This is a genomic window from Agromyces sp. Soil535, assembly GCF_001428255.1.
Lineage (GTDB): Bacteria > Actinomycetota > Actinomycetes > Actinomycetales > Microbacteriaceae > Agromyces.
In genome coordinates this window covers 397,111-453,413 of record NZ_LMRW01000023.1, presented here as the reverse complement: position 1 = coordinate 453,413, position 56,303 = coordinate 397,111, and the positions used below count along the sequence as shown (strand labels likewise).

Annotated in this window: 56 protein-coding genes and 4 tRNA genes (2 of these 60 only partly in view); 48 read left to right on the top strand and 12 right to left on the bottom strand. The window is 70.1% G+C overall.

What is annotated here, in order from left to right; all coding sequences use genetic code 11:
• Together ASG80_RS15170 and ASG80_RS15165 are read right to left on the bottom strand one after the other, a co-directional pair.
• A protein-coding gene (locus ASG80_RS15170; protein WP_056732107.1) for an HRDC domain-containing protein crosses the window boundary here: on the bottom strand, positions 1–855 show its 5' portion. It extends 342 nt beyond the left edge of the window; only the first 855 of its 1,197 coding nucleotides appear in the window; the start codon lies at positions 853–855; its stop codon lies off the left edge, out of view.
• Positions 848–1,438, bottom strand: a complete 591-nt coding sequence (locus tag ASG80_RS15165; RefSeq protein ID WP_056732101.1) for a DUF3000 domain-containing protein — start codon at positions 1,436–1,438, stop codon at positions 848–850. The genes ASG80_RS15170 and ASG80_RS15165 overlap by 8 nt, the downstream gene beginning before the upstream one ends.
• A gap of 92 nt (positions 1,439–1,530) precedes the next feature.
• On the opposite strand from ASG80_RS15165, the gene ASG80_RS15160 reads away from it, so the two are divergent.
• On the top strand, positions 1,531–2,745 hold the full coding sequence (locus ASG80_RS15160) for a S9 family peptidase (protein WP_082590416.1): 1,215 nt from the start codon (positions 1,531–1,533) through the stop codon (positions 2,743–2,745).
• 54 nt (positions 2,746–2,799) lie between these two features.
• Here the strand turns inward: ASG80_RS15160 and ASG80_RS15155 are convergent, their stop codons facing one another.
• Positions 2,800–3,237: a SufE family protein gene (locus ASG80_RS15155; RefSeq protein WP_056732097.1), complete on the bottom strand. Its 438-nt coding sequence runs from the start codon at positions 3,235–3,237 to the stop codon at positions 2,800–2,802.
• 50 nt (positions 3,238–3,287) lie between these two features.
• Positions 3,288–4,187, bottom strand: coding sequence for a sulfurtransferase (locus ASG80_RS15150; RefSeq protein ID WP_056732096.1), 900 nt, complete (start codon positions 4,185–4,187; stop codon positions 3,288–3,290).
• 143 nt (positions 4,188–4,330) lie between these two features.
• Here ASG80_RS15150 and zapE point away from each other — a divergent pair, with 143 nt between their 5' ends.
• The 3 genes from zapE to ASG80_RS15135 all read left to right on the top strand — a co-directional run bounded on the left by zapE (position 4,331) and on the right by ASG80_RS15135 (position 7,456).
• Positions 4,331–5,386: a cell division protein ZapE gene (zapE, locus tag ASG80_RS15145; RefSeq protein ID WP_056732094.1), complete on the top strand. Its 1,056-nt coding sequence runs from the start codon at positions 4,331–4,333 to the stop codon at positions 5,384–5,386.
• A gap of 216 nt (positions 5,387–5,602) precedes the next feature.
• The gene (locus ASG80_RS15140) at positions 5,603–6,868 is read left to right on the top strand and encodes an ammonium transporter (RefSeq protein WP_056732093.1); all 1,266 of its coding nucleotides are present in this window, start codon (positions 5,603–5,605) and stop codon (positions 6,866–6,868) included.
• A gap of 42 nt (positions 6,869–6,910) precedes the next feature.
• The gene (locus ASG80_RS15135) at positions 6,911–7,456 is read left to right on the top strand and encodes a type II toxin-antitoxin system PemK/MazF family toxin (protein WP_156401867.1); all 546 of its coding nucleotides are present in this window, start codon (positions 6,911–6,913) and stop codon (positions 7,454–7,456) included.
• Between the two features lie 133 nt (positions 7,457–7,589).
• Here ASG80_RS15135 and ASG80_RS15130 read toward each other — a convergent pair.
• Positions 7,590–7,662 (bottom strand) — tRNA-Val (locus ASG80_RS15130).
• 239 nt (positions 7,663–7,901) lie between these two features.
• Here ASG80_RS15130 and ASG80_RS15125 point away from each other — a divergent pair.
• From ASG80_RS15125 to ASG80_RS15110, 4 genes are all read left to right on the top strand, one after another.
• Positions 7,902–7,974 (top strand) — tRNA-Gly (locus ASG80_RS15125).
• Positions 7,975–8,031: 57 nt separating this feature from the next.
• Positions 8,032–8,105: transfer RNA gene (locus ASG80_RS15120), tRNA-Cys, on the top strand.
• A 23-nt stretch (positions 8,106–8,128) separates the two neighbouring features.
• A tRNA-Val gene (locus tag ASG80_RS15115) sits at positions 8,129–8,203 on the top strand.
• 168 nt (positions 8,204–8,371) lie between these two features.
• Positions 8,372–8,629, top strand: coding sequence for a hypothetical protein (locus ASG80_RS15110; protein ID WP_056732092.1), 258 nt, complete (start codon positions 8,372–8,374; stop codon positions 8,627–8,629).
• 13 nt (positions 8,630–8,642) lie between these two features.
• On the opposite strand, the gene ASG80_RS15105 is transcribed toward ASG80_RS15110, so the two are convergent.
• Positions 8,643–8,822: a hypothetical protein gene (locus ASG80_RS15105; protein ID WP_056732091.1), complete on the bottom strand. Its 180-nt coding sequence runs from the start codon at positions 8,820–8,822 to the stop codon at positions 8,643–8,645.
• Between the two features lie 145 nt (positions 8,823–8,967).
• Between ASG80_RS15105 and ASG80_RS15100 the strand changes: the two genes are divergently transcribed.
• Entirely contained in the window at positions 8,968–9,366 is a 399-nt protein-coding gene (locus ASG80_RS15100; RefSeq protein WP_056732090.1) for a hypothetical protein, read from the top strand.
• A 75-nt stretch (positions 9,367–9,441) separates the two neighbouring features.
• Here the strand turns inward: ASG80_RS15100 and ASG80_RS15095 are convergent, their stop codons facing one another.
• A complete protein-coding gene (locus ASG80_RS15095; protein WP_056732089.1) occupies positions 9,442–10,410 on the bottom strand; it encodes an NAD(P)-dependent alcohol dehydrogenase in 969 nt (322 codons plus the stop codon).
• A gap of 137 nt (positions 10,411–10,547) precedes the next feature.
• Between ASG80_RS15095 and ASG80_RS15090 the strand changes: the two genes are divergently transcribed.
• The 15 genes from ASG80_RS15090 (at position 10,548) to ASG80_RS15020 (ending at position 25,813) form a co-directional block, all read left to right on the top strand.
• A complete protein-coding gene (locus tag ASG80_RS15090; protein WP_056732088.1) occupies positions 10,548–11,357 on the top strand; it encodes a TIGR01458 family HAD-type hydrolase in 810 nt (269 codons plus the stop codon).
• A gap of 85 nt (positions 11,358–11,442) precedes the next feature.
• Positions 11,443–13,389 (top strand): threonine--tRNA ligase, encoded by a 1,947-nt coding sequence (gene thrS, locus ASG80_RS15085; protein ID WP_235508347.1) that lies wholly within the window; start codon positions 11,443–11,445, stop codon positions 13,387–13,389.
• Positions 13,386–13,949: an HIT domain-containing protein gene (locus tag ASG80_RS15080; RefSeq protein ID WP_056732085.1), complete on the top strand. Its 564-nt coding sequence runs from the start codon at positions 13,386–13,388 to the stop codon at positions 13,947–13,949. The genes thrS and ASG80_RS15080 overlap by 4 nt, the downstream gene beginning before the upstream one ends.
• A gap of 105 nt (positions 13,950–14,054) precedes the next feature.
• Positions 14,055–14,972: a pyridoxal 5'-phosphate synthase lyase subunit PdxS gene (gene pdxS, locus ASG80_RS15075; protein ID WP_056732083.1), complete on the top strand. Its 918-nt coding sequence runs from the start codon at positions 14,055–14,057 to the stop codon at positions 14,970–14,972.
• Positions 14,969–15,610 carry a pyridoxal 5'-phosphate synthase glutaminase subunit PdxT gene (pdxT, locus tag ASG80_RS15070; protein WP_056732081.1) on the top strand — a complete coding sequence of 214 codons (642 nt, stop codon included), beginning with the start codon at positions 14,969–14,971 and terminating at the stop codon, positions 15,608–15,610. The genes pdxS and pdxT overlap by 4 nt, the downstream gene beginning before the upstream one ends.
• Before the next feature lie 46 nt (positions 15,611–15,656).
• Entirely contained in the window at positions 15,657–16,496 is an 840-nt protein-coding gene (locus ASG80_RS15065) for a CPBP family intramembrane glutamic endopeptidase (RefSeq protein ID WP_162256639.1), read from the top strand.
• Positions 16,497–16,529: 33 nt separating this feature from the next.
• The gene (locus tag ASG80_RS15060; RefSeq protein ID WP_056732077.1) at positions 16,530–17,060 is read left to right on the top strand and encodes a DUF1697 domain-containing protein; all 531 of its coding nucleotides are present in this window, start codon (positions 16,530–16,532) and stop codon (positions 17,058–17,060) included.
• 106 nt (positions 17,061–17,166) lie between these two features.
• Positions 17,167–17,922 (top strand): YebC/PmpR family DNA-binding transcriptional regulator, encoded by a 756-nt coding sequence (locus ASG80_RS15055; RefSeq protein WP_056732075.1) that lies wholly within the window; start codon positions 17,167–17,169, stop codon positions 17,920–17,922.
• Between the two features lie 10 nt (positions 17,923–17,932).
• On the top strand, positions 17,933–18,541 hold the full coding sequence (ruvC, locus tag ASG80_RS15050; RefSeq protein WP_200952576.1) for a crossover junction endodeoxyribonuclease RuvC: 609 nt from the start codon (positions 17,933–17,935) through the stop codon (positions 18,539–18,541).
• Complete coding sequence (gene ruvA, locus ASG80_RS15045) at positions 18,538–19,158, top strand: Holliday junction branch migration protein RuvA (RefSeq protein ID WP_056732073.1); 621 nt, start codon at positions 18,538–18,540, stop codon at positions 19,156–19,158. The genes ruvC and ruvA overlap by 4 nt, the downstream gene beginning before the upstream one ends.
• A gap of 11 nt (positions 19,159–19,169) precedes the next feature.
• Positions 19,170–20,213, top strand: a complete 1,044-nt coding sequence (gene ruvB / locus ASG80_RS15040) for a Holliday junction branch migration DNA helicase RuvB (protein ID WP_056732071.1) — start codon at positions 19,170–19,172, stop codon at positions 20,211–20,213.
• A gap of 99 nt (positions 20,214–20,312) precedes the next feature.
• A complete protein-coding gene (gene yajC, locus ASG80_RS15035) occupies positions 20,313–20,672 on the top strand; it encodes a preprotein translocase subunit YajC (protein ID WP_235508343.1) in 360 nt (119 codons plus the stop codon).
• 64 nt (positions 20,673–20,736) lie between these two features.
• Positions 20,737–22,470: a protein translocase subunit SecD gene (gene secD, locus ASG80_RS15030; protein ID WP_056732069.1), complete on the top strand. Its 1,734-nt coding sequence runs from the start codon at positions 20,737–20,739 to the stop codon at positions 22,468–22,470.
• On the top strand, positions 22,470–23,489 hold the full coding sequence (secF, locus tag ASG80_RS15025; RefSeq protein WP_056732068.1) for a protein translocase subunit SecF: 1,020 nt from the start codon (positions 22,470–22,472) through the stop codon (positions 23,487–23,489). Before secD ends, secF begins: the two co-directional genes overlap by 1 nt.
• A gap of 71 nt (positions 23,490–23,560) precedes the next feature.
• Positions 23,561–25,813, top strand: a complete 2,253-nt coding sequence (locus ASG80_RS15020) for a bifunctional (p)ppGpp synthetase/guanosine-3',5'-bis(diphosphate) 3'-pyrophosphohydrolase (protein ID WP_056732066.1) — start codon at positions 23,561–23,563, stop codon at positions 25,811–25,813.
• Here ASG80_RS15020 and ASG80_RS15015 read toward each other — a convergent pair.
• The 3 genes from ASG80_RS15015 to ASG80_RS15005 form a co-directional block, all read right to left on the bottom strand.
• Positions 25,792–26,382, bottom strand: coding sequence for a hypothetical protein (locus ASG80_RS15015; protein ID WP_056732065.1), 591 nt, complete (start codon positions 26,380–26,382; stop codon positions 25,792–25,794). The genes ASG80_RS15020 and ASG80_RS15015 overlap by 22 nt on opposite strands.
• A gap of 123 nt (positions 26,383–26,505) precedes the next feature.
• Positions 26,506–27,741 carry a DUF349 domain-containing protein gene (locus ASG80_RS15010; RefSeq protein ID WP_056732064.1) on the bottom strand — a complete coding sequence of 412 codons (1,236 nt, stop codon included), beginning with the start codon at positions 27,739–27,741 and terminating at the stop codon, positions 26,506–26,508.
• Positions 27,742–27,831: 90 nt separating this feature from the next.
• Positions 27,832–28,611, bottom strand: coding sequence for a peptidylprolyl isomerase (locus tag ASG80_RS15005; RefSeq protein WP_056732063.1), 780 nt, complete (start codon positions 28,609–28,611; stop codon positions 27,832–27,834).
• Positions 28,612–28,747: 136 nt separating this feature from the next.
• Here ASG80_RS15005 and ASG80_RS15000 point away from each other — a divergent pair, with 136 nt between their 5' ends.
• The 10 genes from ASG80_RS15000 (at position 28,748) to aroB (ending at position 39,828) form a co-directional block, all read left to right on the top strand.
• Positions 28,748–30,151, top strand: coding sequence for a replication-associated recombination protein A (locus tag ASG80_RS15000; protein ID WP_082590408.1), 1,404 nt, complete (start codon positions 28,748–28,750; stop codon positions 30,149–30,151).
• Positions 30,152–30,350: 199 nt separating this feature from the next.
• On the top strand, positions 30,351–30,974 hold the full coding sequence (gene rpsD / locus ASG80_RS14995; RefSeq protein WP_056732062.1) for a 30S ribosomal protein S4: 624 nt from the start codon (positions 30,351–30,353) through the stop codon (positions 30,972–30,974).
• A gap of 139 nt (positions 30,975–31,113) precedes the next feature.
• Positions 31,114–31,314: a hypothetical protein gene (locus tag ASG80_RS14990; protein ID WP_056732061.1), complete on the top strand. Its 201-nt coding sequence runs from the start codon at positions 31,114–31,116 to the stop codon at positions 31,312–31,314.
• A 55-nt stretch (positions 31,315–31,369) separates the two neighbouring features.
• Positions 31,370–34,027 carry an alanine--tRNA ligase gene (gene alaS, locus ASG80_RS14985; protein WP_056732198.1) on the top strand — a complete coding sequence of 886 codons (2,658 nt, stop codon included), beginning with the start codon at positions 31,370–31,372 and terminating at the stop codon, positions 34,025–34,027.
• 4 nt (positions 34,028–34,031) lie between these two features.
• A complete protein-coding gene (gene ruvX, locus ASG80_RS14980; RefSeq protein WP_056732060.1) occupies positions 34,032–34,508 on the top strand; it encodes a Holliday junction resolvase RuvX in 477 nt (158 codons plus the stop codon).
• Positions 34,509–34,555: 47 nt separating this feature from the next.
• Positions 34,556–36,175: an endolytic transglycosylase MltG gene (gene mltG, locus ASG80_RS14975; RefSeq protein ID WP_056732055.1), complete on the top strand. Its 1,620-nt coding sequence runs from the start codon at positions 34,556–34,558 to the stop codon at positions 36,173–36,175.
• Positions 36,142–36,990, top strand: a complete 849-nt coding sequence (locus ASG80_RS14970) for a shikimate dehydrogenase (protein ID WP_235508342.1) — start codon at positions 36,142–36,144, stop codon at positions 36,988–36,990. The genes mltG and ASG80_RS14970 overlap by 34 nt, the downstream gene beginning before the upstream one ends.
• Positions 36,991–37,014: 24 nt before the next feature.
• Positions 37,015–38,235 (top strand): chorismate synthase, encoded by a 1,221-nt coding sequence (gene aroC, locus ASG80_RS14965; protein WP_056732051.1) that lies wholly within the window; start codon positions 37,015–37,017, stop codon positions 38,233–38,235.
• On the top strand, positions 38,228–38,746 hold the full coding sequence (locus tag ASG80_RS14960) for a shikimate kinase (RefSeq protein ID WP_235508341.1): 519 nt from the start codon (positions 38,228–38,230) through the stop codon (positions 38,744–38,746). Before aroC ends, ASG80_RS14960 begins: the two co-directional genes overlap by 8 nt.
• Positions 38,743–39,828, top strand: a complete 1,086-nt coding sequence (aroB, locus tag ASG80_RS14955; RefSeq protein ID WP_056732047.1) for a 3-dehydroquinate synthase — start codon at positions 38,743–38,745, stop codon at positions 39,826–39,828. The genes ASG80_RS14960 and aroB overlap by 4 nt, the downstream gene beginning before the upstream one ends.
• 66 nt (positions 39,829–39,894) lie before the next feature.
• On the opposite strand, the gene ASG80_RS14950 is transcribed toward aroB, so the two are convergent.
• A complete protein-coding gene (locus ASG80_RS14950; RefSeq protein ID WP_056732044.1) occupies positions 39,895–42,153 on the bottom strand; it encodes an esterase-like activity of phytase family protein in 2,259 nt (752 codons plus the stop codon).
• Positions 42,154–42,336: 183 nt separating this feature from the next.
• On the opposite strand from ASG80_RS14950, the gene aroQ reads away from it, so the two are divergent.
• From aroQ to nusB, 3 genes are all read left to right on the top strand, one after another.
• Entirely contained in the window at positions 42,337–42,777 is a 441-nt protein-coding gene (gene aroQ, locus ASG80_RS14945; RefSeq protein WP_056732042.1) for a type II 3-dehydroquinate dehydratase, read from the top strand.
• Between the two features lie 76 nt (positions 42,778–42,853).
• The gene (gene efp / locus ASG80_RS14940) at positions 42,854–43,417 is read left to right on the top strand and encodes an elongation factor P (RefSeq protein ID WP_056732040.1); all 564 of its coding nucleotides are present in this window, start codon (positions 42,854–42,856) and stop codon (positions 43,415–43,417) included.
• Positions 43,417–43,830, top strand: coding sequence for a transcription antitermination factor NusB (gene nusB, locus ASG80_RS14935; RefSeq protein ID WP_056732038.1), 414 nt, complete (start codon positions 43,417–43,419; stop codon positions 43,828–43,830). Before efp ends, nusB begins: the two co-directional genes overlap by 1 nt.
• On the opposite strand, the gene ASG80_RS14930 is transcribed toward nusB, so the two are convergent.
• Entirely contained in the window at positions 43,827–45,122 is a 1,296-nt protein-coding gene (locus tag ASG80_RS14930) for a glycosyltransferase (protein ID WP_056732036.1), read from the bottom strand. The genes nusB and ASG80_RS14930 overlap by 4 nt on opposite strands.
• 197 nt (positions 45,123–45,319) lie before the next feature.
• On the opposite strand from ASG80_RS14930, the gene ASG80_RS14925 reads away from it, so the two are divergent.
• The 11 genes from ASG80_RS14925 to coaBC form a co-directional block, all read left to right on the top strand.
• Positions 45,320–45,856 carry a DoxX family protein gene (locus ASG80_RS14925; protein WP_082590406.1) on the top strand — a complete coding sequence of 179 codons (537 nt, stop codon included), beginning with the start codon at positions 45,320–45,322 and terminating at the stop codon, positions 45,854–45,856.
• Positions 45,857–46,009: 153 nt separating this feature from the next.
• Positions 46,010–46,549 (top strand): bifunctional pyr operon transcriptional regulator/uracil phosphoribosyltransferase PyrR, encoded by a 540-nt coding sequence (gene pyrR / locus ASG80_RS14920; protein WP_056732034.1) that lies wholly within the window; start codon positions 46,010–46,012, stop codon positions 46,547–46,549.
• Positions 46,549–47,499: an aspartate carbamoyltransferase catalytic subunit gene (locus tag ASG80_RS14915; protein ID WP_056732032.1), complete on the top strand. Its 951-nt coding sequence runs from the start codon at positions 46,549–46,551 to the stop codon at positions 47,497–47,499. Before pyrR ends, ASG80_RS14915 begins: the two co-directional genes overlap by 1 nt.
• Positions 47,499–48,842, top strand: a complete 1,344-nt coding sequence (locus ASG80_RS14910) for a dihydroorotase (RefSeq protein WP_056732028.1) — start codon at positions 47,499–47,501, stop codon at positions 48,840–48,842. The genes ASG80_RS14915 and ASG80_RS14910 overlap by 1 nt, the downstream gene beginning before the upstream one ends.
• Positions 48,835–49,386: a hypothetical protein gene (locus ASG80_RS14905; protein WP_056732026.1), complete on the top strand. Its 552-nt coding sequence runs from the start codon at positions 48,835–48,837 to the stop codon at positions 49,384–49,386. The genes ASG80_RS14910 and ASG80_RS14905 overlap by 8 nt, the downstream gene beginning before the upstream one ends.
• Positions 49,379–50,536 (top strand): glutamine-hydrolyzing carbamoyl-phosphate synthase small subunit, encoded by a 1,158-nt coding sequence (gene carA, locus ASG80_RS14900; RefSeq protein WP_200952575.1) that lies wholly within the window; start codon positions 49,379–49,381, stop codon positions 50,534–50,536. Before ASG80_RS14905 ends, carA begins: the two co-directional genes overlap by 8 nt.
• Positions 50,536–53,823, top strand: a complete 3,288-nt coding sequence (gene carB, locus ASG80_RS14895) for a carbamoyl-phosphate synthase large subunit (protein WP_056732024.1) — start codon at positions 50,536–50,538, stop codon at positions 53,821–53,823. The genes carA and carB overlap by 1 nt, the downstream gene beginning before the upstream one ends.
• Positions 53,820–54,704 (top strand): orotidine-5'-phosphate decarboxylase, encoded by an 885-nt coding sequence (gene pyrF, locus ASG80_RS14890; protein ID WP_235508340.1) that lies wholly within the window; start codon positions 53,820–53,822, stop codon positions 54,702–54,704. The genes carB and pyrF overlap by 4 nt, the downstream gene beginning before the upstream one ends.
• Positions 54,697–55,620: a guanylate kinase gene (gmk, locus tag ASG80_RS14885; protein WP_235508339.1), complete on the top strand. Its 924-nt coding sequence runs from the start codon at positions 54,697–54,699 to the stop codon at positions 55,618–55,620. Before pyrF ends, gmk begins: the two co-directional genes overlap by 8 nt.
• A gap of 64 nt (positions 55,621–55,684) precedes the next feature.
• Positions 55,685–55,942 (top strand): DNA-directed RNA polymerase subunit omega, encoded by a 258-nt coding sequence (gene rpoZ / locus ASG80_RS14880; protein ID WP_056732021.1) that lies wholly within the window; start codon positions 55,685–55,687, stop codon positions 55,940–55,942.
• Between the two features lie 11 nt (positions 55,943–55,953).
• Positions 55,954–56,303: the start of a bifunctional phosphopantothenoylcysteine decarboxylase/phosphopantothenate--cysteine ligase CoaBC gene (gene coaBC / locus ASG80_RS14875; protein WP_056732020.1), read on the top strand. It continues 907 nt past the right edge of the window; 350 of the gene's 1,257 nt are visible here — the first part of the coding sequence; it begins with the start codon at positions 55,954–55,956; its stop codon lies beyond the right edge, outside the window.

Sequence of the window (56,303 nt, the reverse complement as noted above, 5' to 3'; positions counted from 1 at the left end):
CGTCGCGAGGCCGCGTTCGACCGCCGACCACCATCGATCGAGCTCGGAGCGGCTCGCTCGGCCCGTGAACTCCCGAAGGTCGGCGAGCGCACGCCGCGTCTGGGGCAGCGCCTTCGCTGCAGCGAGGATCGATGCGTCGGGCACCATGCGTCCGGGTGCGGTGTCCAGCTCCGCGGCGCGGGCGTCGCGGGCGAGCCACAGCTCCCGCGCGACCGCGAGGTTGCGAGGGTTGCGGATCGCATGGATGCCGGAGAGCCGGCGCCACGGCTCGGCGGCCGGCGGCTTCGCCTCGCGGTGCAGCACCGCCTCGAACTCCTGGTCGGCGAGCTCCGACTTGTCGGCCTCGGCGAGGCGTTCGACAAGACGGTCGCGCACGTCGATGAGGAGCTGGACGTCGAGGGCGGCGTACGTGAGCCACGCCTGCGGGAGCGGTCGCGTCGACCAGTCGGCCGCCGAGTGCTCCTTCGCCAGCCGGATGCCGAGCAGTTCCTCGACCACCGAGGCGAGGCCGACCCGTGGCATCCCGAGCAGGCGTGCCGCGAGCTCGGTGTCGAAGATCCGGTCGGGGTCGAGGCCGACCTCCCGAAGGCAGGCGAGATCCTGGCTCGCGGCGTGCAGCACCCACTCCTCGGAGCGGATCGCGCGCTCCAGCCTTGAGAAGTCGGGGATCTGCGGCGGATCGAAGAGGAACGTGCCGGCGCCGCGCCGGAACAACTGGATGAGGTACGCGCGCTGCGAGTACCGGAATCCGCTCGCACGCTCGGCATCCACAGCGATGGGTCCCTCGCCGCCTGCGAGGCGTCGGACGGCGTCGTCGAAGTCGGCGGGCGACTCGATCACCCGGAATTCATCCACGCTTGGTCCTCCGTCGGGGCAGGGCGGTCACCCCCTCTGAACGAGGCGGCAGCCCCGCGAGCATGCACAACAACTCTCCCCAGCCTTCCACATGCGGGCCGACGGCGGCGTCGAGCGGCGTCCATGACGCCCGCACCTCGATCTGGGCGCCGTCGCCCTGCCGGGCGAGCTCGCCGAAACCCGTCGACAGGATCTTCGTCGCCGTCCCCGAGGCGGCGATGTAGCGCGCGCCCCGCGCATCGAGCGCGTCGACGAGCCAGGACCACGCGACGTCCGCGAGGAAGGGGTCGAGCCCGATGTCGGTCTCGAGCGGCGCCTGCGCGAAGCACACCACGCGGAACCGGCCGCCCCAGGCCTCGGGCTCATCAGGGTCGTACAACAGGACGAAGCGGCCGGTGCCGAGGTCGGAGTCGTCGCCGTGGCGCGTCGGCGCGACATCCGCGGAGAGCGCCACCGCGAACGGGGCGAGCGAGCCCGGTGCGGGGATCTCCGAGATGCGCAGCTCTGCCCGCAGCGAGGCCGCACGCAGCGCGTCGAGCGCGGCCTCGAACTCTGGTGGCTGTGGCGTCTCGGAGTCGGGCACGTGTGCAGACTAGAGTCTCGGGTGGAACGGATGTCGGCGGCACGCCGCACCACCGCCCACACGGGACGACCGCTTCGCGAGGGAGGGCACGGATGGGTCGACGCAACGCCGCCGGGGGAGTGATCGGGGTCGCGGCCGCCGCCGTGGGGCTGCTCGCCGCGGCCGTCGGTGCGACCGCCGCGATCGCCACCGTGGTGTACGCGCGGCGGGTCGTGACGCCGCCCGCGACGAAGCCCGAGGACGAGCGCATCGCCGCGGTGGACCTCGCGAGCGGGGAGGTCGTGCTGGCGGCATCCGACGAGACCAGGATGCGCGGCCGGTACGGCTTCTGGTTCGATCACGAGTCGGGCCACGCGCGCCTCGGCGACGTCATCGACGCAGACGACCGCCTCGTGCGGCGCCGCATCGACTCGGTCGACTTCGGCCGCCTCGAGCGCACCGATCGCGGGCGCATGAACGGCGCGTACCACTTGGGGCCGTGGGAACTCGGGCACGGCTACGACAACGTGATGGTCGAGACCCCGCTCGGCCCCGCGCCCGCGTGGTTCGTCTCTGCAGCCGAACCGTCGACGCGCTGGGTCATTCAGGTGCATGGTCGCGGCGCGAAGCGGCACGAGGGCCTGCGCGCCGTCGATCCGGCCAGGGAGGCCGGCTGGAACACCCTGCTCATCTCGTATCGCAACGACGGCGAGGCCCCCGAGAGCGAGGACCGGCGGTACGGACTCGGCGGCACCGAGTGGGCCGACGTCGTGGCCGCCGTCCGTTATGCAGAGGAGCACGGTGCCGAGCGCATCGTGCTCATGGGCTGGTCGATGGGCGGCGCGATCGTGTTGCAGGCGGTGCTGCGCTCTGCGGTCGTGCGCGAGCGTCTCGTGGGCGTCATCATGGACTCGCCCGCCGTCGACTGGGTGGACATCCTCAGGTTCCAGGGCCAGGCGCTCGGCATGCCCCGTGGGCTCGGCGACGTGGTCGCGCGCCTGCTCGGCGGACCATGGAGCGGCGGGCTCACCGGCGTCGCGGCGCCGATCGACGTGGACGACCTCGACCCGGTCGCCCGTGCCGACGAGTTCACGGTGCCGATGCTCCTCATGCACAGCGTCGACGACGGGTTCGTGCCGATCGAGGGCTCGCGCCGCCTGGCGGCGGCTCGCCCCGACCTGATCGAGTTCCAGGTGTTCGAGGGCGCGCGCCACACCAAGCTCTGGAACCACGATCCCGAGCGTTGGACGGGCCTCGTGCGCGGCTGGCTCGAGCGCAGCTCCGTCGACGTCCACCGGCTCGGCGACGAGGCGGAGATCGCGGGCTGAGCGGATGCCGCGTTGCGGCGGCATCCGCGACGACGCGGATCGCCGGCGACGGCGTCAGGCGGCGATGCGCTTCCGGACCTGGCGCTTCACGCGGCCGAGCATCCCGGTCATGCCGCGCACGCGCAGTGGCGACACCGCCTCGGAGAGGCCGAGCGACTGCGGGTAGTCCGCGGGCACGGCGAGTACCTCGTCGACCGGTAGACCGTCGAGGCCCTGCACGAGGATCGACGCGAACCCGCGCGTCGTCGGCGACTCGGCCGGCGCCGTCGCGTGCAGGTGCACCCGACCGTGCTCGAGCTCCACGAAGATGTACACCGGCGACTGGCACTCCTCGACCTTCTCGAACAGGTCGGGGTGGTCTCGGTAGCGCTCGGGCAGCTCGGGCAGTTCGTTCGAGAACTCGAGCAGCAGTTGCAGGCGGTCGCGCACTCCGAGCGCGAGGAAGTCCTCGCGGGTCTCGGAGAGTCGGGCGGGCAGTGTCGTGGCGTCCATCGGTTCCATTCTCCCACTGCGGGCGATCGACACGGTCCGCCCGAGGCGGATCAGCGGGTCGGCACCTCGCCGCGCTCGGCGCCGGTGACGATCGGCACGCGCACGGCGCTGCCCCACTCGGTCCACGAACCGTCGTAGTTGCGTACCTGCTCGAAGCCGAGCAGGTACGCAAGCACGAACCATGTGTGGCTCGAGCGCTCGCCGATACGGCAGTAGGCGATCACGTCGTCGCCGTCCTCGAGGCCGGCCTCGTCGCGGTAGATCGCGTCGAGCTCGGCGCGCGGCTTGAAGGTGCCGTCGGCGGCGGCGGCGCGGGCCCAGGGCACGGACGCCGCGGTCGGGATGTGGCCGGCGCGCAGCGCTCCCTCCTCGGGGTATGCGGGGGCGCTGGTGCGCTCGCCGTTGTACTCCTCGGGGGAACGCACGTCGATCAGCGGGTTCCCGAAGTGGGCGAGCACGTCGTCCTTGAAGGCGCGGATGACGGAGTCGTCGCGCTCGACCACCGGGTACTCGACGGGCGTCACCTCAGTGACATCCGTGGTGAGGGGTCGGCCCTCGGCGATCCAGAGGTCGCGACCGCCGTCGAGCAGGCGCACGTCCTCGTGGCCGAACAGCGTGAACACCCAGAGCGCGTAGGCGGCCCACCAGTTGTTCTTGTCGCCGTAGATGACGACGGTCGTGTCGCGGGCGATGCCCTTGGAGCCGAGGAGGGCCGCGAACTGCTCGCCGTTGACGTAGTCGCGTACGACCGGGTCGTTGAGCTCGGTGTGCCAGTCGACCTTCACGGATCCGGGGATGTGCCCGGTCTCGTAGAGCAGGACGTCCTCGTCGGACTCGACCACGACGAGCCCGGGTTGCCCGAGGCGTTCGGCGAGCCATTCGGTGGTGACGAGGCGCTCGGGGTGCGCGTACTCGGTGAACTTGGCTGCGGAGTCGAGCTCGGCGGACATGGGGAACCTCCAGGGATCGTCCGGTCAGACGGGGTGTATGGGGCAGCGGACTAGGCTGGTCACCTGTCCACCTCGAATCTACGCGGCGTGCGGGTGGAAGTCAGCATGCCCGTCATCCGGTGCAATACGGGAGTCCCTCCAGCATGACCACGCCAACGAGCCATGCCCTCGTCCGACTCGTCGAGCGGAGCCCGTCGATCTCCGGTGCCGAGATCGCGTCGGAACTCATCCCGCCACCGCAGTTCGAGCACGCGTCCTTCGAATCGTACCGACCCGACCCCGACTTCCCGTCGCAGCAGGCAGCACTCGACCGCCTCAACGCGTTCGCCGGCGCCTGGCGCGCCGCGCAGCGGCCCGGCGGCTTCTTCTCGCGCAAGCGGCCCGCGCGCATCGAGCTTCCGGGCGTCTATCTCGACGGCGGGTTCGGTGTCGGCAAGACGCATCTGCTCGCCGCGCTGTGGCACGTCGCGCACGGCCCGAAGTACTTCGGCACGTTCATCGAGTACACGGCGCTCGTCGGCGCACTCGGCTATGCCAATGCGGTGCAGTTGCTGTCGGGCGCGCGCCTCGTCTGCATCGACGAGTTCGAACTCGACGACCCGGGCGACACGATGCTCATGACCAGGTTCCTCGGCGAGCTGATGGCCGGCGGCACACGGGTGGCGGCGACGTCGAACACGCCGCCGAACGCGCTCGGCGAGGGCCGCTTCGCCGCGGCCGACTTCCTCCGCGAGATCCACGCGCTGTCGTCCAATTTCGAGACGCTCCGGATCGACGGGCTCGACTACCGCCGCCGCGACACCGAGGGGCATGCCGAGGCCCTCCCCGACGGCGCCTTGGTCGCGCACACCGCCGAGGCGCTCGCGACGCGCGGCCACCGGGTCTCGCTCGACGGATTCGACGAGCTCATCGCGCACCTGGCCACGGTGCATCCCTCGAAGTACATCAAGCTCATCGACGGGGTCGAGTTCATCGCGCTCGAGGGCGTGCACGAGCTGTCCAACCAGAACGCCGCGCTGCGGCTCGTGGCGTTCATCGACCGCGTCTACGACGCCGAGGTGCCGGTCATCGCGAGCGGCATCCCGCTCGACCGCGTCTTCGACGACGAGATGATGGCCGGCGGGTACCGCAAGAAGTACCTGCGCGCGATGAGCCGCATGATCGCGCTCACCACGGGGGAGCTGCCCCCGCACGAGTGAGCCGCGGCCCGCGGCATCCGCTCACGCCATCCGGATGCCGGGATATGCCGCGACGGACCGAACTCACACCGATCGCCCCGTCCGCCGAAATCTGCTGTTTACATAGATGGCCCAGGCCGTAACGATCCCGAAACATAACTCGATCTCTCCCGAAACGTGCCGTGATGAGACTGGACCGCACCAGGTTCCCCACCCCTGCACTGAGAGAGGTTCGAGATGGATCAAGGCAATACGGCGTTCCTTCTGATCATGGCGGCACTCGTGTTGCTCATGACGCCCGGGCTCGCGTTCTTCTACGGCGGGCTCGTCAAGGCCAAGAGCGTCATCAGCATGATGATGATGAGCTTCGGCGCCATCGGCCTCATCGGCGTGCTCTGGGTGCTGTACGGCTACGCCATCGCGTTCCCCGCGACGGAAGGCATGGCTCCGGTGTGGACCATCGACTGGTCGGAGATCGGCCTGCAGAGCCTGCTGGAGACGCCTGAAGGGGCTGCCTACCCGCCGCTCGCGTTCGTGGCCTTCCAGGCGACCTTCGCGATCATCACGGTCGCGCTGGTCTCGGGCGCCATCGCCGACCGCGCGAAGTTCGGCGCCTGGATGGTCTTCGCAGGAGTGTGGGCGACGGTCGTCTACTTCCCCGTCGCGAGCTGGGTGTTCAACTTCGGCCTCGATCCGGAGACAGGCGCCTACTCCTACGGCGGCTGGATCACCTACGGCATGCAGGAGTTCTTCGGCCAGGGCGCACTCGACTTCGCCGGCGGCACGGCGGTGCACATCAACGCCGGTGCGGCTGCGCTCGCGCTGGCGCTCGTGCTCGGCAAGCGCGTGGGCTTCTCGAAGGGCGCACACGTGCCCCACAACCCGCCGTTCGTGCTGCTCGGCGCCGGTCTCCTGTGGTTCGGATGGTTCGGCTTCAACGCCGGTTCGGAGCTCGCCGCAGACAACACCGCGGCGATCGCGTGGATCAACACGCTTGCCGCGCCGGCCGCGGCCCTGCTCGCCTGGCTCGTCGTGGAGAAGATCAAGGATGGCAAGCCCACCTCCGTCGGAGCTGCATCGGGCGCCGTCGCCGGTCTCGTCGCGATCACCCCGGCGTGTGCCTTCCTCACGCCCGGCTGGGCGATCCTGCTGGGTGTCATCGCCGGTGCCGTCTGCGCCCTTGCGATCGACCTGAAGTTCAAGTGGGGCTTCGACGACTCGCTCGACGTGGTGGGCATCCACCTCGTCGGCGGCCTCATCGGTACGCTCTACCTCGGCTTCTTCGCCAACGGCGTCGGCCTCATCTACAGCGGCAACCTCACGCAGCTGCTGGTGCAGGCGATCGCGGCCTTCTCGGTCATGATCTACTCGTTCGTGCTCGCCTGGGTCATCGGGTTCATCATCCAGAAGACCATGGGCTTCCGGGTGAAGAACGAGGACGAGATTGCCGGCATCGACACCGTCGTGCACGGCGAGGAGGGCTACAAGCTCGAGACCGTCTGACGACGCTGAATCACCGCGAGGGCGGTGGGGTAGTGTGCGGGTGTGCCAGACACCAGCCGCTTCCTCACCGCCCTCGGGCGTGTCATCCGGTCCCTCACGGGCAGTCGCCCGTCGGACACGACGGATGCCGCGTCGGGTCGCTCGTCGGTGTCGACCGGGTTGCTCTCCCCGGGCCAGTCAGGGCCGTCGGCCACCGTGGAGGTCGACCCCCGGCGGCTGCGCGACGTGCGGCTGGGGTACACGCCGTCACGCGACGGCGAACCCGATCCGGGAGAGATCGTGTGGACGTGGGTGCCCTACGAGGAGCGCGATGGCCGCGGCAAGGACCGCCCCGTCGCGATCGTCGCGGCGTCGGGCGGCGGTGACTTCCTCGCCGTGCAGCTGACGAGCAGGGCCCACGACGCCGACCGCGACTTCGTCGCCCTCGGCGACGGGGCGTGGGACGCCACGGGCCGACCCAGCTGGGCGCGCATCGACCGGGTGTTCCGAGTGCGCACCGCCGGCATGCGCCGCGAGGCGGCTTCACTCGACGCCGTTCGATATGCGCGGATCACGCAGGCCCTCGGCGAGCGGTACGGCTGGCGCTGAGCTGCTCGCCCACCGCAGGCGTTCAGTGGCGCGGCGGACGGTGCAGCCCGAACGGCGACCCCTGGTCATCGCGGCACAGCCGGAACTCGCCGGGTGAAACAGAAGAACGCCCCCAGTGGAGTGGGGGCGTTCGTGGGCGATGCCGGGCTCGAACCGACGACCTCTTCCGTGTGAAGGAAGCGCGCTACCAGCTGCGCCAATCGCCCATGTGAAGGCGGTTCCGAACTCATCGTGACCGCGGATTCGATACTAGCCGACCCGTGAGGACGAATGCACATCGACCGGCCCCGTGGTGCTCGATCGGCGGGCGCGGCGCGTCGACACGCCCGAGATTCCGCCTCGGATTCCGCTGGTGATCTGGCCGAACTTGTCATCCGGCCCCCTCGGTTTGTGAATCGATCAGGGAATCCGTTAGAGTCTCTCTGCACGCAGAAATGCGGGCAATGCGGATGTGGCGCAGTTGGTAGCGCATCACCTTGCCAAGGTGAGGGTCGCGAGTTCGAGTCTCGTCATCCGCTCTGACCAGGATCGGGCGCAAGCCCGATTCCTGCTCTTCTGGTGGTGAACCCATACACGGTGGATTGGCCGAGAGGCGAGGCAGCGGCCTGCAAAGCCGTATACACGGGTTCGAATCCCGTATCCACCTCCAAGCCGAGAATCGCCTCTCGACTTGGGCGATTGGCGCAGCGGTAGCGCGCTTCCCTGACACGGAAGAGGTCACTGGTTCGATCCCAGTATCGCCCACCACGAACCCCCGGTTCACCGGGGGTTTTTCGTTGCCGAAAGCGGCTCGTGCAATTCATGCGCGAGATCTCCTTCCCCGAGAGGTCGCCTGGAAGGAATCAGCGTCATACCGACGGCGTAACCTGAAGATGCGCGGGCCGGAGCGCTCCCACCGGATAGGAGCAACCGCCGATGCCACAGCCTGAGTTCAAATGGCATCCGCTCCTCAACGCCGACGAGCGCACACCGGGCGTGTGGACGATGGTCGACAGCACCGGACGCGACTACGGCACCGTTCGAATCGTCCGCGAGGGCGGTGCGATCGTCTATGTGAGCGAGCTGCGCGGGGAGAGGCTGGGCGGGCGAAACGTCAGCCTGCGCCAAGCCGTCGAGAAGGTACACGCGGCATTCGTGCGTTTCTATTCGAACGTCCCCGTGCGCGCCAGGTAGCCTCGTCGGGCGATTACGGAATGTCGCGATACTTCGAAAGCTGCGCAGCCTCGTTCGCCTTCCTCACTTCCTCGGCGCCATCCCGGTCGAGCTTGTCGACAGGAAGGCCAGGACCGAACTTCCGCCAAAGCAGGTACCCAACCAGAGCGACCACGCCAATCGCGCCCACGATGAACCAAGACAGCAGATCCATGGCCTCCTCCTGTCAATTGCTGCGCAGAATACGCTCGGTACCACTGAGCGGCAATGAACCCCACACGACGAACCCCCGAGCGATCGGGGGCTTTCTTCGCTTTCGGGCAAGGGTCGAGCGAGCCGACGCCGAGTAGCATTCCACCATGGCGGAACGGGGCACGTCCGCGTCCAACGAGCCTGGGCAGACGACGGGATGGTTCTCGCGCGTGCCGATGTGGGTGCGCATCGCCGTTCCTGCCGTGCTGCTGGTCGGCGGCGCTGCGGCCGTGGTCGTCGCGGTGTCGCAGCCCCAGGACCCGATCGAGGCCGCACAGTCCGTGTGCCACTCGGGCGCCCAGGCGGAACTCGAGTTCGGTGATCGGTCCGCGATCGATGTGTCACGTTCATTCGAGGTCGTCGCGGCCGGCGACGATTCCTATCGTGTGACCGGGACTGCGACCTTCCAGGACACGGAGGGAACGACCCATCACGTCAACGTGAGGTGCATCATCAGGGTTGAGGACGGCAGGATGCGGGCGGCGAGCATCCGGGTCCAGGATTGAGCATCGCCGTCGACTGATCATCACAAGCCGAGGATGTGCTCACACCCGCGCCGCGCCGGGAGGTCCGCGTGTTCCTCATGCGACCGTGACGACGACCTTGCCCTTTGCGTGGCCTTCGCTGACGTGACGGATGGCCGCCGCGACATCCGCCAGTTCGCAAGTGCGGTCGATCACGGGAACGACGGTTCCGGCCGCCGCAAGTGCGGCGAGGTGATCGAGATCGCGGTTCGGCTGGTGCACGAGCAGCGCCATCGTGCGATCACTCCGCGTGGCCGCTCCCCAGGCACCGAAGAGCAGGAGCTGCAGGATCCGGCTCGTCGCGCCGCCGACCATGACATACCTGCCGTCGGGGGCGAGCAGGCGCCGGTAGTCGGACATCGATCGATGCGCGGAGACGTCGATGATGAGGTCGTAGCGCTCGGCGAGATCCGCGAGATCCTCGCGGGTGTAGTCGATCACCGACTCGACACCGAGCGATCGCATGAACTCGAGCTTCGCCGTCGCATCGACGCCCGTGACCCGCGCACCTGCTGCACGTGCCAGCTGGATCGCGAAGGTGCCGACGCCGCCGCCCGCACCGTTGATGAGCACGCGCTTGCCCTGCCATGCATCGCTGCGGCCGACGGCCTGGAGCGCGAGCACCCCGGCCTGGGGGATGGCCGCGGCCTGCTCGAAGGCGAGCGCAGCGGGCTTGCGCACGAGCGCGTCCTCGTGTGCGCTCGCGAACTCTGCGAAGCCGCCCCAGCCACTGCTCGACAGGTCGCCGAGCACCTCGTCGCCCGGCTTGAAGCGCGTCACGAGCCGACCGACCGCGGTCACCTCGCCCGCGACATCCGCACCGAGGACACGGAGCCTCGGCCGGATCGGACCCCCGACGGCACGGGCGAGGAACGGCGAGCCGCGGACGTTGTCGCAATCCCAGGAGTTCACCGAGCTGGCACGCACCCGCACGAGCACCTCGGATTCGCTCACCGTCGGCTCGCCGACCTCCGCGATGTGGAGGACCTCGGGTGGGCCGTACCGGTCATACACGGCAGCACGCATGGCGAACCCCTCCCGTTTTTGGTGATGCCCCACGCCGGGCACGGCCGACACGCTCACAGTGTAGGCGGGCCCACCGTGGGCGCCGGGGTTGACGCGCACCGATGCAGAGCTCGTCCACCGTCCACCATGATTGAGGAGTGGCGGGAGTCCTGCTGGATCTCGACGGCGTCGTCTATACCGGCGACGCGCCGGTGCCCGGTGCCGCCGCCACCATTGCCTGGCTCTCGCGAGAGGGCGTCCCCTATCGCTACGTGACCAACACCACCTCCCGCCCGCGGCGTGCGATCGTCGAGAGTCTGAGGCGGATGGGCATCCCTGCGAGCCCGGCGCAGATCCTCACGCCGACCGTCGCAGCCGTGGCCTGGATGCGTCGCAAGCACATCGAGCGGCCTGCGCTGTTCGTGCCCGACGCCACCAAGTCGGAGTTCGCGGGGCTGGAGCCTCTGCCGGCATCCGCCGCCGACGGCGCCGGTGCGGTGGTGGTCGGCGACCTCGGCGATGGGTGGGACTTCGCGACACTCAACCGCGCATTCCGGCTCCTCATGAGTGACGCGCAGCCCCCACTGCTCGCCCTCGGGCTGACCCGCTACTGGCGGGCGGAAGACGGGCTCCGCCTCGATGCCGGCGCATTCGTCCGCGCACTGGAGTATGCGACCGGCCGCACCCCGGTGGTGCTCGGCAAACCGGACCCGGCCTTCTACGGCACGGCGGTCGACGACCTCGGCCTCGAGCCGGACCAGGTCGTGATGGTCGGCGACGACGTCCGTGCTGACGTCGAGGGCGCGCAACGGGCCGGCCTGACCGGCGTCCTGGTGCGCACGGGCAAGTTCTCGCCGGCTGACCTCGCCGGTGACGTCGTGCCCGACGCCGTGCTCGACTCGATCGCCGGCCTGCCGCAGTGGTGGGCGACGCGCAGGCACGCCGCAGCGGCATCCGACGCCGACTAGTGTTGAAGGGTTCGTCTCGACTCACAGGGAGTGGATCACAGTGGCCGACGGCTTCGAGCTCTTCGCTGATCGATCCGTTGTCGCGATGCGCGTCAACGGCGAGCTCAAGGACCTCGCGACGAACGTCACGGAGACGGATGTCGTCGAGCCGGTGGCGATCGACTCGCCCGACGGACTGAGCATCCTGCGACACTCGACGGCGCACGTGCTCGCGCAGGCGGTGCAGGCCATCAACCCCGAGGCCAAGCTCGGCATCGGCCCACCCGTCACTGACGGCTTCTACTACGACTTCGACGTCGCCGAGACCTTCACGCCCGAGGATCTCAAGGCGCTCGACAAGGAGATGGCGCGCATCGTGCGCGGTGGACAGCGCTTCCAGCGCCGCGTCGTGACCGACGAGGAGGCACGCGCCGAGCTCGCGAGCGAGCCGTACAAGCTCGAGCTCATCGGGCTCAAGGGCGCGGCGGGGCACGGCGAATCGAGCGGCGACGACCACGAGTCGGTCGAGGTCGGTGCGGGCGAACTCACCATCTACGACAACGTCGACCCGAAGAGCGGCGAGACCGTCTGGAAAGACCTCTGCCGCGGACCGCACCTGCCGAACACCCGAATGATCGGCAACGGGTGGTCGCTCACGCGCCTCGCAGCCGCCTACTGGCGTGGCTCCGAGAAGAACCCGCAGCTGCAGCGCATCTATGGCACGGCATGGGCCACGAAAGACGAGCTGCGCGCCTACCAGCACCGCCTCGAGGAGGCGGCGAGGCGCGATCATCGGAAGCTCGGGCGGGAACTCGACCTGTTCAGCTTCCCCGATGAGATCGGCTCGGGGCTCTCGGTCTGGCATCCGCGCGGCGGTGTCGTGCGCATGGAGATGGAGCAGCACGCACGTCGTCGCCATGTCGCCGACGGATACACCTACGTCTACACCCCCCACATCTCGAAGGAGGATCTCTTCCTCCAGTCGAACCACCTCATCACCTATAAAGAGGGCATGTTCCCGCCCATCCGCATGGACGAGGAGCGCGACGCCGACGGCAACGTCACGAAGCAGGGCCAGGACTACTACCTGAAGCCCATGAACTGCCCGATGCACATCCTCATCTACAAGGAGCGAGGGCGCAGTTACCGCGACCTCCCGATGCGACTCGCCGAGAACGGCACCGTCTACCGGAACGAGCTCTCGGGTGCGCTGCACGGACTCACCCGGGTGCGCGGCTTCACCCAAGACGACTCGCACCTCTTCGTCACCCCGGATCAGCTCGAGGAGGAGGCCACCAAGGTCATCGCCTTCGTCATCTCGATGCTGCGCGACTTCGGACTCGACGACTTCGAGCTCGAGCTGTCGCTGCGCGACGACGACAAGGAGAAGTGGATCGGCTCCGACGAGTTCTGGGAGTACTCGACGAACGCGCTGCGCAACGTGGCCCGCACGAGCGGACTCAAGCTCACCGAGATGCCCGGCGAGGCCGCGTTCTACGGGCCGAAGATCGACCTCAAGACGCGCGATGCGATCGGCCGAACCTGGCAGCTCTCGACGGTGCAGGTCGACCCCAACCTGCCGGAGCGCTTCGGACTCGAGTTCACCGATCGTGACGGGCAGAAGAAGCGCCCGATCATGATCCACCGTGCGCTGTTCGGCTCGATCGAGCGGTTCTTCGCAATCCTGCTCGAGCACTACGCGGGCGCGTTCCCCGTGTGGCTCGCACCGGTGCAGGTCGTCGGCATCCCCGTCGCCGACGAGTACGCGCCGTACCTCGGCGCGATCATCGATCAGCTGAAGGGTGCGGGCGTGCGCGCCGAGCTCGATGTGAGCGACGACCGCATGCAGAAGAAGATCCGCACGCACACCCAGCAGAAGGTTCCCTTCCAGCTCATCGCCGGCGAGAACGACCGCGCGGCCGAGACCGTGAGCTTCCGGTTCCGTGACGGCAGCCAGGAGAACGGCGTGCCGATCGCCGAGGCCGTGCGGCGCATCCGTCTCGCCATCGACGAGCACCGGCAGGTGGTCACGAAAGCCGACCTCGAGGAATGAGCGCGTACCAGGCCGATGAGTTCGACGGCGTGCCGACGGATGCCGCGGCGGACCTCGCCGGCGTGCCCGACGCGTTCCAGCGGCTCTGGACGCCGCACCGCCTCGTGTACATCCAGCACGGGCAGCAGCCAGACGAGCACGCGTGCCCGTTCTGCCGCGCCCCCGAGATGAGCGATGAGCAGTCGCTCATCGTCGCCCGCGGCACGCACGCCTACGTCCTGCTCAACCTGTACCCCTACAACAGCGGGCACCTGCTCGTCTGCCCGTACCGCCACGTCGCGACGTACGACGAAGCCCGCGCCGAGGAGGTCGCCGAGATCGGCGAGCTCACCCAGGTCGCGATGCGCGTGGTGAAGCAGGTATCGAGGTGCGACGGGTTCAACATCGGCATGAACCAGGGCCGCATCGCCGGCGCCGGCATCTCCGAGCACCTGCACCAGCACATCGTGCCGAGGTGGGCGCTGGACTCCAACTTCTTCCCGATCATCGCGGGCACCAAGGCGCTGCCTCGCCTCCTCGGCGAAGTGCGACAGGAGATCGCCGAGGCCTGGCCCGCATAGACCCCACGCGTGCGGGAGGTCGAGCTGGACACGGTGTCCACTCGGCGCCTGCGCGACCTCCACCGTGGCACGAGCCGCACCCGTTCCGACGACTAGGATTGACCTATGACCGAGAGCTCCATCCCTGCGCCCGCCGCGACCTCGCTGACCGGCTCGAGCCGTGTGAAGCGCGGCCTCGCCGAGATGCTGAAGGGCGGCGTCATCATGGACGTCGTCACGCCCGAGCAGGCGCGCATCGCCGAGGATGCGGGTGCCGTGGCGGTCATGGCGCTCGAGCGGGTGCCCGCCGACATCCGTTCGCAGGGCGGCGTCGCGCGCATGAGCGATCCCGACCTCATCGAGGCCATCATCGCCGAGGTGTCGATCCCGGTGATGGCGAAGGCGCGCATCGGCCACTTCGTCGAGGCGCAGGTGCTGCAGGCGCTCGACGTCGACTACATCGACGAGTCCGAGGTGCTCTCGCCGGCCGACTACGTGAACCACATCGACAAGTGGGCGTTCAACACGCCGTTCGTGTGCGGTGCGACGAACCTCGGCGAGGCGCTCCGTCGGATCAACGAGGGTGCGGCGATGATCCGCTCCAAGGGCGAGGCCGGCACCGGCGACGTCTCCGAGGCGACCAAGCACATCCGCCAGATCACCTCCGAGATCAACCAGCTGAAGTCGATGACGCGTGACGAGCTGTACGTCGCCGCGAAGGAGCTGCAGGCGCCCTACGATCTCGTGCTCGAGGTCGCCGAGACCGGCAAGCTTCCGGTCGTGCTGTTCGTCGCGGGCGGCGTCGCCACCCCGGCGGATGCCGCGATGATGATGCAGCTCGGCGCCGACGGCGTGTTCGTGGGCTCGGGCATCTTCAAGTCGGGAAACCCCGAGCAGCGCGCGGCCGCGATCGTGAAGGCGACCACGTTCTACGACGACCCGTCGGTGATCGCGGATGTCTCGCGCGGCCTCGGTGAGGCCATGGTCGGCATCAACGTCGCCGACCTCGCCGCGCCGCACCGCCTCGCCGAGCGCGGCTGGTGACCACCAACCTTCGCAGCGAATCGCTCGGCACGGAGGGCCAGGCCTCGGCCGGTCCCCGCGTCGGCGTGCTCGCCCTGCAGGGCGACTTCCGCGAGCATGCCCACGTGCTGTCGCGCCTCGGCGCGCACGTGTCGCTCGTGCGCCGGCCCGAGGAGCTCGACGCCGTCGACGGTCTCGTGATCCCCGGCGGCGAGTCGACGGTCATGGACAAGCTCGCGCGCGCATACGGCCTCGCCGAGCCACTCAAGGCGGCCATCGCCGACGGCCTGCCGGTGTACGGCACCTGTGCCGGCCTCATCCTGCTCGCCGACACCGTGCTCGACGCGATCGCCGGCCAGCAGAGCCTCGGCGGACTCGACGTGGTGGTGCGCCGCAACGCCTTCGGTTCGCAGAACCAGTCCTTCGAGACCGACCTCGACATCCCCGCGCTCGGTGACGGGCCGGTGCACGCGGTGTTCATCCGCGGCCCGGTGGTCGAGTCGGTCGGCCCCGCGGCGACCCCCCTCTCGGCACTCGCCGACGGTCGCGTCGTCGCGGTCGAGCAGGGAAACCTGCTCGGCACCAGCTTCCATCCCGAGATCACGGGGGAGTACCGGTTCCACGAGTACTTCCTCGGCAAGGTGCGCGACCGACGCTGAGATGCGGACCTTGGCATGTCGTGCCGGGAAGGGCCATCATTCGGACATGACCTCACCTTCCGGCGCGATGGGCGCTTCCACACGCCGTCAGCTCACGGTCTTCGCGATCATCTGCCTCGTCGTCAGCTGGGGGCTCTGGCTCGTCGCCGGTATCCACGGAACACCGGTCACGTCGTCACCGGCCATCTGGTGGTTCGCCCTCGGCGCGAGCGGCCCCTCTCTCGCCGCACTCGGCGCCTACGTCGTACTGCGACACGGAAACGTTCCGCGGACGCGGGTTCGGGTCCCCTGGCTGTGGCTCCCACTCGCGCTCGTCCTCGGTGCGCTGCCGGCCGTCGTGACCGAGGCGGCACTCGACGCCGGGGGGTTCGGATCGTCGGCCGGCGGGGTCGTCGCGGCATCCGGGGGACTGCTGCTGTTCGTCGTCACGTTCCTCATCGCCGGACCGCTGGCGGAGGAGTTCGGATGGCGGGGCTACCTCCAGCCGCGGCTGCGCACCCGCTTCGGGATCCTCGCCACGGCGGCCGTCGTCGGTGCGGCGTGGGCGGTCTGGCATGTGCCGCTGTTCTTCCTGGAGGGCACCGGCCAGCAGGCGATGGGGCTGTTCACCCTTCGTGGACTGCTCTTCATGGTCTCGCTGCTCCCGCTCTCGGTGACGTACCTGTTCCTCACCGAACGCCTCGGCGGCGCGGTCTGGGCGGCGATCCTCGTCCACTTCGCAGGGAACGCGGCCGGTGCCCTCCTGCCCCAGGCGAGCGACGTGGCGGCCGTGCTGCAGTTCGCGGTGATCCTCGTGATCGCCGCGATCGTGTACGCCGCCTGGCGCCGCGCGCCCACCACGGCAGCCCAGGAGGCGGTGGCCACGGCGATCAGCGTGGATCGGTGAGCGCGTGTCGGCCGCCCTCGGTAGGGTCACACCATGACCGACTTCATCGCACTGCTTCGTGGCGTGAACGTCGGCGGCATCACGATCAGGTCGCCCGAGCTCCGCGAGCTGTTCGACGGCCTCGGCTTCGATGACGTGCGCACCGTGCTCGCGAGCGGGAACGTGACCTTCGCATCGGCGAAGCGCGAATCCGACGCGGCGCTGAAGGGCCGCATCGAGCGGGCGCTCCGCGACCGGTTCGGCTACGACGCGTGGATCATCCTCGTGACCCGCGAGGAACTCGAACGCGCCGTCGAGGGGTTCCCGTTCGACGCCGATGATGCGAGCCGACAACCGTGGGTGATCTTCGCCTCGGAGGCTGGCGTCGTCGACGAGCTCATGCGCTTCGCCGACGGGGCCGATCCCGACGTCGATCCGCTCGCGAGGGGCGAAGGCGTCGTCTACTGGAACCCCGTGAAGGGCACGACCGTCGGCACGCCGTTCGCGAAGCTCCTGGCCAAGCCGAGGTACAAGCCGGTGACCACCAATCGGAACCTCCGCACGCTCCGGAGGGTGCTCGGCTAGGAGCGGGTCCACGCGGCATCCGCCCGTCGACCCGGAGCCGGCGCAGGTGCTGCCTTACAATGGTCTGTCGGCGGACGCACCCGCCGCGAAGCGATTCAGGAGCATCATGTCCGGGCATTCCAAGTGGGCGACGACCAAGCACAAGAAGGCCGTCATCGACGCACGACGGGCGAAGTCGTTCGCGAAGCTCATCAAGAACATCGAGGTAGCCGCGAAGATGGGCGGCGCCGATCTCTCCGGCAACCCGACGCTCGTCGACGCCGTGCAGAAGGCCAAGAAGACCTCGGTGCCGAACGACAACATCGACCGCGCCATCAAGCGCGGCGCCGGCCTCACCGGTGAGTCGATCGACTACGCGACGATCATGTACGAGGGCTACGGCCCCAACGGCGTCGCACTGCTCATCGAGTGCCTCACCGACAACAGGAACCGCGCCGCCGCCGAGGTGCGCACCCTCATGACCCGCAACGGCGGCACGATGGCCGATCCCGGCTCGGTCGCCTACAACTTCTCCCGCAAGGGCGTCATCGTGGTCCCCGCCGAGGGCACCACGGAGGACGACGTGCTCGTCGCAGTGCTCGACGCCGGCGCGGAGGAGGTCACCAACGAGGGCGATACGTTCGAGGTGATCACCGAGGCATCCGACATGGTGGCGGCGCGCACGGCACTGCAGGAGGCGGGCATCGACTACGACTCGGCGGATGCCGCGTTCGTGCCGTCGCTCAAGGTCGAGATCGACGCCGACACCGCCCGCAAGGTGTTCCGGCTCATCGACGCCCTCGAGGACAGCGACGACGTGCAGAACGTCTACAGCAACTTCGACCTCTCGGCAGAGGTGCAGGCCGTGCTCGAGGCGGAGTAGGCCGATCACCGTGCGCGTGCTTGGCATCGACCCGGGGCTCACGCGCTGCGGCGTGGGGGTGGTCGACGTCGAGCCGAACCGCACCGCCAGGCTCGTCGACGTCGTCGTGCTGCGTTCGCCGGCCGACCTCGACACGCCGCGCCGCCTCGCGCGGATCGCCGACGGGCTCGAGGCGATCATCGAGGAGCACCGGCCGCAGGCGGTCGCGCTCGAGCGGGTGTTCGCCCGCAGCGACGTCTCGACGATCATGGGCACCGCACAGATCTCGGGCGTCGCGATGCTCATCGCCGCGCGGCGGGCGTTGCCGGTCGCGCTGCACACGCCGAGCGAGGTGAAGGCCGCGATCACGGGCTACGGTCGCGCCGACAAGGCGCAGGTGGGGGCGATGGTCGCCCGCATCCTCGGGCTCGACGCGGTGCCGAAGCCGGCGGATGCCGCCGACGCGCTCGCGCTGGCGATCTGCCACGCCTGGCGCACGGGCGGTGCGGCGGGGGCCGCCGTGACCGACGCGAGTGCCGCACAGGCCGGCGATGCGGCGCTCACGCCCGCGCAACGGGCGTGGCTCGCCGCGGAGCGTTCCGCCGCCGTGTCGGGGGCGGCCCGTAGGGTGAAGGAGTGATCTCCTCTCTCCGCGGCCGAGTGCTCACGGCAGCCGGCAGTTCGGTCGTGATCGACGTGGGCGGCGTCGGGTTCCACGTCAACGCCACGCCCGCGCTCGCGCTCGCGAGCCGAGAGGGCCACGAGATCACGGTGCACACGAGCCTCATCGTGCGCGAGGACGCGTTGACGCTCTTCGGGTTCGCCACCCGCGACGAGCTCGACGTGTTCGAGCTGCTCATCGGCGTCACCGGCGTCGGGCCGAAATCGGCGCTCGGCGTGCTCTCGGCGCTCTCACCCGAGCAGGTGGCCTCGGCCGTGCAGGCCGACGACGATGCCGTGTTCCGCAAGGTGAGCGGCATCGGCCCGAAGACCGCCAAGCTCATCACGGTGTCGCTCGCGGGCAAGCTCGTCTCCACGCGGTCGGTTTCCATGCCGGCCACCGTGGCCGCCGGTGGCGTCGCCGAGAGCGTCCTCGCCGCGATCACCGGGCTCGGCTGGTCGGAGCGGGTCGCGGCTGACGCCGTCGAAGAGACGATGGCCGCGGCATCCGACGTGGAGGCCGCGTCGGTGCCCGCGCTGCTGCGGCTCACGCTGGCTCGCCTCGGGCCGGCACAGCACTTCGGCCGGTCGAGATGAGCCGCAGCGAGATGGACGAGCCCGACCTCGACCTCACCGACCCGGTGCTCGCGTCGGAGGCGGAGCTCGCCTTCGAAGGGGCGCTCCGGCCCCGCAGCCTCGCCGAGTTCGTCGGGCAGACCCGCGTGCGCGGGCAGCTGCACCTGCTGCTCACCGCCGCAACGCTGCAGCAGCGCACGCCCGACCACATCCTGCTCGCCGGCCCGCCTGGCCTCGGCAAGACCACCCTCGCGATGATCGTCGCCCACGAGGGCGGCCGCCCGCTGCGCATGTCGAGCGGCCCGGCGATCCAGCACGCCGGCGACCTCGCCGCGATCCTCAGCTCCCTCGTGCCGGGTGAAGTGCTCTTCATCGACGAGATCCACCGCATGGCGCGCGCGGCCGAGGAGATGCTGTATCTCGCGATGGAGGACTTCCGCATCGACATCATGGTGGGCAAGGGCGCCGGCGCCACGTCGGTTCCGCTCGACCTCGCCCCGTTCACGCTCGTGGGCGCCACCACGCGCGCCGGCCTCCTGCCGAACCCGCTTCGCGACCGGTTCGGCTTCACCGCCCACCTCGAGTTCTATGACGAGGCGGAGCTCGAACAGGTGCTGGTGCGGGCGGCGAGCCTGCTCGGCCTCGCCATCGACCGCGAGGCCATCGCCGAGATCGCCGGGCGCTGCCGTGGCACGCCCCGCATCGCCAACCGCCTGCTCCGTCGCGTCCGCGACTACGCGCTCGTGCATGGCGGAAGGGCCGACATCGACGCAGTGCGGGCAGCGCTCGACCTCTACGATGTCGACCCGCTCGGGCTCGACCGGCTCGACCGGGCGGTCATGCAGACGATCCTCACGAGGTTCGGCGGGGGCCCCGTCGGGCTCAACACCCTGGCGGTCTCCGTGGGGGAGGAGGCCGAGACGATCGAGGCGGTGGTCGAGCCCTTCCTGGTCCGCATCGGGCTCATCACGCGAACCCCCAGAGGTCGAGTGGCGACGCCGGCGGCGTGGCGCCATTTCGGGCTGTCGCAGGGTGCACCCGAGGGCGCAGCGACCCTGCCGATCGATGACCTATAATCCATTGAGGCTTCGTCCTCAACGCCGTCGACTTCGTGCGGCACGCCGCACACCGGAAGGTTCCTCCCCCTCATGACGTTCGATCCCTTCACTATCATCATGCTCGCCGTCCTGGCGGTGCTGATCTTCTTCATGTTCCGCAACTCGCGCAAGCGCCAGTCCGACGCACGGAACCTGCAGGCGAAGGTCCAGCCGGGGGCGAAGGTCATGACCAACTTCGGCGTCTTCGGCACCATCCTCTCGATCGACGAAGACGAGAGCCAGGTGCTCCTCGAGACCTCGCCCGGCACGGTGCTCACGGTGCACCGCCAGACGATCGCCCGCGTGGTGGAGCCGGCTGAGGTCGACACCACGACCGAGGTCGGTCACGACGACGTCGAGGGCGAGCCCGAGTTCGGCGAGCGTGTCGACGACACGCCGACCGACGAGTCACCCGACACCAAGAAGTCGGACGACTAAGGCTCCCACCAGAGGCTCGGCCCGTCGCGACGTCGCGCGGGCTCTTGCAGAGAAAGCAGAACACGTGGCTGCACCATCGAAGCGGTCATCCCGGCCGACCCCCGTTCGCAAGGCTCGGCGATCGCTGACCTGGCTCGGTGTCATCATCATCGGGCTGTTCGCCATCAACGCGGCGGGTGTGATCTGGGCCGGCGGCTCATGGACGCCGAAGCTCGCCCTCGACCTCGAGGGCGGCACGCAGATCATCCTCGAACCGAAGGTCGAGACCGGACAGTCCGTCTCACAGGAGCAGCTCGACCAGGCCGTCTCGATCATCCGCCAGCGCGTCGACGCGTCGGGCGTCGCAGAGGCGGAGATCAACACCGAGGGCTCGAACGTCGTCGTCCGTATCCCGGGCGAGCTCGACGACCAGACCCGCGCGCGCATCGAGTCCTCGGCGAAGCTCGAGTTGCGGGCCGTGCTGCTGGCGGATGCCGCGACCAACCAGTCGGTCGACGCGAGCGCCAGCCCCGAGCCCACGGAGCCCGCAGAGGAGCTCGAGTCCACGCCGACCGCCGAGCCGACCGACGGCAGCGACCCCGCGTGGATCACGCCGGCCCTGCAGAACGAGTTCGACAACTTCGACTGCTCCACGCTCGACGAGGCCGCGACGAACGTGGCGCCGGCCGACGAGCCGCTCGTCACCTGCGACGTGTCCCGTAGCGCGAAGTACCTGCTCGGCCCGGTCGAGGCGAGCGGCGAGAACATCGTCGACGCCACCAACGGCATGGTGCAGACGTCCACGGGTGCGAACACGGGCCAGTGGGCCGTGAACATCCAGTTCGACGAACAGGGCACCAAGGACTTCGCCGCGGTCAGCACGCGCCTCTACGGCCTGAACGGCCAGACGCCGCGCGACCAGTTCGCGTTCGTGCTCGACGGCGCGGTGCTCACGGCGCCGCAGATGAACGGCGCCATCACCGACGGGCGCCCGCAGATCACGGGCAGCTTCACGCAGGAGTCGTCGAAGTCGCTCGCCGACCAGCTCAAGTTCGGCGCGCTGCCGATCAGCTTCACCGTGCAGTCATCCGACACGATCTCCGCGACACTCGGCACCTCGCAGCTGCAGTCCGGCCTCATCGCCGGCCTCATCGGCCTCGTCCTCGTCGTGATCTACACCCTGTTCCAATACCGGGCGCTCGGCTCCGTGACGATCGCATCGCTCGCGATCGTGGGGCTCATCACGTACCTGATGATCACGATCCTCTCGTGGCGCGAGGGGTACCGCCTGTCGCTCGCGGGCATCGCGGGCCTCATCGTCGCGATCGGCTTCACGGCCGACTCGTTCATCGTGTACTTCGAACGCGTGCGTGACGAATTGCGTGACGGAAGGCCTCTGGTGGGGGCCGTCGAGGCCGGCTGGAAGCGGGCCTTCCGCACGATCCTCGCCTCCAAGAGCACAAACCTCCTCGCCGCGATCGTGCTGTTCATCCTCGCGGTCGGAAGCGTAAAGGGCTTCGCCTACACGCTGGGTCTCACCACGATCATCGACGTCGTGGTGGTGATCCTGTTCACCCACCCGATGCTGCAACTGCTCGCACAGACCAGGTTCTTCTCGAGCGGCAATCCGTGGTCGGGGCTCGACCCCACCGCGCTGGGCGCGGTATACCGCGGCCGCGCCGAGTTCCGCAAGCCGGTCGCGGTGCCCGCCAGCAAGGTCGCGTCGAGCGCGAAGGAGGCGCAGAAGCGCCAGACCATCGCAGAACGCAAGGCCACCGCCGGTGTCGGCAGCGGGACGAGCGAAGGCAAGGAGTCCTGATGGCCAACCGGCTCACCACATTCGGCAACGACCTCTACACCGGCAAGCGCTCGTTCAACTTCGTCGGCGGGCGCAAGAAGTGGTACGCCATCGCGGGGGCGCTGATCATCCTCACGGTGCTCATCCCCGTGCTGCGAGGCGTCAACTTCAGCATCGAGTTCCGGGGCGGTTCGCAGTTCCAGATCGCGGGTGTCGAGAACGCGACGTCGCAGCCCGGGATCGACGCCGTGGCATCCGTGGTTCCCGACGCAACCGCCCACGTGACCATCGTCGGCGGCGATGGCGTGCGCGTGCAGACCGACCAACTCGAGCAGGAGGACTCGCGCGCCGTCACGACGGCACTCGCCGAGGCCTACGACGTGCCCGAGTCCGAGGTCACCTCCTCGTTCATCGGCCCGAGCTGGGGAGCGGATGTCACGAGGCAGGCCCTGGTGGGCCTCCTCGCGTTCGTGTTGCTCGCCGCGATCATCATGGCGTTGTACTTCCGAACGTGGAAGATGTCGCTCGCGGCGATCCTCGCGCTCATCGGCGACCTCGTGGTCACGGTCGGCATCTACTCCGCCGTCGGCTTCGAGATCAGCCCTGCAGCCACGATCGGCATCCTGACCATCCTCAGCTACTCGCTCTACGACACCGTCGTGGTCTTCGACAAGATCCGTGAGAACACTGCGGAAGACGGGCAGGAATCGCGCCGGACGTTCGCCGAGTCGGTGAACCTCGCGGTGAACCAGACCCTCGTGCGCTCGATCAACACGAGCGTGGTGGCGGCGCTCCCGGTCGCGGCGATCCTGTTCATCGGTGCGGGCGTGCTCGGAGCGGATACGCTGCGCGACATCTCGCTCGCCCTGCTCATCGGCATCATCGTCGGCACCTGGTCGACCGTCTTCATCGCGGCGCCACTGTACTCGCAACTGCGCGAGGGCGAGCCGGCGATCCGGCGACACGAGCAGAAGGTGCTGAAGGAGCGCGAGCGCGCCGCCTCCGCCGTCCGCGACGTGGCGTCCCTGCCGGGCACGTGATGTTCGCCCGGGGCGAGCGCAGCACGGGGCACACCACGGAACGGGGATAATTGAGTTCTGGAGGTGTGCGCATGACCGAGGCGGGAGTGAACTCGACCGCTTCGCTGCGCCGCCTCGTGCCGCGGATCTTCTCGAAGGCACAACCGTCGGGAGCCGTCGACACGCTCATGCGCACGGTGCGGATGCACCATCCGAAGGCCGACCTCGCGCTCGTCGAACGGGCGTACACGGTCGCCGAGCGTGCGCACGAGGGCCAGAAGCGCAAGAGCGGCGAGCCGTACATCACCCATCCGATCGCGGTCGCGCAGATTCTCGCCGACCTCGGCATCGGATCGAAGACCGTCGCCGCCGCACTGCTCCACGACACGGTCGAGGACACGGCATACACGCTCGAACAGGTGCGCGCCGACTTCGGTGACGAGATCGCGATGCTCGTCGACGGCGTCACCAAGCTCGACAAGGTCAAGTACGGCGATTCGACGCAGGCCGAGACCGTTCGCAAGATGATCGTCGCGATGTCGAAGGACATCCGCGTGCTCATCATCAAGCTCGCCGACCGGCTCCACAACGCGCGAACGTGGGGTTTCGTGCCCGCCGAGTCCGCCGCGCGGAAGGCCACCGAGACGCTCGAGATCTACGCCCCCCTCGCGCACCGGCTCGGCATCCAGGCCATCAAGTGGGAGCTCGAGGACCTGTCGTTCGCGGTGCTGTACCCCAAGCTCTACGCCGAGATCGAGAGCCTCGTGAAGCAGCGCACGCCGCAGCGCGAGGAGTTCGTGCAGACGGTCATCGACCTCGTGAACGATGACCTGAAGGCGGCGAAGATCCGCGGCAAGGTCATGGGTCGCCCCAAGCAGTATTACTCGATCTACCAGAAGATGATCGTTCGCGGCCGCGACTTCGACGAGATCTACGACCTCGTCGGCATCCGCGTGCTCGTCAACTCGGTGCGCGACTGCTATGCGGTGCTGGGCTCGATCCACGCGCGGTGGACGCCGCTACCGGGCCGGTTCAAGGATTACATCGCCACGCCGAAGTTCAACCTCTACCAGTCGCTGCACACGACGGTGATCGGTCCGAAGGGCCGCGCCGTCGAGATCCAGATCCGCACGCACGACATGCACCAGCGCGCCGAGTACGGCGTCGCGGCGCACTGGAAGTACAAGGAACGGGTGAATTCGGGCCGCGCGACGCAGGCCCCGAGCGCGAACGAGACCGACATGGCCTGGCTTGCGCACATCTCGGACTGGCAGGCCGAGACCGCCGACCCTGGCGAGTTCCTCGACTCGCTGCGCTTCGAGATCGGCGCGAAGGAGGTCTACGTCTTCACGCCGAAGGGCCGGGTGATCGGGCTGCCGGCGGGCGCGACGCCGGTCGACTTCGCCTACGCGGTGCACACCGAGGTCGGTCACCGCACCATGGGCGCGAAGGTCAACGGCCGGCTCGTGCCGCTCGAGAGCGAGCTGTCGAGCGGCGATGTCGTCGAGGTGTTCACTTCGAAGAACCCCGACTCGGGTCCGAGCAAGGACTGGCTGACGTTCGTCAAGAGCCCGCGTGCACGGAACAAGATCCGGCAGTGGTTCACCAAGGAGCGACGCGACGAGGCGATCGAGCAGGGTCGCGACGCCATCGCGCGCGCGATGCGCAAGCAGAACCTGCCCCTCCAGAAGCTCATGAGCCAGGAGTCGTTCGCCGAGGTCGCGGCCCAGCTGCGCTACGACGATGTCTCGTCGCTCTACGCGGCGGTGGGCGAGGGCCACGTCTCGACGCAGTCGGTGCTGGAGAAGGTCGTCGCGCTCGTGCGCGACGTCGACGAGGGCGACGAGCCCGACCTGCCGATCCCGGTGCGCTCTCGGCCGCTTCCGCGGAGCTCCGACTCCGGGGTGCTCGTGCGCGGGGCGCCCGACATCCTCGTGAAGCTCGCCCGGTGCTGCACGCCGGTGCCCGGCGACGAGATCGTCGGTTTCGTCACCCGCGGCGCGGGCGTCTCGGTGCACCAGGCGAACTGTCACAACGTGCAGTCCCTGATGCGCGAGCCCGAGCGCATGATCGACGTGGACTGGGCGCCGAGCTCGAAGAGCGTGTTCCTCGTGCAGATCCAGATCGAGGCGCTCGACCGGGCCGGCCTGCTCTCCGACGTCACGCGGGTGCTGTCCGAGCACCACGTGAACATCCTCTCGGCGAACGTGTCGACGTCGACCGACCGACTCGCACTCAGCAGATTCGTCTTCGAGATGGGCGACACCACCCACCTCGACCGCGTGCTGAACGCGGTTCGCCGCATCGACGCCGTGTACGACGTCTACCGGGTGAGCGACGGCTGAACGCGATCGCACCGTGATCGTGCGACGAGCGCCGCTGCGTCGAGCCGACTGCGCGCGGTCGTGCGGTGCGGCATGCGCGCCGCGGCATCCAGGCGCTCCCGCAGGGCGGTCTCGAGCGCCGGCCGAGGTGCGAGCATCGCACCGACGACCTCGACGACCTGCCCGTCGCCGAGGGTCGGATCGCGGAGCAGGTCGAACCCGGTGCGCACGATCGACGTGCAGCGGATGTCGCCGAACCACGTGATCTCGTCGTCGTCGATGCGCACCTCGCGCACGATGGAGCGGTGGTCGGCGATCACGGCGATGCGCGAACGCAGTGGTACGCAGAACTGGGCGATCGGGGGAGGTGCGTCGACGGCGCCGTGCACCCACGCCGCCGAGAGCCGCTCGACGATGAGGGAACGCGGCGCGCGGAGCGCGGCCACCGCGGCACGGAAGCCGGGCAGGTCGGGCTCGTCGATCGGTGCCCAACCGTCGTCGATCGCGTACAGCTCACCATCGAGGCGCGCCGCACAGAGCTCCGCGAGTGGCAGATGGTCGGTGTCGAGCACCGGAGGAAGCCTGGCCATGGGGACATGCTGCGGCATCCGGAGACGCCTGGAGCTCGAGGGCCGTCGGGTTGTGGAGAATGACGAGCACCCGACGGCGTACGCGGACGAGTCGCCGCGCAGCGCCGCAGCCGCTCGGGCCGATCAGCCCCCGACGGCCTTCAGCCACGCACGCCGCGCATCGAGCGCCTCACGCGCCGCCGCCGCCGCGCGCTGGTCGCCGGACGCCTCCGCTGCGGCGAGCTCGGCCTCGAGCTTGGCGATCGCGTCCTGCAGCTGCCCGAGCATGCCCTCGGAGCGCGCCTTCTTCTCGGGGTCCTCGCGCTGCCAGCGTTCGTCCTCGAGCGAGCGCACATGCGTCTCGACCTTGCGGAGGCGGTCCTCGACGGGCCGCACCTGGTCGCGGGGAACGCGGCCGATCTCATCCCAGCTGCGCTGGATGCGGTTGAGCGCGGTGCGCGCCTGCTTCGGATCCGTCTCCGTAAGCAGCTTCTCGGCCTCGTCGAGGAGCGCGAGCTTCTCGGTGAGGTTCGTCCGGTACTCCTCGTCCTCCTGCGCGTCGACCTCGGCCTTGGCCTGGAACAGCACGTCGCCGGCCGCCTTGAACTTCGCCCACAGGGCGTCGTCGAGCTTCTTGCCGGCACGACCCGCCTCCTTCCACTCGTCGAGCAGTGCACGGTAGTCTGCGACGGCGTCCGCCCCGCGGGGCGCGAGTGCCTCGGCGCGCTCGATGAGCCGCTGCTTGCGGGCCCGCACGTCGCGATGGGCGGCGTCGAGCTCGGCGAAGAAGGCCTTGCGGTGCTGCTCGATGGTCGATCGGGCGGTGCGGAACCGCTTCCACAGCTCGTTGGCCTCGTTCTTCGGCAGGCGCGGCCCCTCCTGCTGATGCTGCTGCCAGCTCGCGAAGAGGGCGTCGAGCTCGGCGGTCGCCTGCTTCCACTGCGTCTTCGCCGGGTCCTGCGCGGCGAGCGCCTCCGCCTGCTCGACGATGCGGGTGCGCTCGGCGATCGCCTCATCGAGCGCGGCCTTCGCCTCGGCCTGCTGCTGCTCGGTGAGCTCCTTGGCGGTGCCGGACAGGGCCTCGAGGCGGCGCGCGAGGGCGTCGAGGTCGCCGACGGCGTGGGCCCCGGCCACCGACACGCGGAGGTTGGCGACAGCCTTGGCGACATCCGCCGCCGGTGCACCGCGACGCGAGCGCTGCTCGAGGAGGCCGACCTGGCCGGCGAGGTCGGCGTACTTCCGCTCGAAGTACGCGAGCGCTTCCTCAGGCGTCGCGTCGGGGTACTGGCCGACCTCTCGCTCGCCGCCGTCGGCGGTGCGTACGAAGACGGTACCCGTCTCGTCGACGCGGCCCCACGGTTGCTGCTCTGAATCGGTCACGGCCTCACCCTGTCGTGGTCGGATGCCGCCCGCGGGGGGCGGCGTTGACGGCATCAAGCCTATTGCACCGCCGGAGGGCGGCACCGGTCGTCACCCGATCGTGAACCCGCTGATCGTCACGGGCACCGCGGGTGCGCCGTCGGTGCCGCCGTCGGCCGTTCCAGCGTCGGTGATGCCCGTCTTCAGCTGGTCGAGGCCGCTCGTGACGTGGCCGATGACGGTGTAGCCGCCGGACTCGTCGGGCGGGAGCGTGGTGTCCTCGTACACGATGAAGAACTGGCTGCCGTGGCTATAGGCGTTCTGCGACTGGCGGGCCATCGCGATCGTGCCGGCGGGGTACAGGCTGTCGGCGGGTGCGTTCTCGACGGGGCCGTAGCTGTAGCCCGGCCCACCCGTGCCGTCGCCGGAAGGGTCGCCGCACTGCAGCACCCAGATGCTGTCGCGCGTGAGGCGGTGGCAGGTGGTGCCGTCGTAGAAGCCGGACTGGATGAGGCTGATCTCGCTCGAGACCGCCTGCGGCGCTGCGGCGCCGTCGAGCTCGACGGCGAGCGGGATGTCGTTGAGCGTGAGCGTGCCGGTCCACGTGCGGTCCTCGGCGATGTCGGCGGACGGGACGTCGCCCTGGTTCTCGCCGGCCGGGGCCGTGGGGGTGGGCGTGGGCGTGGGCTCCGCCTCTGGCGCGCCCGGACCGCCGCTGAAGAAGAAGAGCTGTGCGGCGGTCGCGAGGGTCAGCGCGACGACGAGGGCGACCACCGCGATGACGTTGTCCCGGGTGCGGCGGCGCTGCTTGCGGACGTGCACCTCCTGGCGTGCCTGATAGGTGCGGAGGCGGGCGCGTTCCTCACGCGCCTGACGGTCGTTCGATGCCACGCGTGCTCCTTCTCCGGACTCCTGCGAGCCGACTCTACGCAAGGGCCGTGATCGGCACCAATCGCGTGCGCGGGCGCACGTGCTCGCGCGCGGAAGCCGGCCTTCGGTGTCGGATGCCGCGGCTACGCTTGACGGCATGGTCGACTCGAGCCCGGGGCTGCGCTCCGGCGCGACTCCGCTCGCGGTGCGCATGCGTCCCACGAGCCTCGACGAAGTGGCCGGACAGCGGCACCTGCTGACGCCCGGCTCGCCGCTCGTGGCGCTCGCGGGCGACCGCACGGGCGAGTCGGGGTCGGTCTCCGTCATCCTCTGGGGGCCTCCCGGCACGGGCAAGACCACGCTCGCGCAGGCGATCGCGAGGTCGTCGGGGCGCAAGTTCGTCGAGCTCTCCGCCGTGTCCGCTGGGGTCCGCGACGTGCGCCAGGTCATGGAGGAGGCGCGGGCGAGCCGCGATCTCTACGGGGTCTCGACCGTGCTGTTCCTCGACGAGATCCACCGCTTCACGAAGGCGCAGCAGGATGCGCTGCTTCCCGGGGTGGAGAACGGCTGGGTCATCCTCGTGGCCGCCACGACCGAGAATCCGTCGTTCTCGGTGATCTCGCCGCTCCTCTCGCGATCGCTCCTGCTCACGCTCGAGCTCCTCACCGACGACGATCTCGGCACGCTCGTCGACCGGGCGGTGTCCGATCCGCGCGGCCTCAACGGTGCGGTCCAGCTCGAGGTCGACGCGCGCGCCGCCGTCGTCCGGCTCGCGTCCGGCGACGCCCGTCGTGCGCTCACGGCGCTCGAGGCGGCATCCGTGGCTGCGACCCAGGCCGCCGTGGCCACCGGCGCAGGGGATGGCGCAGCGGGCGAGGACGATGACGGGTCCGTCGATGCGGATGCCGCGAGGCCCGCGAAGCCGGTGATCACGGCCGAGGTGGTGGCTCGCGCCGTCGACCGCGCGCTGCTGCGCTACGACCGCAACGGCGACGAGCACTACGACGTCATCAGCGCGTTCATCAAGTCGGTGCGGGGGAGCGACGTCGATGCATCACTGCACTACCTGGCGCGCATGATCGAGGCCGGCGAGGACCCGCGGTTCATCGCCCGCCGCATCATCGTGCTCGCCTCGGAGGACATCGGCATGGCCGATCCGACCGCGCTCGGGGTGGCCGTGGCCGCGGCCGACGCCGTGCAGTACATCGGCATGCCCGAAGGGCGCATCCCGCTCGCCCAGGCCGTCGTGCACCTCGCGACCGCACCCAAGTCGAACGCGGCCTACCTCGGCATCGATCGCGCCATCGCCGACGTCCGGGAGGGCAAGGCAGGGCGTGTGCCGAAGCACCTGCGCGATGCGCACTACCCCGGGGCGAAGCGGCTCGGGCACGGCAAGGGGTACGTGTATCCGCACGACGATGCGATCGGAGTCGTCGCCCAGGAGTACCTGCCCGACGAGCTCCGCGGCGCGGTGTACTACGAGCCCACGGAGCACGGGAACGAGCGCGAAGTCTCGGCCCGGCTCGCGAAGCTCCGGCGCATCGTCCGCGGAGGCCGATGAGTGCGGCGCGCCGCCCGCGGCCGGCGTGATAGCATACTCGTTGGCCTGAAGCCAGATTCTCGAGCGCGGCTGCGAGAGAGTCATCGGCGAATGGGTGTGATCTGTAGCCGATCAGCCCTTGGCGAATCCCTCTGACACAGACTTCCGGTGCACGATCGCGCCGAGAATTCACATTTGAGATTCTTCCGAAAGGACATCCGTGTCGAACCAGTCACGAAGCAAGACCCGCCTCTCCCGTGCGCTCGGCGTCGCCCTCACCCCGAAGGCCGCCCGCTACATGGAGAAGCGTCCGTACGCCCCGGGCGAGCACGGCCGCACCAAGCGCAAGGCCGACTCCGACTACGCGGTGCGTCTGCGCGAGAAGCAGCGCCTGCGCGCCCAGTACGGCATCCGCGAGAAGCAGCTCCGCATCGCGTTCAACGAGGCCCGCCGCGTCGACGGCCTGACGGGTGAGAACCTGGTCGAGCTGCTCGAGATGCGTCTCGACGCCCTCGTGCTCCGCGCCGGCTTCGCCCGCACGATCACGCAGGCCCGCCAGTTCGTCGTTCACCGCCACATCCTCGTGGACGGCAAGATCGTCGACCGCCCCTCGTTCCGCGTGAAGCCCGGCCAGCTCATCGGCGTCAAGCAGCGCTCCGAGGGCACCGAGCCCTTCCAGGTCGCAGCGGCCGGCGGTCACGTCGACGTGCTCCCCAAGACCCCGGGCTACCTCGAGGTCGAGCTCGACAAGCTCCAGGCGAAGCTCGTTCGCCGTCCGAAGCGTGCCGAGGTCCCCGTGACCTGTGAAGTCCAGCTCGTCGTCGAGTACTACGCCGCTCGCTGAGCGGGGCACAGACCGACCAGGGGTCGCGGGGGTTTCCCGCGGCCCCTGTGCCAATCTCCTGCGGCATCCGACGCCATTAGACTGTTGGGATATGCGTCGGGCGGAATTCGCGCGACGGAATCGGTCAGAGGAGCACTTCGTGAAGAGCATCGTGTGGTTCGCCGTGGGCGTCGCTGCCGGTTTCGTCGCCGCGCACCAGCTCAACCAGACCAAGCAGGGCCGGGAGTTCTTCTCGTCGATCGACGCCAAGGCCAGGGCGTTCGGCAAGGCCATCGCCGAGGGGTACCACGAACGCGACGCCGAGCTCCGCGCCGAGGGTGACGGGCCCGCCGCGCGCTGACGCCGGCGCCACGACTCCGCGCGGCCGATCCGGGCCGCCGAACCAGAACGGAACCATGCAGACCGCAGACATCCGCCAGCGCTGGCTGGACTTCTTCGCCGCGCGCGGCCACACCGTCGTTCCCTCCGCTCCGCTCGTGTCCGACGACCCGACGCTGCTGTTCACCGTGGCCGGCATGGTGCCGTTCGTCCCATACCTCACCGGGCTCGTGCCTGCGCCGTATCCCCGTGCGACGAGCGTGCAGAAGTGCATCCGCACCAACGACATCGAAGAGGTCGGCAAGACCCCGCGTCACGGCACGTTCTTCCAGATGAACGGCAACTTCTCCTTCGGCGACTACTTCAAGGAGGGCGCCATCAGCATGGCGTGGGAGCTGCTCACCACCCCCGAGGCCGACGGCGGATACGGCTTCGCGCCTGCGGACATGTGGGTCACCGTCTACAAGGACGACGACGAGGCGATCGAGCTCTGGAAGAAGATCGCGGGCCTGCCCGAGGAGCGGATCCAGCGCCTCGACAAGGACACGAACTACTGGCACACCGGACAGCCCGGCCCCGCCGGGCCGTGCTCCGAGATCTTCTTCGACCGCGGGCCCGAGTACGGCGTCGACGGGGGCCCTGCCACCGACGACGATCGGTACGTCGAGATCTGGAACCTCGTGTTCATGCAGTACCTCATCGACGACGTGAAGTCGAAGACGGACTTCCGCATCGTGAAGGAACTGCCGAAGAAGAACATCGACACGGGCATGGGCCTCGAGCGCGTCGCGTTCATCAAGCAGGGCGTCGAGAACATGTACGAGATCGACCAGGTGCGTCCGGTGCTCGATCGTGCCGCCGAGCTGTCCGGCCGCCGCTACGGCGCCGACCACGAGGACGACGTCCGGATGCGCGTGATCGCGGACCACATCCGCTCGTCCTTGATGCTCATGAGCGACGGCGTGAGCCCGTCGAACGAGGGCCGCGGCTACATCCTGCGCCGGCTCCTGCGCCGCAGCATCCGTGCCATGCGGCTGCTCGGCGTAGAGGGGCCGACGTTCCGCGAGCTCTTCGCTGCGTCGCGCGACGCGATGAAGTCGGCCTACCCCGAAGTGGCCCGCGACTACACGCACATCGAGCAGCTCGCGCTCGGCGAGGAGGAGGCGTTCCTGCGCACGCTCACCGCGGGCACGTCGATCCTCGACGTAGCAGTCGCATCCACGAAGGATGCCGGCAAGGCCGAGCTCGCCGGCGACACCGCGTTCCTCCTGCACGACACCTACGGCTTCCCGATCGAGCTGACGCTCGAGATGGCCGAGGAGGCGGGCCTCGCGGTCGACCGTGGCGCGTTCGACGAGCTGATGACCGCCCAGCGCACGCGCGCGAAGGCCGATGCGAAGTCCAAGAAGAAGGTGCTGGCCGACCTGTCGGTGTACGGCGACTTCCGCGCCAAGGGCGAGACGATCTTCACCGGATACTCGGACCTCACGACGGACTCGACCGTGCTCGGCCTGCTCGTCGACGGCCGCCCTGTGCCCTTCGCGACCGCCGGGCAGACGGCCGAGGTGATCCTCGCCGAGACCTCGTTGTACGCGGAGTCGGGCGGTCAGGCGCCCGACCAGGGTCGCATCGTCGGCGACGGCTTCGAACTCGAGGTCATCGACGTGCAGAAGCCGGTCAAGGGCCTCATCAGCCACACTGCGAAGGTCGTGTCGGGCGAGGTCGGCGTGGGCGTGCCGGCGACGACACTCGTCGACGAGGACTACCGGCGCGGCGCCACGCAGGCCCACTCGGGCACGCACATCGTGCACGCCGCGCTGCGGCAGGTCCTCGGACCCAACGCGCACCAGTCGGGCTCGTTCAACAAGGCCGGCTACCTGCGCCTCGACTACGGCTGGAACTCCGCCCTCTCGGCGGAGACGCGTGGCGAGATCGAGGAGATCTCCAACAACGCGATCCGCGACAACCTGCAGGTCGTCACGCGCGAGATGCCGCTCGACGAGGCGAAGTCGCTCGGTGCCATGGCCCTGTTCGGCGAGAAGTACGGCGACGTCGTGCGCGTCGTCGACATCGGCGGCCCGTGGTCGCGTGAGCTCTGCGCGGGCACCCACGTGGCGACGAGCTCCGAGATCGGCATGATCAACATCGTGGGCGAGTCCTCCGTGGGCGCGTCGAACCGACGCGTCGAGTCGCTCGTCGGCATCGAGGCGTTCCGTCGGTTCGCTGCGGAGCGCGCGCTCGTGTCCGAGCTCAGCACCAGCCTGAAGACCCGCCCCGAGCAGCTCGTCGATCGCGTCGGCGAGCTGGTCGCGAGCCTCAAGTCCGCGGAGAAGCGCATCGCGCAGTTCGAGGCCAAGGCGCTGAACGATCGCGTCCCGGCGCTCGCGGCGACCGCGGTGCGCACAGGCGACGTGCTCCTGGTCTCCGACAACGTCGGACGCCTCGGTTCGAGCGACGAACTGCGCTCGCTCGCCACGGCCGTGCGCTCGAAGCTCGGTGACGCGGCATCCGTGGTCGCGCTCGCCGCCGAGGTCGGCGGCAAGCCGGTCGCGATCGCGGCGACCTCGCCCGCCGCCCGCGACGCCGGGGCGAACGCGGGAGCGCTCGCGAAGGCGATGGCGTCGGTGCTGGGCGGCGGTGGCGGCGGCAAGCCCGACCTCGCACAGGGCGGCGGCAACGACGTCTCGGCGATCCCCGCCGCGCTCGAGGCCGTGCGCCGAGTGCTCGACCGGTAGGACGATGCGCCCGGGAGCGAGACTCGGCATCGACGTCGGGCGAGCCCGCATCGGCGTCGCGCGCTGCGACGCCGGCGGGCTGCTCGCCGTGCCGGTGGAGACCGTGCCCCGCGCCTCGGACGGCGACGCCGACGTGCGGCGGATCCTCGAGCTCGCCGACGAGTACGACGCCATCGAGCTCGTCGTGGGCAATCCGCTCTCGCTCTCGGGCGGGCGGACCGCGTCGACCGACGATGCCGTGTCCTTCGCCGGGCGGCTCGCGGCATCCGGCGCGGCGGTGCGCCTCGTCGACGAGCGACTCTCGACGGTGAGCGCTCAACAGGCCCTGCGCGCCTCGGGGAAGTCGAGTCGCAGCCAGCGTCCCATCGTCGACCAAGTTGCAGCCGTTATCATTCTGCAACACGCCATCGACACGGAACGGGCGTCGGGTAAGGAGCCCGGGCGCCTGCTCACGACAGACGAAGGGTCGTCCCCCCTGTGACCCACCTTCCTCCTGGCACGCCGCCCGGCGGATCCGATCGACCCCAGATGACCCGTCGCGAGGCCCGCGAGGCCGAGCAGCGCAGGGCAGCCCTCCTCGCGCAGCAGCAGGAGCAGGCGCAGGCAGCCGAGCAGGCCGCCGCGGCGCAGTGGGCGGCGGAGCAGCAGGCCGCCCAGCAGTGGGCGGCTGAGCAGCAGGCGGCCCAGCAGTGGGCGGCTGAGCAGCAGGCCGCTCAGCAGTGGGCGGCGGAGCAGCAGGCGGCCCAGCAGTGGGCGGCTGAGCAGCAGGCGGCCCAGCAGTGGGCGGCTGAGCAGCAGGCGGCCCAGCAGTGGGCGGCTGAGCAGCAGGCGGCCCAGCAGCGGGCGGCCGGCCAGCAGGGCGCCCCGCTTCGAGCCGCGCACGACGCGGCCCCATTCCCCCTGCAGCTCGATGACCCGGGCTCCGCGTCGCAGCAGCACGAAACGGACAGTCCGCTGCCATGGGACGACGAACCGCAAGCGTGGTCCGATGACGACGACGACAACCAGCCGGGTCGCTTGAGCCGCCCGGACCGGCGAGCCCTCAAGCACGGCGGCTACGACCCCGGATCCGGCCGGCCCAAGCGTCGCGGCCCGTGGGGATGCCTCGTCGGGCTGCTCGTCGTGGCCGCGCTCGGGGCCGGCGCGTTCTTCTTCCTGCAGGGGCCCATCACTGCGGTCATCGAGCGTTTCACGCCCGCCGAGGACTACACGGGCGCCGGCACCGGCGAGGTGGTCTTCATGATCCACGACGGCGACACCGGGTCGGACATCGCCGAGAATCTCGTCGATGAAGGGGTCACCGCCTCGTACGACGCGTTCTACGACCTGCTGCTCGCGCAGACGCCCGAGCCCGAGTTCCAACCGGGCGCATACCGTCTCGCCGAGGAGATGAGCGCGCAGGCGGCGCTCGACGCGCTCCTCGAGCCCGCGAACAAGCTCGAGAACACGTTCGTCATCCAGGAGGGCATGTGGGCGAAGGACGCCCTCGCAGAGGCGGCCGCCGTCACCGAGATCCCGATCGAGGAGCTCCAGGCCGCCGCCGCGGACTTGCCGGCACTCGGCTTGCCGGCCGAGGCGACGAGCGTCGAGGGATTCCTGTTCCCCGCGACGTACACGGTCGACCCGGCCGTCACGGCGCCCGGACTCGTGAAGATGCTCGTCGACCGCTCGTTCGAGGCCCTCGATGCCGCGGGCGTCGCCCCCGAGGACCGGTGGCGCACCGTCGTCAAGGCCTCGCTCATCCAGCGGGAAGCGGGCCTCCTTCCCGACTATTACAAGGTCTCGCGTGTCATCGAGAACCGCCTGAACCCCGAGCTCTTCGACAGCGGCCTGCTGCAGTTCGATTCGACCGTGCACTACGGGGTCGGCGACGACTCGGTCGTCACCACGACCGACGAGCAGCGTGCCGACGCGGCGAACCCGTACAACACGTACGTGCACCCGGGCCTGCCGCCGGGCCCGATCGGCAATCCCGGCGACGACGCGATCGACGCGGCCATCCACCCCGCCGACGGCCCGTGGCTGTACTTCGTGACGGTCGATCTCGACACCGGCGAGACCGTGTTCTCGGCGACCGTGGAGGAGCACGAGGCCGCGGTCGAGAAGTTCCTCGCGTGGCTCGAGGAGCACCCGGAGTACGCCAGCTGATGCGCCGGCTCGCGGTGCTCGGCTCGCCCATCGCCCACTCCAAGAGCCCGGCGCTGCACCGCGCCGCCTACCGGCTGCTGGGGCTCGACTGGGAGTACACCGCCATCGAGATGCACGGCGAGGGACTCGCCGCGTTCATCGAGGGGCTGGATGCCTCCTGGCGGGGGCTCTCGCTCACCATGCCGCTCAAGCACGACGTGCTCCCACTCCTCGACGACGTCGACGAGATGGCGGTGCTCGCGGGAGCCGCGAACACCGTGCTCTTCGACGGGGGCCGGCGACGCGGATACAACACGGATGTCTTCGGCATCATGCGCGCGCTCCGCGAGGCCGGCGTCGTGTCCGTGCGCCGTGGCGCAGTGATCGGCGGCGGCGCCACCGCGGCCTCCGCGCTCGTCGCCTTGGCCGAGCTCGGCGCCGCGCACGTGCGGGTGCTCGTGCGCCGACCGGGCGCCTCGGAGCTCGCCGCGCTCGGCAGGCGCCTCGGCCTCATGGTGGAGGAGGCGCGGATCGACGACCTCGCGCACCTCGACGACGTCGAGCTCGTGGTGAGCACGGTTCCCGGGGGCACGGACCTCGGCGTCGTGGCATCCGAGGCCCTCGTCGGACGCGCAGCCCTGCTCGATGTGGCCTACGACCCGTGGCCGTCGCCGCTCGGCGCGCGATGGATGGCCGCGCACGGCACCGTCGTGCACGGGCTCGAGATGCTGCTGCACCAGGCCCTGCTGCAGGTGCGCATCTTCATGACGGGCGACCCGTTCGCGGAGCTGCCCGACGAGACCTCCGTGCTCGACGTCATGCGCCGAACCCTCTGATGCGCGCTGTGGAAGGATAGGAGCATGCTCCGTTGGCTCACTGCCGGAGAGTCGCACGGCCCTGAGCTCGTCGCGATCCTCGAGGGTCTTCCCGCCGGCACCCCCGTCATGCTCGACGACATCCGCGCCGACCTCGCGCGACGCAAGCTCGGCTACGGCCGTGGCGCCCGCATGAAGTTCGAGCAGGACGAACTCGCGATCTCCGGCGGCGTACGCCACGGCCGAAGCCTCGGCAGCCCCATCGCCCTCCGGATCGGCAACACCGAGTGGCCGAAGTGGCAGGAGGTCATGAGCCCCGAGCCCGTCGACCCGGCGACACTCGGCCGAGGTCGCGGGGCCCCGCTCACGCGTCCGCGTCCCGGCCACGCCGACCTCGTGGGCATGCAGAAGTACGGCTTCGACGAGGCGCGGCCCGTGCTCGAGCGGGCGAGCGCCCGCGAGACCGCCGCACGGGTGGCCCTCGGCGCGGTCGCGCGCGCGTTCCTCGCCGAGCTCGGCATCCGCCTCGTGTCGCACACGATCGCGATCGGCCCCGTGCGGGTGCCCGAGGACCGCCCGCTCCCGCTCCCGGGCGACGTCGACCGCCTCGACGCCGACCCCCTGCGCTGCTTCGACGAGGAGACCTCCGCACGCATGGTGGCGGAGGTCGACGCCGCGCACAAGGACGGCGACACACTCGGCGGCGTCGTCGAGGTGCTCGCCTACGGCGTGCCGCCGGGGCTCGGCTCGTACGTGCACTGGGACCGCCGTCTCGACGCACAGCTCGCCGCCGCGCTCATGGGAATCCAGGCGATCAAGGGCGTCGAGGTCGGCGACGGCTTCGTCACCACCACCCGTCGCGGCTCGGCTGCACACGACGAGCTCCACCTGTCCGACGGCCGCATCGTGCGTGCGAGCGACCGCGCCGGTGGCACCGAGGGCGGCATGTCCACCGGCACCGTGCTCCGCGTGCGCGCGGGCATGAAGCCCATCGCGACCGTGCCGCACGCGCTGCCGACGATCGACGTCGCCACGGGTGAGGCTGCCCCGGCGCACCACCAGCGATCCGATGTCTGCGCCGTGCCCGCGGCGGGCGTCGTGGCCGAGGCCATGGTCGCGCTCACGCTCGCGAACGCCGTGCTCGAGAAGTTCGGCGGCGACGCGGTCGCCGAGACGCGCCGCAATCTCGAGTCGTACCTCGCGGCCATCCCCGATGCGCTCCTCACGGAGATCGCGGCGGCGGACGTCGCGGCCGACCGTGTCTGACGGCCCACGACTCGCGCTGCCCATCGTGCTCATCGGGCCGATGGGGGCCGGCAAGTCCCGCGTGGGGCATCGGCTCGCGGCATCCGTCGGCGCGCCCTTCATCGACACCGACCAGCGCATCATCGAGCGTTATGGCCCCATCGAGCAGATCTTCGAACGCGAGGGCGAGGAGTACTTCCGCATCATCGAGCGCGAGGTCGTCGCCGAGGCGCTCCGCGAGGAGGCCGTGATCTCGCTCGGCGGCGGCGCCGTCCTGCACCCCGACACGCGCGACGACCTCGCCGGGCTGCCGGTGGTGTGGTTGCGCGTCACGCCCGAGGCGGTCGCGCCGCGGCTCACGGGTGGCAACCGCCCGCTGCTTGCCGACGGCGGGCTCGCGACCTGGACCGCGATCCTGGAGCAGCGCGCGCCGTTCTACGCGGCGCTCGCCGATCTCGACATCGACACGTCGCGCCGCTCGGTCGCACGCATCGTCGACGACATCACCGAGCGGTTCGGAGGAGCACGATGAAAGCAGGCGAGACGCGCACGGCGATCCGCGTGGGCGGCGAGACGGGCTACGACGTGGTCGTTGGTCGCGGCGTGGTCGCGGAGCTCGGCGATGCGCTCGGTCTCGGCGTGCGCAAGGTGCTCGTCGTGCATGCGCCGACGCTCGGCGCACGCGCCGTCGCCCTGCGCGAGGAGCTCCATGGCCGTTTCGAGGTGCTCCTCGCCGAGGTGCCCGACGCCGAGGCCGGCAAGCGGGTCGAAGTGGCCGCGTTCTGCTGGCAGATCCTCGGCCAGGCGGACTTCACGCGCAGCGACGCCATCGTCGGCCTCGGCGGGGGAGCGATCACCGACCTCGCGGGGTTCGTCGCCGCGACGTGGCTGCGCGGCGTGCGCATCGTGCAGGTGCCCACCACGGTGCTCGGCATGGTCGACGCGGCCGTCGGCGGCAAGACCGGCATCAACACGAGTGAGGGCAAGAACCTCGTGGGGGTCTTCCACGCTCCCGCCGCCGTGCTCTGCGACCTCGAGCTGCTCGACACGCTGCCACGCAACGAGATCCTGGCCGGCTTCGCGGAGATCGTGAAGGCGGGATTCATCCGGTACCCCGAGATCCTCGACACCATCGAGGCCGATCCGGATGTCGCAACCGACCCGTCGACGCCCGAGTTCCGCCGGGTGGTCGAGCTGGCGATCCAGATGAAGGCGGAGGTCGTCTCCGAGGACTTCACCGAGCAGGGCGTCCGCGAGATCCTCAACTACGGTCACACGCTCGGCCACGCCGTCGAGCACGCCGAGCGCTATCAGTGGCGCCATGGCGCCGCGATCTCGGTGGGCATGGCGTTCGCCGCTGAGCTCGGCCGGCTGTCCGGCCGGCTCTCCGACGAGGTCGCCGACCGGCACAAGCGGGTGCTCGACCTCCTCGGCCTGCCCACGACCTATCCGGCCGGCCGCTGGAGCACGCTGCTCGCCACCATGCAGCGCGACAAGAAGGCACGCGGCGGGCAGCTCCGCTTCATCGTGCTCGACGACCTCGCGAAGCCCACGGTCATGCAGGCGCCCGACCAGTCGCTGCTGTTCGCCGCGTACCAGGAGATCGGCTCCTGACGCGAACGCAGGAGAGCGGGCGGATGCGCCGACGCATCCACCCGCTCTCGTGTCGTGCGCGCGGGCTCAGCCCGCGGTCGCGACCCCGATGTCGGGGTTGTCGCTGAAGAAGCCGTCGAGGCCCGCGTCGAGGAACACCCGAAGCTCGCCGGCCAGGTCGCCGATGCCGGCGGGGTCGGCGCTCGAGCGGAACTCGGCGGGGAGGAAGGCATTCTCGCGGCGGAAGGTCCATCCGTGCACCTCGAGGCCGATCGCGTGGGCGTCGGCGATCAGCGTGGTCGGCGAGCCGAGCGTGCCGTCCGCGGTGCGCGGGATCGCGACGCTCTTCTCGACTCCGATCCCGTCGGCGTACGTCGCGATCTCAGCCAGCCCGGCGGGCGTGGCGAGGTCGGCGTAGGTGCGAGTGTCGCCCGCGACGGTGAAGTCGTAGGGACGGCCGCTCGAGCTGATGAGCTGTGCGAGCGTCACGTCCGTGGCGCCGTCGAGCTCCTTCAGGTTGCCCACCTCGAAGCTCTGCACGATCACCGGTGCCCCGGCCGAGTCGAGTCCGTTCCCGGCGAGTTCGGCGACGAGCGGCTCCTCCAGCGAGAGTCCGATCGAGTCGAAGTACGTGGGGTGCTTCGTCTCGGGGTAGACGCCCACCTGCCGCCCGTCGCAGCTCACCGAGTGGCGGGCGAGGTCGAGCACCTCGTCGAGCGTCGGGATGGGGTAGAGGTCGTTGAACGCCGTGTTCGCGGGTCGGACCTGCGAGAGCCGCTCGATCGCGCGGAGCGTCTTGAGTTCAGCCAGGGTGAAGTCCTCGGTGAACCATCCGGTGACCGGGACGCTGTCGATGACCTTCGTGGCCTTCCGGTCGGCGAACGCCGGGCGGGACGCGACATCCGTCGTGCCGCTGATCTCGTTCTCATGACGGGCGACGAGGACGCCGTCCTTCGTCGCGACCACGTCGGGCTCGATGAAGTCGGCGCACTGCGTGATCGCCGTCTCGTACGCGGCAAGCGTGTGCTCGGGCCGGTAGCCGCTCGCGCCGCGGTGCGCCACGACGGTGACGTCGGAGGGCTGCACCCGGGCCCGGTCGAGGTCGATGATGTCGAACTCGACGTCGTCGGGGGTGCCCGTGATCCGCGCGTCGTTCCCCGGGTAGTTGTTGTCGTTGGCGATCAGCAGGTTGCCGTCGCGGAGCTGAACGACGGTCTCGAACGACTGCACCGGCAATGAGAACGGATCGCCCGTCCCGTAGCCGTCGCCGGCTCCGAGGAGGTCGGGGTTCGCGATGCGCAGCGCGTCGAGCACGAGTGTCTTCTCGAGCTTGCCCTCGGCATCGATGCGCTTGAGGTCGACCTCGTAGACGCGCTTCGTGACGGCCTGGTCGCCCTCGAAGTCGTCTCGCTCGACGAAGAGCAGCACCTCGTCGCGCACGGCGAACGCGTCGCCCACGACGTTCGCGTCCTGGTCGGTCTCGTAGTTCCAGGCGCGACCCGTGTAGGCACCGGCCCTCGTGTCGAACTCGAGGACCTCCCGTCGGCGCAGGTCCGTCTCATCCGCGTACGGGCCCTCGACCACCGGGAAGAGGAATCGACCGCTCGCGGAACCCGCCAGCGCCTCGAAGCCGCGGCTCGCGCGCACGCGCGGCGTCTCGCCGGCCTGCAGGTACGGGTTCTGCGGCGACTTCGCGCCGCCGGGCAGCGGGTACGGCTTCTCGAGCAGTGTTCCGTCGGAGTCGAAGTGGAGCAGGAACGGGCCGAACTCCTCGCCGACCCAGAACGTGCCGTCCTTCGCGAGCACGACCGATTCGATGTCGAAGTCGGCACCCGTCAGGAGTCGATCCGGCGTCGCCTCGTTCACGATCGGGAAGTCGAGCACCCGGTCGGCGTCGTTGTAGGTGATGAAGCGCTCGATCTCGATCTCGCCGCTTCCGCCCTCGCCGGTCTGCCACGCCGGACGGACGAGGTAGTTGCGGAGCAGGAAGTCCGCCGAGTTGCCCTTCGAGCCGAACCCGTTGTCGGGCTGGGCCCAGAACGTCCCATCGCCGTTGTCGATCATCGCCGAGAACCCGGGGATGACCTGGCCGGCGAACGGGCCGGTGCGGCCGTTCACCGTCGTCGTGAGGGCGGCGCCGCTGGCGGGACCGGGCTCGAGGTGGTCGGCCGACAGCGTCGCCCGAGCGACGAGGGTGGGCTCGACGGTCTTGACCGATGGACCGTTCGGTTCCGTGTCGCCGACGGCGTCGGCGGGGGAGGGAAGGAGGATCACGGCTGCGGTGACTGCCGCTGCGGCAAGGGCCACGACGCGCGTTCGCGTGCGGGTGTTGGGGTCTGCTGGCATGGGGCGAGCCAATCGGGCGCAGGGCACCGCTCGGTTGCCGTGAGTGGAATGAGGCACGACGAGTCGGTGAACCCGGCGCCCGCCGGCCGCACGAGTGTCAACCTCTCGTCACCCGGAGGTTCACCTGCCGAGATGCGCGCAGCCGGCGTGGGCGGCGGAACACCGCGTCGGTAGGCTTGCCGCATGACGACGATCCTCGTGCTGAACGGCCCGAACCTCGGCCGGCTCGGCACGCGCGAACCCGAGGTGTACGGCAGCGAGACCCTCGCCGACATCCAGGCCGCCCTCGCGGCATCCGTGCCCGACGGCGTCGAGATCGAGCTGCGGCAGACCGACGACGAGGCCGAGCTCATCGGCTGGATCCACGAGGCGGTCGACCGCCGGGTGCCGGTCGTGCTGAACCCGGCCGCGTTCACGCACTACAGCTACGCGCTGCGGGACGCGGCGGCGCAGTTGAAGCAGGCGGGCGTGCCGCTCGTGGAGGTGCACCTGTCGAACCCGCACGCGCGCGAGACGTTCCGGCACACGAGCGTGATCTCGGGCGTCGCGACGGGGGTGATCGCCGGGTTCGGCGCCGACTCGTACCGGCTCGCGGTGGACTGGGTTCTGCGGTCGCGAGGGTGAGTCGACTACACTCGATCAGTCGCACGCGTTCGACGCGTGCCCTCTGACTTCCCTCGATCGATCGGAACCTCTTCGAATGGCAAGCACCGCTGACATCAAGAACGGCGTCGTTCTCAACATCGACGGCCAGCTCTGGAGCGTCATCGAGTTCCAGCACGTCAAGCCCGGCAAGGGCGGCGCGTTCGTCCGCACGAAGCTGAAGAACGTCGTGACGGGCAAGGTCGTCGACCGCACGTACAACGCCGGTACGAAGGTCGACATCGAGAACGTCGACCGCCGCGACTTCACCTACCTGTACGACGACGGCGACGGTTTCGTGTTCATGGACGCGACCGACTACGACCAGATCACGGTGCCCGCGGCCGTCGTCGGCGACGCCGCGCACTTCATGCTCGAGAACCAGTCGGTCACGATCGCCCTGAACAACGGCAACCCCCTCTACGTCGACCTGCCCGCCTCGGTGGTGCTCGAGATCACCTACACCGAGCCCGGCCTGCAGGGCGACCGCTCGACGGGCGGCACGAAGCCCGCCACCGTCGAGACCGGCTACGAGATCCAGGTGCCGCTCTTCCTCGAGACCGGCACGAAGGTCAAGGTCGACACCCGCACGGGCGACTACCTCGGCCGCGTGAACGACTAGTGAGCGCCCGCACGAAGGCGCGCAAGCGCGCCCTCGACATGCTCTACGCGGCCGACATGCGCCAGGTGCCGGTGGAGCAGTTGCTCGCCGTCGAGGCGGAGCGCGCCGTGAGCGAGCCCGAACGCCAGGCGTCGTGGCTGTACGCCCGCGAGATCGTGGACGGCATCGTCGACCACCGCGACGAGATCGACGAGCTCATCACGACCCATTCGCGCGGATGGACGCTGGAGCGCATGCCCGCGGTCGACCGTGCCCTGCTGCGCATCGGCGTGTGGGAGATCCTCTACAACGAGGAGGTGCCCGACCCGGTCGCGATCTCCGAGGCCGTCGAGGCGGCCACCGTGCTCTCCACCGACGACTCGGCCGGGTTCGTGAACGGGCTGCTCGCGGCGATCTCGCACACGAAGGGTTAGTCGCCCGCTGGATTCGGGATCCCTGCGTCGAGCAACCCGAGGGTGTGCGCGACGACCTCGCGCGGCCCGTCGTGCTCGGAGAGCACAGCAGCGAGCCGCTGCGCGTTCGCCCGGTAGACCGCATCCGACGAGACCCGGCGCCACGCCCGCAGCACGGCCCGCGCCGACGGTCGTCCGGTGCGCAGGTTCACACCGGCGCCCGACCACGCGACGCGTGCGGCCACCTCGGGCTTGTCGAGGTCGCCGCCGGCCACCACGAGGGGGATGCCCGCCGCGAGCGCGGCGAGCACGCCGCCCCATCCGCCGTTCGTGATCATCACGTCGACGTGAGGGAGCAGCGCCTCGTACGGCACGATGCCGGCCACGCGGGCGTTCGGCGGCGCCGGGAACGGCAGGCTGGCGTCATCCGCCCGCCCAGTCGTCGCCACCACGAGCGCACGTCGGCGGCCGAGCGCGGCGAATGCGGGCTCGACGAGGTCGTGCGGGTCGACATTCTGCGTGCCCTGCGTGACGTGCACCACGGGAGCGTCGGATGACGCGACGTCTGGCCACCACGCCGGGACGGGCGTGCCGCTCGCCGCGCGCGTGAGCTCGCCGACGAACACCACGTGCGTCGCCAGGTCCGTACGGTGGAACTCCAGCTCCTCGATGCCCGAGGCGCAGACGAGCGTGGGGGAGTAGCACGCCTCGTCGAAGGTGAGGTGGTTCGGCGGAAGGCCGGTGCGGTGACGCTCCTCGTCGTAGGCCCGCTGGATGCCGCGCGCACCTGCCCGCGCGACCGCCCGCAGGGCACGATCCCGCCACCGGCCGAGCACGCCGGTCGCCGGTGCGAGGCCGAACATCGGCGGCGGGAGGTCGCGGCTCGGGATCCCGAGCGGAACGATGCTCACCGTGACCCACGGCGTACCGCTCAGCTCCGAGGCGAAGTGTGCGCCGAGGCTCAGGCCGTCGGCGACGATGACGTCCCACGGCTCGTCGCGATACGCCGCCACGAGATCGTCGGCCTGCCGCGAGCCGGTGCGGACGAAGAGGTGCTCGACGTTGGCGAGCATCTGCCTCGGACCCTTCCGGCCCCGCAGCGCCGGGAAGGTCGCCGACAGGTCGAGCTCGTCGAAGTCGGGCGCCGCCCGCCACGGCACGACGCGCGCACCGAGCGCCTCGAACCGCGGCGCGTGCGCCGAGCCGGTGTAGACGCGCACCCCGTGGCCGGCGTCGAGGAACGCCCGCGCCACCGCCGCCATCGGCGCGACGTGCCCGTGGAACGGCATCACCGCGATCATCACTTCGGCCATGGTCGATTCGACCACACGCGGGCATCGGCACGGCACCCCCAGTGCTGGCACGGGCACCGAATGGGTGGACGCCCTCCACGGATTCCGGCGCTCGCACTGATCTCCGGCGCGGCCGCCGACGGTTCACTGGATGTAGGCGCAGCGGTATCGTGCGCCGATCCCATCACCTCGATCGCTCTGGAAGGAGCACCTGCGCCATGTCCACGATTCCCGCCCGCACTCCCGGCCTGCAACCCGTCGGGCCACGTCCCGTGCCGGTCGCCCACATCAGCCTGCCCGACCGTCTCGGCTCGCTCGAGGCGATGCTCAAGGCGCTCCTCGAGCGCTGGAGCATCCCCGCGCTGCGCGTCGCCCTCGGCGCGGTGTTCGTCGCCTTCGGCGTCGTGAAGTTCTTCCCCGGCGTGAGCCCCCTCGAGTCGCTCGTCGAGGCCACGTGGGGCGTGCTCACGTTCGGCATCGTGGGGGGCCAGCTCGCCCTCGTCCTCACGGCGATCATCGAGACCGTCGCGGGCCTCGCGCTCATCTCGGGCGTCTTCGCCCGATTCGGCCTCGTGATGCTCGCGATCGCGTTCGTCGGAATCCTCTCGCCCATCGTGTTCTTCCCGGGCGAGCTGTTCACCGCCGCGGGACCGACGCTCCTCGGCCAATACGTCCTGAAGAACGTCGTGCTCATCGCGGCGGCGCTCGTCGTCGCCTCGCGCGCGCTGCGTGGACCTGCGCGGTCCAGCCGATGACCGGCGGCACCCACGCACGAAGGGCGGAGCGCGATGCGTTCCGCCCTTCGTGTTCGTCCGGGGGAGTCGAAGGCGTCGATCGTCGCGGCTGGTAGGCTTGCTCGGAGAAGGCAACCTTGAAGCCCGTCCCGTGAGGCGGAGAAGGGAGTCCGCGTGGCTGTGCGCACCGTGCTGCAGCAGGCTGACATCGATCGGGCGATCACTCGCATCGCCCACGAGATCCTCGAGTCGAATCGCGGAGTCGAAGGGCTCATGCTCCTCGGCATCCCCACCCGCGGCGTGGTGCTCGCCGAACGCCTCGCTGCCATCATCGGCCGCATCGCGGCATCCGATGTCCCCGCCGGCGCGCTCGACGTGACGATGTACCGTGACGACCTCGGCCGGCACCCGGTGCGCGCGCCGCAGCCCACATCGGTGCCAGAGGGCGGCATCGACGGTGTGACCGTCGTGCTCGTCGACGACGTGCTCTACTCGGGTCGCACGATCCGGGCCGCGTTCGACGCGCTCGCCGACCTCGGCCGCGCACGAGCGGTGCGCCTCGCGGTGCTCGTCGACCGCGGCCACCGCGAGTTCCCGATCAGGGCCGACTTCGTCGGCAAGAACCTCCCGAGCTCCACCCGCGAGCGTATCAACGTGCGACTCGCCGAGATCGACGGCGACGACGCTGTCACGATCGACGGGGGTGTGGAGTGATGCGGCACCTGCTCACCACGAAGGACCTCCCGCGCGACGACGCCATCGCCCTGCTCGACATCGCCGAGGACATGTCGGCCGTGCAGGAGCGCGAGATGAAGAAGCTCCCGACCCTGCGCGGCAAGACGGTCGTGAACCTCTTCTTCGAGGACTCCACGCGCACCCGCATCTCGTTCGAGGCCGCGGCCAAGCGCCTCTCGGCCGACGTCATCAACTTCAGCGCCAAGGGGTCGAGCGTCTCGAAGGGCGAGAGCCTGAAGGACACCGCCCAGACGCTCCAGGCCATGGGCGCCGACGGGGTGGTCATCCGCCACCACGCCTCGGGCGCCCCGCAGACCCTCGCGACGAGCGGATGGATCGACGCCGGCGTCGTCAACGCCGGGGACGGCACGCACGAGCATCCGACCCAGGCCCTCCTCGACGCGTTCACGATCCGGCGCCGGCTGCACGGCGCCGCCTCGCGAGGCCGCGGGCTCGACGGCGTGCGCGTCGTGATCGTCGGCGACATCCTGCACTCGCGCGTCGCCCGGTCGAACGTGTGGCTCCTCACGACCCTCGGCGCCGAGGTGCAGCTCGTGGCCCCGCCGACGCTCGTGCCGGTCGACACCGCGGGCTGGCCGGCGACGGTCGGCTACGACCTCGACGCGTCGCTCGCCGGTTCGCCCGACGTCGTCATGATGCTCCGCATCCAGGCGGAGCGCATGCACGCGGCGTTCTTCCCGAACACCCGGGAGTACGCCCGCACCTGGGGCCTCGATGACGCCAGGTTCGATCGACTGCCCCCGACTACGATGGTCATGCACCCCGGCCCGATGAACCGCGGGCTGGAGATCGCCGCCCGCGCTGCCGATTCGCCCCAGTCGACGGTGCGCGAGCAGGTCGCGAACGGAGTATCAGTGAGAATGGCCGCCCTCTATCTGCTGCTGTCGGGCGAACGGGGTGAGGCGTGATGGCCGAGCGCCACCTGATCGCCGGCGCGACCCTGCCCTCGGGCGAGCGTGCCGACCTGCTGCTCGCCGACGGCGTCATCGCCGAGATCGGCCGCATCACGGATGCCGCCGGCGCGACGGTCGTCGACGCCGACGGGCTCCTCGCCCTCCCCGGCCTCGTCGACCTCCACGCGCACCTGCGCGAACCCGGCTACGAGCAGAGCGAGACCGTGCTCACCGGCACGCAGGCCGCGGCCGCCGGCGGCTTCACCGCCGTCTTCGCGATGGCGAACACCTTCCCGGTCGCCGACACGGCCGGCGTCGTCGAGCAGGAGGCGAGCCTCGGCCGCGCGGCCGGGTACGCCACGGTGCAGCCGATCGGCGCCGTCACCGTCGGCCTCAAGGGCGAGCAGCTCGCCGAGCTCGGCGCGATGGCACGCTCCCGCGCGAACGTGCGCGTGTTCTCCGACGACGGCTTCTGCGTCGCCGACCCGCTGCTGATGCGTCGCGCGCTCGAGTACGTGAAGGCGTTCGACGGCGTCATCGCCCAGCATGCGCAGGAGCCGCGCCTGACCGAGGGCGCGCAGATGAACGAGGGCGCACTGTCGGGCGAGCTGGGGCTCACCGGCTGGCCGGCGGTCGCCGAGGAGTCGGTCATCGCGCGCGACGTGCTGCTCGCCGAGCACGTCGGCAGCCGCTTGCACGTCTGCCACGTCTCCACCGCCGGGTCCGTCGAGGTGATCCGCTGGGCCAAGGCCCGCGGCATCGACGTCACCGCCGAGGTCACGCCGCACCACATGCTCCTCACCGAGGACCTGGTGGCGAGCTACGACCCCCGCTTCAAGGTGAACCCGCCGCTTCGCCGTGCCGAAGACGTCGAGGCGCTCCGCGCGGCCCTCGCCGACGGCACCATCGACATCGTCGCGACCGACCACGCGCCCCACCCGGTGGAGGCGAAGGAGAGCGAGTGGGATGCCGCGGCCAACGGCATGGTCGGGCTCGAGTCCGCGCTCGCGGTCGTGCACGCCGCCGTGGTCGAGAACGGCCTCCTCGGGTGGGCGGATGTCGCGCGCGTGATGTCGGCGACGCCGGCCCGCATCGGGCGGCTCGACGGTCAGGGACAGGCGCTGGCGGCCGGTTCGGCGGCGGAGGTCACGCTGTACGACCCCGCCGCGGCATCCGAGTTCTCGCTCGACCGTCTCGCGGGACGCAGCGTGAACTCGCCGTACCTCGGGCGTCGACTGCCAGGACGCGTCGTCGCGACGTTCCACGGTGGCTACCCGACGTACCTCGACGGCGCCGTGCGTCCCGCCGACGAGGTGGCGCGGCGCGCGGCCGACCGGCTGGAGGTGGCACGTGGGTGAGTGGCTCGGCGTGATCATCGCCGTCGCCATCGTCGGGGTCGCCGCATGGCTCATGGTGCGGTCGTGGAAGCGGCGCACCGTACGCGACGAGACGCTCTCGGCGTACGCACTTCCGGCGTCCCCCGGCGCGCCCGCGCTCGAGATGGAGGTGCTCTACGTCGCCACGACACCGACCGGCCAGCCCCTCGAGCGCCTCGCCGTGCACGGGCTCGCCTTCCGCGGCGCCGCGCACATCGAGATCGCGCCCGAGGGCGTGGTGCTCCGGGTCGCCGGGGAGCAGGCGAGCTTCCTCCCCGCCGACCGCATCGTGTCGGCCGGCGAGGCCAGCTACGCGATCGACCGCGGCGTCGAGCCCGAAGGGCTCGTGGCGATCACCTGGGTCGCGCAGGTCGCCGACGTCGAGATGACCGCTCCGCACGTCGACAGCTACCTCAGGGCCCGGTACCCGGGCGACTCGGCGCGCATCATCGTCGCCGTCAACGACATCGCCGCCGCACGGACCGCGCCGCGGCCGGAACAGGAGAAAGAGGCCTCGGATGACTGAGACCCCCACCCGCACGCCCGAACCCGCCGTGCTCGTGCTCGAGGACGGGCGCCGGTACGAGGGGCGTGCCTATGGCGCCCGCGGTCGCACCCTCGGCGAGGCGGTCTTCGCAACCGGCATGACCGGGTACCAGGAGACCCTCACCGACCCCTCCTACGCCGGCCAGATCGTCATGATGACGGCACCGCACATCGGCAACACCGGCATGAACGACGAGGACATGGAGTCCGCGCGCATCTGGGTGTCCGGCTTCGTCGTGCGCGACCCCTCCCGCGTCGTCTCCAACTTCCGCGCCGAGCGCAGCCTCGACGCCGACCTCGAGGGGTCGGGCGTCGTCGGCATCAGCGGCATCGACACGCGTGCCCTCACCCGCCACCTCCGCTCGGCCGGGGCGATGCGCGCCGGCATCTTCTCGGGTGAGGCGATCGCGCTCACGCACGGCGAGCAACTCGAGCTCGTGCTCGGCAGCGCCGAGATGACGGGCCTGAACCTCTCGGGCACCGTCTCGACCACCGAGCCATACACGCGGCCCGCCGAGGGCGAGCGGGTCGGGTCCGTGGCGGTGCTCGACCTCGGCGTGAAGACGTCGACGCTGAAGTACCTCGCCGAGCGGGGCTTCGACGTGCACGTCATGCCGCAGTCGATCACCGCCGAGGAGGTGCTCGCGATGGCGCCCGACGCCCTGTTCTTCTCGAACGGACCGGGCGACCCCGGGGCATCCGACCGGCACGTGGAGCTGCTTCGGGCGACCCTCAAGGAGGGCCTGCCGTACTTCGGCATCTGCTTCGGCAACCAGCTTCTCGGCCGCGCACTCGGGTTCGGCACCTACAAGCTGCCCTTCGGGCATCGCGGCATCAACCAGCCCGTGCTCGACCGGGCAACGGGCCGCGTCGAGATCACCGCGCACAACCATGGCTTCGCCGTCGACGCGCCGATCGACCGCGTCAGCGAGTCCAGCGAGGGATTCGGCCGCGTCGAGGTGAGCCACTACGACCTCAACGACAACGTCGTCGAGGGGCTCAACTGCCTCGACATCCCGGCGTTCTCGGTGCAGTACCACCCCGAGTCGGCTGCGGGCCCGCACGACGCCAACTACCTGTTCGACCGCTTCCGCGACATGGTCATCGCGAGCAAGGAGACCAGCGCCTGATGCCCAAGCGCGACGACATCACCAGCGTCCTCGTCATCGGATCCGGTCCGATCGTCATCGGCCAGGCCGCCGAGTTCGACTACTCGGGCACGCAGGCCTGCCGGGTGCTCCGCGCGGAGGGCGTGCGCGTCATCCTCGTGAACCCCAACCCGGCCACGATCATGACCGACCCCGACTTCGCCGACGCGACCTACATCGAGCCGATCACACCCGAGATCATCGAGTCGATCATCGTCAAGGAACGACCGGATGCCGTGCTGCCGACGCTCGGCGGCCAGACCGCGCTGAACGCGGCCATCGCCCTCCACGACGCGGGCATCCTCGACAAGCACGGCGTCGAGCTCATCGGCGCCAAGGTCGACGCGATCCGCAAGGGCGAGGACCGGCAGCTCTTCAAGGACCTCGTCGTCGAAGCGGGCGCGGAGGTCGCCCGTTCGCACGTGGCGAAGACCCTCGACGAGGCGAAGGAGTTCGCCCTCGACCTCGGCTACCCGCTCGTCGTGCGCCCGTCCTTCACCATGGGCGGCCTCGGCTCGGGGTTCGCGTACACCGAGGACGACCTCGTGCGCATCGTGACGCAGGGCATCCACAACTCGCCGACCTCCGAGGTGCTGCTCGAGGAGTCGATCCTCGGCTGGAAGGAGTACGAGCTCGAGCTCATGCGCGACACGCACGACAACACCGTCGTCGTGTGCTCGATCGAGAACGTCGACCCCGTCGGCGTGCACACGGGCGACTCGATCACCGTGGCGCCCGCGCTCACGCTCACCGACCGCGAGTACCAGCGCCTGCGTGACATCGGCATCGACATCATCCGCTCGGTCGGCGTCGACACCGGCGGATGCAACATCCAGTTCGCCGTGAACCCCGACACCGGCCGCATCATCGTCATCGAGATGAACCCTCGCGTGTCGCGCTCGTCGGCGCTCGCGTCGAAGGCCACCGGCTTCCCGATCGCGAAGATCGCCGCGAAGCTCGCCATCGGGTACCGGCTCGACGAGATCCCGAACGACATCACCCGGGTGACGCCCGCGAGCTTCGAGCCGACCCTCGACTACGTCGTCGTGAAGGTGCCGCGGTTCGCGTTCGAGAAGTTCCCGGCCGCCGACCCGACGCTCACCACCACGATGAAGTCGGTCGGCGAGGCCATGGCCATCGGTCGCAACTACGCGACGGCCCTGCAGAAGGCCCTGCGCTCGCTCGAGAAACGCGGATCCTCCTTCCACTGGGGTGGGGAGGAGCGCAGCGCCGCCGAGCTCGTCGAGGCGACGCGAGTCCCGACCGACGGCCGCATCGTGCTCGTGCAGCAGGCGCTGCGCAAGGGCGCGACGATCGAGGAGCTCTTCGAGGCGACGAGGATCGACCCGTGGTTCCTCGACCAGATCGTGCTCATCAACGAGGTCGCCGACACCGTCGCGAACGCCGGGGCCCTCGACCACGACACCCTGCTGCTCGCGAAGGACCACGGATTCTCCGACGCCCAGATCGGCCAGCTCCGCGGCTTCGGCGAGGCCGACGCCCGCGAGGTGCGCCACATCCTCGGCATCCGCCCGGTGTACAAGACCGTCGACACGTGCGCGGGGGAGTTCCCGGCGCTCACGCCGTACCACTACTCCAGCTACGACCTCGAGACCGAGGTGGAGCCCTCCCACCGCCGCAAGGTCGTCATCATCGGCTCGGGGCCGAATCGCATCGGGCAGGGAGTCGAGTTCGACTACTCGTGCGTGCACGCGTCGTTCGCCCTGTCGGCCGCGGGCTTCGAGACCATCATGATCAACTGCAACCCCGAGACCGTCTCGACGGACTACGACACGAGCGACCGCCTCTACTTCGAGCCGCTCACCCTCGAGGACGTGCTCGAGGTGATCCATGCCGAGTCGCAGACCGGAGAGCTCGTCGGCGTCGTGGTGCAGCTCGGCGGCCAGACCGCCCTCGGGCTCGCGAAGGGCCTCGAAGCGGCGGGCGTGCCGATCCTCGGCACGACCCCCGACGCGATCGACCTCGCCGAGGAGCGCGGCCTGTTCTCGGGCATCCTGGATGCCGCAGGCCTCACCGCACCTCGCAACGGCACGGCGATCGACCTCGCGGGCGCGGTGCACGTGGCCGAGGGCATCGGGTACCCCGTGCTGGTGCGACCCAGCTACGTGCTCGGCGGCCGGGGCATGGAGATCGTCTACGACTCCGCGTCGCTCGCGGACTACTTCATGAGAATCGAGGGCCAGGGGATCGTCGGCCCGAGCCACCCGCTCCTCGTCGACCGGTTCCTCGACGACGCCATCGAGATCGACGTCGACGCGCTCTACGACGGCACCGACCTCTACATCGGCGGCGTGATGGAGCACATCGAGGAGGCCGGCATCCACTCCGGCGACTCCAGCTGCACCCTGCCGCCCGTGACCCTCGGCCGCGCAGAGGTCGACCGCGTGCGCGAGGCGACACGCGCGATCGCCGAGGGCATCGGCGTGAAGGGCTTGCTGAACGTGCAGTTCGCCATCGGGGCCGGCGTGCTCTACGTGCTCGAGGCGAATCCGCGCGCGAGCCGCACGGTGCCGTTCGTGTCGAAGGCGCTCGGGATCCCGCTCGCGAAGGCGGCGTCGCGCATCATGGTGGGCGCGACGGTCGCGGAGCTCGTCGCGGAGGGCATGCTCCCGGCATCCGACGGCTCCAGGGTGCCGCTCGACGCGCCCGTCGCCGTGAAGGAGGCCGTGCTGCCATTCAACCGGTTCCGCACCCGCGAGGGGATCATGGTCGACTCCGTGCTCGGCCCCGAGATGCGCTCGACCGGCGAGGTCATGGGAATCGATCGGGACTTCCCGACGGCGTTCGCGAAGAGCCAGCTCGCGGCCTACGGCGGCATGCCGCTCTCGGGGACGGTGTTCGTGTCGGTCTCCGACCGCGACAAACGCTCGATCATCCTCCCCGTGCTGCGCCTGCAGCAGCTCGGGTACGAGATCGCCGCGACCGAGGGCACCGCGGAGGTGCTCCACCGCAACGGCATCGCGGCCCGCGAGGTGCTGAAGTACAGCGACAAGCCGACCGCCGACGCGGCATCCGTCGTCGAGCTCATCCACCGCGGGGAGGTCGACGTGGTGGTCAACACCCCGAGCGGCCGCTCTGCGCGCGCCGACGGCTACGAGATCCGCGCCGCCGCGGTCGCCTCGGACATCCCGCTGTTCACGACCATCGCCGAGCTCTCGGCGGCTGTGGCCTCGCTCGACGCGGTTCGCGGCGGGTTCGAGGTGACCAGCCTGCAGGAGTACGCCGAGCGGCGGGAGGTGCGCGAGTGAACGGCGTCGGCGTGATTCCCTTCGGAGACCGGCTCGAGGCCGTCTTCGCCGCCTATGGCCACCTCTGCCTCGGTCTCGATCCGCACGCGTCCGTGCTCGCGGCATGGGGCCAGCCCGACTCGGCTGAGGGCGTGCGCGAGTTCGGGCTGCGCGCCATCGAGGCCGCAGCCGACCACATCGGGATCGTGAAGCCGCAGGTGGCGTTCTTCGAGCGACACGGTGCGGCGGGCTATGCCGTGCTCGAGCGGCTGCTCGGCGAGGCGCGCGACGCCGGCCTGCTCGTGATCGCCGACGTGAAGCGCGGCGACATCGGCTCGACGGTCGAGGCCTACGGCGAGGCGTGGCTGCGCCCCGGCTCGAGCCTCGAGGCCGACGCGATGACGATCAGCGCCTACCAGGGCCTCGGCTCCATCGAGCAGGTCATGGGCGCCGCCGAGGCGGCCGGCAAGGGCCTCTTCGTGCTCGCGGCGACCTCGAACCCCGAGGCCGGGGCGATCCAGCGGGCGGTGCTGCAGCAGTCGAGCCGCGCGGGCTCCACGGTCGCGCAGGCGATCACGCAGGGCGTCATCGGCTGGAACCAGGGGCGGACGGATGCCGCGGAGCGCGCGCTCGGCTCGATCGGCGTCGTGTTCGGCGCCACCACCGACCTCCCGGCCGCCGGCATCGACATCGACGGCGAGCCGCCGCGACCGGGCCTGCCAGTGCTCGCGCCCGGCTTCGGGCACCAGGGCGCGGAGCCCCGCGAGCTGCGGGCCCGCTTCGGCTCCTATTCCGCCGGTGTCGTGGCGAACGAGTCGCGCTCCCTCCTCATGGCGGGACCCGACGGGCTTGCCGACGCCATCGCGCGTCGCGTCGACGAGTATGGAGCGGCCGTTGCCTGACACGACCACGACGACCACCCCCACCCCGCCTGAGGTCGACCGCGTCGCCGCCTCCCGCGCCGCGGTGGCGGCGCGACGCGCCCGCGCGACGGTGAAGGCCGACGTCGCGAGCGGCGCCCGCAGCCCGCTCGACGTGCTGCGTGTGGCCTACGAGGAGCCCGAGGGCGTCGAGGGCCGCATTCGCGTGCCCGAGTTCCTCACGTCGATCCCTGCGATCGGCGCGACCAAGAGCACTCGCATCATGACCGAGCTCGCGATCGCGACGTCGAAGCGCCTCGGCGGGCTCGGCCGGCTGCAGCGCCGGCGCCTGCGCGATTTCGTCGCCGACTGGGTGGCCGATCACGGCGGCACCGGCGACCGACTCGTCGTGCTCGCCGGCCCGACCGCCGTGGGCAAGGGCACCGTGGCGTCCTACATCCGGCGGCACCATCCCGACGTCCGACTGTCCGTCTCGGCGACGACCCGCCCGCCCCGCCCCGGCGAGGTGGAGGGTGAGCACTACTTCTTCGTGGACGACGCCTCGTTCGACCGCATGATCGAGGCGGGCGAGCTCCTCGAGTGGGCGACCGTGCACAACGCCTTCCGTTACGGCACGCCGCGCCGGCCTGTCGAGGCCGCCATCGCCGCCGGAAACAGCGTGCTGCTCGAGATCGACATCCAGGGCGCCCGCTCGGTGCGCCGCGCGATGCCCGAGGCGACACTGGTGTTCCTGCTGCCGCCGAGCTGGGACGAACTCGTGCGACGCCTCGTCGGCCGCGGCACCGAGAGCCCTGCCGAGCAGCAGCGCCGCCTCGAGACCGCGAGGGTCGAACTGGCGGCGGTCGAGGAGTTCGACCACCGGGTCGTGAACCACGACGTCGGCGAGGCCGCGCAAAAGGTCGTAGACTTGATGCGGCCTCGCAAGGGTCGGCGTTGAGCTGCCCGGGCCACGAGTTTCCGCGCACCGAGGTGCGCACGTTTTCGTTCTAAGGAGTCTGTCCATGGCTGAGAAGCTGTCCGGCATCATCGATCCGCCCATCGACGACCTGCTCTCCAAGGTCGACTCGAAGTACCAGCTCGTGATCTTCGCATCCAAGCGTGCCCGCCAGATCAACGACTACTACGCGGACCTGCATGAGGGCAGCCTCTTCGACAACGTGGGCCCGCTCGTAGACTCCTCGATCGACGACAAGCCCCTCTCGGTGGCGTTGCACGAGATCAACGAGGACAAGCTCCGGCTCCGCCCGATCGGCGACTGAACACGGCACGGATGTCGCCGCTCAACATCGTCGTCGGCATCACCGGCGGCATCGCGGCGTACAAGGCCGTCGGCGTCGTCCGCGCGCTGGTGCTCGCCGGGCACGACGTGCACGTCGTGCCGACTGAGGGCGCGCTGCGATTCGTCGGCCGCCCCACCCTCGAGGCGATCTCGCGTAATCCCGTGCACACCGACCTCTACGAGGGCGTCGCCGAGGTGCGCCACGTCGCGATCGGCCAGGCCGCCGACCTCATCGTGATCGCGCCGGCCACGGCGAACACGATCGCAAAGCTCGCGACGGGCCTCGCCGACGACCTTCTCGGCAACACCGTGCTTGCGAGCGAGGCGCCCGTCGTCATCGC

What these genes read in the sequence shown, in the direction of transcription:
- ASG80_RS15140 (WP_056732093.1), top strand. Translation starts at nt 5,603, where the DNA reads ATGGATCAAGGCAATACGGCGTTCCTTCTGATCATGGCGGCACTCGTG.
- ASG80_RS15110 (WP_056732092.1), top strand. Translation starts at nt 8,372, where the DNA reads ATGCCACAGCCTGAGTTCAAATGGCATCCGCTCCTCAACGCCGACGAG.
- pdxS (WP_056732083.1), top strand. Translation starts at nt 14,055, where the DNA reads ATGACCGAGAGCTCCATCCCTGCGCCCGCCGCGACCTCGCTGACCGGC.
- rpoZ (WP_056732021.1), top strand. Translation starts at nt 55,685, where the DNA reads ATGGCTGAGAAGCTGTCCGGCATCATCGATCCGCCCATCGACGACCTG.
- ASG80_RS15055 (WP_056732075.1), top strand. Translation starts at nt 17,167, where the DNA reads ATGTCCGGGCATTCCAAGTGGGCGACGACCAAGCACAAGAAGGCCGTC.
- aroC (WP_056732051.1), top strand. Translation starts at nt 37,015, where the DNA reads ATGCTCCGTTGGCTCACTGCCGGAGAGTCGCACGGCCCTGAGCTCGTC.
- ruvB (WP_056732071.1), top strand. Translation starts at nt 19,170, where the DNA reads ATGGACGAGCCCGACCTCGACCTCACCGACCCGGTGCTCGCGTCGGAG.
- yajC (WP_235508343.1), top strand. Translation starts at nt 20,313, where the DNA reads ATGCTCGCCGTCCTGGCGGTGCTGATCTTCTTCATGTTCCGCAACTCG.
- thrS (WP_235508347.1), top strand. Translation starts at nt 11,443, where the DNA reads ATGCGCGTCAACGGCGAGCTCAAGGACCTCGCGACGAACGTCACGGAG.
- ASG80_RS15015 (WP_056732065.1), bottom strand. Translation starts at nt 26,382, where the DNA reads ATGGCCAGGCTTCCTCCGGTGCTCGACACCGACCATCTGCCACTCGCG.
- ASG80_RS15080 (WP_056732085.1), top strand. Translation starts at nt 13,386, where the DNA reads ATGAGCGCGTACCAGGCCGATGAGTTCGACGGCGTGCCGACGGATGCC.
- alaS (WP_056732198.1), top strand. Translation starts at nt 31,370, where the DNA reads ATGCAGACCGCAGACATCCGCCAGCGCTGGCTGGACTTCTTCGCCGCG.
- ASG80_RS14925 (WP_082590406.1), top strand. Translation starts at nt 45,320, where the DNA reads ATGTCCACGATTCCCGCCCGCACTCCCGGCCTGCAACCCGTCGGGCCA.
- efp (WP_056732040.1), top strand. Translation starts at nt 42,854, where the DNA reads ATGGCAAGCACCGCTGACATCAAGAACGGCGTCGTTCTCAACATCGAC.
- ASG80_RS15095 (WP_056732089.1), bottom strand. Translation starts at nt 10,410, where the DNA reads ATGCGTGCTGCCGTGTATGACCGGTACGGCCCACCCGAGGTCCTCCAC.
- ASG80_RS14950 (WP_056732044.1), bottom strand. Translation starts at nt 42,153, where the DNA reads ATGCCAGCAGACCCCAACACCCGCACGCGAACGCGCGTCGTGGCCCTT.
- ASG80_RS15100 (WP_056732090.1), top strand. Translation starts at nt 8,968, where the DNA reads ATGGCGGAACGGGGCACGTCCGCGTCCAACGAGCCTGGGCAGACGACG.
- secF (WP_056732068.1), top strand. Translation starts at nt 22,470, where the DNA reads ATGGCCAACCGGCTCACCACATTCGGCAACGACCTCTACACCGGCAAG.
- ASG80_RS15150 (WP_056732096.1), bottom strand. Translation starts at nt 4,187, where the DNA reads ATGTCCGCCGAGCTCGACTCCGCAGCCAAGTTCACCGAGTACGCGCAC.
- ASG80_RS15160 (WP_082590416.1), top strand. Translation starts at nt 1,531, where the DNA reads ATGGGTCGACGCAACGCCGCCGGGGGAGTGATCGGGGTCGCGGCCGCC.
- ASG80_RS15020 (WP_056732066.1), top strand. Translation starts at nt 23,561, where the DNA reads ATGACCGAGGCGGGAGTGAACTCGACCGCTTCGCTGCGCCGCCTCGTG.
- aroQ (WP_056732042.1), top strand. Translation starts at nt 42,337, where the DNA reads ATGACGACGATCCTCGTGCTGAACGGCCCGAACCTCGGCCGGCTCGGC.
- ASG80_RS14915 (WP_056732032.1), top strand. Translation starts at nt 46,549, where the DNA reads ATGCGGCACCTGCTCACCACGAAGGACCTCCCGCGCGACGACGCCATC.
- ruvX (WP_056732060.1), top strand. Translation starts at nt 34,032, where the DNA reads ATGCGCCCGGGAGCGAGACTCGGCATCGACGTCGGGCGAGCCCGCATC.
- ASG80_RS15060 (WP_056732077.1), top strand. Translation starts at nt 16,530, where the DNA reads ATGACCGACTTCATCGCACTGCTTCGTGGCGTGAACGTCGGCGGCATC.
- zapE (WP_056732094.1), top strand. Translation starts at nt 4,331, where the DNA reads ATGACCACGCCAACGAGCCATGCCCTCGTCCGACTCGTCGAGCGGAGC.
- ASG80_RS15105 (WP_056732091.1), bottom strand. Translation starts at nt 8,822, where the DNA reads ATGGATCTGCTGTCTTGGTTCATCGTGGGCGCGATTGGCGTGGTCGCT.
- ASG80_RS15000 (WP_082590408.1), top strand. Translation starts at nt 28,748, where the DNA reads ATGGTCGACTCGAGCCCGGGGCTGCGCTCCGGCGCGACTCCGCTCGCG.
- carB (WP_056732024.1), top strand. Translation starts at nt 50,536, where the DNA reads ATGCCCAAGCGCGACGACATCACCAGCGTCCTCGTCATCGGATCCGGT.
- ASG80_RS14930 (WP_056732036.1), bottom strand. Translation starts at nt 45,122, where the DNA reads ATGGCCGAAGTGATGATCGCGGTGATGCCGTTCCACGGGCACGTCGCG.
- aroB (WP_056732047.1), top strand. Translation starts at nt 38,743, where the DNA reads ATGAAAGCAGGCGAGACGCGCACGGCGATCCGCGTGGGCGGCGAGACG.
- mltG (WP_056732055.1), top strand. Translation starts at nt 34,556, where the DNA reads ATGACCCGTCGCGAGGCCCGCGAGGCCGAGCAGCGCAGGGCAGCCCTC.
- ASG80_RS14910 (WP_056732028.1), top strand. Translation starts at nt 47,499, where the DNA reads ATGGCCGAGCGCCACCTGATCGCCGGCGCGACCCTGCCCTCGGGCGAG.
- carA (WP_200952575.1), top strand. Translation starts at nt 49,379, where the DNA reads ATGACTGAGACCCCCACCCGCACGCCCGAACCCGCCGTGCTCGTGCTC.
- ASG80_RS15065 (WP_162256639.1), top strand. Translation starts at nt 15,657, where the DNA reads ATGACCTCACCTTCCGGCGCGATGGGCGCTTCCACACGCCGTCAGCTC.
- ASG80_RS15155 (WP_056732097.1), bottom strand. Translation starts at nt 3,237, where the DNA reads ATGGACGCCACGACACTGCCCGCCCGACTCTCCGAGACCCGCGAGGAC.